The following is a 49,649-nucleotide window of genomic DNA, read 5'->3' on the forward strand; positions in this document are numbered from 1 at the left end:
GCACTCACGCCACCCATCTCGAAGGTGATGTCGCTCTCTTCGCCACCGCTGGCCCCGCTCACGCGCAAGACCAGCGTCGAGTAGTCGGTGACCGACTGGTTGAGCTGCTCTTGGTACCACCCGCCGTTGTCGTATTCGAGGACGAGCGCCCCGTTGCTGACAGTGCCGCTCCCGTTGGCGAACGACCCAGCGCCGCACCACTGACCGAGGTCGTTCGTGTTGCTCGACCACGACGGATCGCCGTCATAATCATTGACTACCAACCCGTCACCCGGACTCCCACCGCCGTCAGAGCCGGTCGTCGCTGACACCGTTGCCGGTTCGGATTGGTTGCCCGCACCGTCGACCGCCGACACGCCCAGCTCGTAGCTCGTATCGGGGGACAACTCTTCAACGGTCGTCTCAGTCGTTCCGGTTGCAACGGTGTGATCACGGTTGCCGTCGACGGTGATAACGTACTGACTCACGCCTGAGCCACCGGAGTCTGTGGCGGCCGCCCACGCGATCGACACCGAGGAACCTGTCGTCGCCGTCACCGAGAGATCCGACGGCGTGGTTGGCGGCGTCGTGTCCTCGCCACCGCCGTTACCATCGCCCGGAACCCCGTCGTTGCGCAGGTCCGCCAACGTGTTTTTGATATCGTCGCCCATGTATCCGCTGCCGGTCGTGAGTTCCCACTCACACGGCAACTCCGGACAGTCTTCGGGAACCGTCCCGTTGTACGGGTCACCGACGGAGTCGTCGGCGTCATCCGCAAACGGCCGGTCGAACATCACCGGTTGCCAAACGGGATCGCCACACCACGCCGTCCAGTGGATTGCGTCGCTGCCTTCGAGCCAGTTGAGGAACGGCTGCCCGAAACCGGAGTCCGTGCCGCCGATGTACTGACCAGCGCCTTCCTCCCACCCGAATTCAGTGACGAACAAGGGGGCTTCCTCGTACATGTGCGCGACGCCTTCACCGTTGTTCGATGCGTCCTCCCAGTCGTTGGCAGCACTGGAGTTATGCCCCGGATAGATGTGGTAGGTGTACGCAATGTCGCTGCCCGAGAACTCCTCGACCAGTGCACCCTCGGGGCTTTGGCTCCAACTCGGAGAACCCATCAAGATCAGGTTGTCGGCGTGCGAGCGGATCGTATCCACCCACGGCTGTGCCATCTCCAGCCAGAGCCGCCAGATGTCAGCGACCCACTCCGTGGTGGTCGGATCGTTCCACATCCCCGGCTCCTGCGGTTCGTTGTACACCTCATACAGGACGTGGGACTGATCGGCGTACCGGGGAGCAACAACATCCCAGAACATGTCGACCTCGTCTTGGAGAGCAGTGTTGACGGGACCCGACTGGCCTTCTGCCCACTGGACATCCCGATGGCGGTGGTAATCGATGATGCAGTAGACCCCACGCTCACTACACCGCTGAACAACCGCGTCGAGATGGTTGGTCAGATAGCTTTCCAACTGGCTGCGATCGAATCCCGGTATCGGTGGACCAGAGCCGGGTTCGTACTCCCCGATGTCGACGGGCTGTACCGGGACCCGAATCATCCGTGGATACCAGCCGTTGCTCTCGTTGGTGAGGCTGTCGATCACCTGAACGGCGTTCATCCCCCGTGCCGAAGCAGTCATGTCGATCCGCTTTGGGTCCGCGATGTTCAACCCACGGAGTGTGACCGTGTTTCCGCTGGAGTCTTTGATCAGATTGCCGTCCCGGTGGAGCCACGGCGTTGGAATTCCCGCTGAAGCCTCCGTGACGGCAAGCGGCCCGAATGCCGCAAGACCACCTGCCGCAGCCGTTGCACGCAGGAAATCCCGGCGTGAGGCCGACCAACCGCCGGCCGCTGACCGGGACTCTGTCGATTCATCTCGCTCAGTTCGCTTCGTGTTGCCACTCATTGTAGTCTTCCTGTTGCCTCCATTCTTTGGTACACGCGTCAATGCGGTACAACGATATATGATAAACTCCAACATAATAATACTTTCCACTAGTATTGACTTTCAATAAATATATAATAGATTATAGAATATTTTTGGTTGTATCGGGGAGAGTTCTGCCCAACGACGTGAAAGCGATGTTTGTCGGGAAAAGAGTACGCAGTCGTTCCGGCGATTGGGCTACGGACTGCGCCGTCTCAGTGGCATCGTCGATCGATCACCACTGCTCGTCGGTTCGACGGTTACTCGTTCGATTCGGAAACCGGTGAGAGTGCACCGGATTCAATCATCTGTTCGATCGGATTGTCATCGACTTCAAGCGGGAGATCAACTCGCTTTCGTCGTCGAACTGATTCATACCCTGCAAAGATAATTTCAGCGGTGTTGAGCCCGATCCGCCCACAGAGTTGTGATTCTTCATCGTTCCGAAGGGCGTCGACGACCGCCTCGATCGCGCGTGTGTGCAGTCGGGAACCGAAACGATCACCGTCGGCAGGTGTACCGTGGAGCGTCTCACCACCGACATCGATCGCGGTCCGGGTTCCATCCTGTTCGAGTTCGAGCATCGGCCCGTCGTCGACATCGATGCGGATCGTGCCATCCGTGCCACGCAAGAGGAGTGTGCCCTCAACGAGTGATGCTCCCTTCCCGGTCGACAGCGTTCCGTAGACGCCGTTTGCGTACTGCCACTGCGCCCACATCTGATTCTCCTGGTGAGCACCGAACCTGATGTCTTCCTCTCGGTAATCCAACTGCGCGATGACCCACCGCGGCGGACAGTCACCGGCGAACATCCCCGCGAGATCAATCGTGTGGGCACCGGTGTCGAAGAAGTCACCCCAGCCGATCTCTACGCGTTGGAGCGCACCGATCTCCCCGTTCTGTAAGAGCTGATCGGCTTCCGTGAACGGGCGACCAAATCGACGCTGTCTGTTGAACGTCAGCTGTGTATTGTTTCTCCAACACGTCTGGACCATCCGCTGGGCACTGGGCCACGTGTGGGCCATCGGTTTCTCACAATGAACCGCAGCCACCGCGTCGTGGTTGGCACAGTCGACTACGATCGTCTCGTGAACGTCGGGTGGAACGGTCACGCTGACGATGTCCGGCTCAACGTCTGAGAGCATCGTCTCGTAATCTACATACACTCCTTCTGGATCGAGATCGAACTCCGTGGCGAACGCCTCAGCGTTCTCGCGGACGATGTCTGCACACGCGATGAGTCGACACTGATCGTTATCTCGATACGCTTCCGCGTGCCGGTATCCCATAGCGAACCCTTCGACCGTCGGGTTCGTCGGATCTGGACCGGTTCCGATGATCGCAACTGTATACTGATTCATCCCCAGGTAGTCAGATTACACCACCACCCAGATAGAGATTTCGCTCCGTTGTCGAGAGTGCGACCGACACCATGATCGGAGCCGTAGTTATTTGGTCCGTGGGACGAAACCACGACTGTGAGCACTACAGCGATACAACTGTACACGCTTCGTGAGATCGACGAACCGCTCCCGTCGCTGCTTGACCGAGTGGGACAAACCAGCTTTGACGGTGTCGAATTCGCACACCGGTTTGCCGACGCTGAGACGGCACAAGTTGCCGACGCACTCGAACGCAACGGACTTGATGCGGTTTCGGCGCACGTTGACATTGATCGACTGGAGACCGATCCTGCGGGAACCGTGGCGACGTACGCCGAAATCGGCTGTGACACCCTCGTCGTTCCGTGGCTCGATCCGGACCAGTTCGCTGACGCCGACAGTGTGGCTACGACCGCAGAGCGATTGACGCGACTAGCCGAACTAGTAGCCGACGCCGGAGGAACGCTGCAGTACCACAACCATGATCACGAACTCGTCTCCCTCGGTGAACAGACTGCTCTCGAAGCGCTGATCCGACAGAGTGGTGACGCGCTCGGCTTCGAATTCGATATCGGCTGGATCGAAGCCGGCGGCGCAGCCCCCGAAGCGTTCATCGAAACCCACGCCGACCGCATCGAACTGCTCCACCTCACTGACTGTTCGGAGGACGGAACCCCGACTGAAGTCGGAACTGGCGCTGTCGACGTTACGAGCTGCCTTGAAGCCGCACTCGGCAACGTTGCAACGATCGTCTACGAACACGACGAACCGAACGACCCCCAAAGCTCCCTAGAACACGGCTCGGCGCTGCTGGCGGACTGATCGACAACGCCGTTGCGCCGTTTGATAATACGAAACTACAGAGCAGAGGGAAGACGAAAGTTCGAGAAAACCGCAGGACGGTAATGAGATCAAACAGCGGACCCGATCACGAAACGGGTGGATAGATCGGGAGAAGGAAGCGTACGACCGTTACATGAGTACGTTTGTAATCCTCCTTTTGAGCTTTCCCCCCTGAAACGACACAGGTCGTTCTCACCTGCGAAACGCACCCGGATAATATCAAATATGAGAGTTTCATACGGCGGTTGTTTGCCTATATCAAATGAATATGTTATGAAGTGGGATACAAGACGGTCGAGAGACAGAGAAAAGAGACATGTCCGTATCGGAGACGGAACGGCGATAGAGAGGAGATAACAAACGCACACATAAAATTTCATATAGTGTTATATTAAAACAGCATAGGACGTATCATGGACTCACGCAGATCGATCGTTTACACAGACGAAACAGGGAGAAGAGCGGCTTATTCGTTCGGCCGACGGTAGTGGCTGTAGCCAAAGAGGGTTCCGACGAGGAGTCCAACAAAAAGGATGAGACCGAGATTCACGATCGAGATCGTATAGGATGTCGTTCCGGACTTGCCGAATACGAGCGAGAGCACCGTCAGGAGCGACAAAAACACGAGAAGTACGAACAGCAACCATCCATACTGGCGATGATCGTACACGTGCGCCCAGAACACATCGATCCACGACATGCGTGATGGTTTGTCGCCGGCAGTATGAAGGTTGCCACCGAGAGCACTACCGCCGTCCAGCGTATCAACACCACAATACTTATTACTTCGTGCTTCTCCGAGTTAACGTAGAACATGGTAGAATACGGAGACAGGAACGGAGAGTCACTCGACCGCCGTCGATTCCTCCAACTAGCCGGTGCTGCGAGTACTGTTACCGTTGCGGGGTGTGCGAACCTCGTTAGCAACGGAAATGATGACAATGAAAGTCCACGACACGTCAGTCACGTTAACCAAGTGCCAGCGGATATACAGTGGAACAGCAGTAATCCGGCGAACACGCCGCAGATCACGAATCGGGTGCTGTTCGATCCGTTCGTGAAGTACAATTTCAGCACAGGGAAGTTCATTCCGTATGCGATCTCGGAGTGGAACTTCGGTGGTGATACGTTCGAGCTGACCGTTCGAGACGGGCTGACGTGGTCGAACGGCGACGACGTTACGGCCAGCGATATCGCCACGCAGCTTCGTATCGGACTGTACACGGGAGAGCCGTACGCCGACTTCACCGAGAGCATCAAAACGCCCGACGATTCGACCGTCAAGCTGCAGTTCGATTCGACCGTCAACGAGCAGATCGTCACGTTTCAGATCCTCGCTGATCGGTTCGTCCATCAAAAGGAAAGCGAGTTCGGTACGTATCTGGAAACGCTACAAAACGACGAGCAGAAAGGTCTCAAGCAGCTCGGAGATTTCGCCTATCAAGAACCGATCGCTAGCGGCCCGTTCGAACACGACAGCGTCGGACAGGAGCAACTGCGGCTCACGTTGCGCGATGACCACCCCGACGCTGAGAAGATCAACTTCGATGAGTACGTGTTCGAATACCGAGAAAGCAACCAGCAGGCCCAGCAGGCACTCCAGAACGGAGCGATCGATTCGGTGTTCTCCCTGTTCGTGCAGACGGATATCCTCAAAAACTTCCCGAAGAAAGTCACCCAGATCCAGACGCCCTCGAACTGGGGCTACGGTTTGTACCCGAATCACAGCGATCCACACCTCGGTGACCGGGCCGTACGCCAAGCGATTCAGTACGTTATCAATCGGGCACAGGTGCGGGACAACGTTTCCCCAGACTCCAAGACCGCTCCGGAGTATCCGGTTGGAATCGCCTCGGACAATCAAACGGAGTGGCTGGGCGACGCAGTCGACGACTTCGATACGTACGGTGTGGACAGCGCAAAGACCAAGCAAGCCACCACGGTGCTCGAAGAAGCCGGCTATCAGAAGCAAAACGGCACATGGGTCGACAGCGACGGCAAAACGGTTGAGTTACCGATCATGGTTCCCTCGGATTGGTCGGACTGGAACACGGCGACCGACACGGTCGTTGATCAGCTCACCCAGTTCGGCTTTCAGGCAACGAAAGAAACCCGAAGTTACGACGCCATGCTCGGCAACGTCTTCCCCAACGGCAACTTCGTGATCGTTGCGGCGGGCTGGCTGTACGGCGCACCACAAGGCTCGTTCCCCTACTTCTCCCTGTACCATCAGTTGGTCAAAAACAACGACTCGGTCACGTACAACTACCCAGCAGCTGACAGCTCACGAGGTGGGAACCGAGCGGACGTGACCGTGCCAGCGCGGTCGGGATCAGGGACGATGACGGTCAACCCGGCGGAGCGACTCTCCGAACTGGCCGGAAGCACTGATGAGAGCACTGTCAATGAGATCACCATCGAACAAGCGTGGGTCACCAACCAGGATCTTCCCATGCTTCCCGTGCTCGAAAAGGTCGAACAGACGTTCATCACCGGTGGCGAGGAGTGGGACATTCCGAAACCGGACGCCGAAGTGGCGCAAGTCCAATGGGCCAACACGTGGCTCCCGCGTCAAGGAGAGATGCAGTACACCGGCAACTGAATCGAAACACCATCGAACGTATGATAATAGACAGTATGATAAACGTAAGGATACGATAGCCATCGAGAATGCGCATGAACAGTTACTATCTCAAACGGACGGTTCGGGCCGTGTTGACGGTGTGGATCGTCATCACAATCACGTTCGGGATGATTCGACTGCTCCCTGGCGGGCCGCTAGAACAGCTCCGGGGAAAGTTGCTTCGACAAGGCGTTTCGCCCTCCCGAGTGAACGCGATGATCGAGTCGTATCAGAACGTCCAGCCGAACCAGTCGATTCTTGAGCAGTATTATGAGTATATGACTGCGTTGCTGACGGGGGATCTGGGGCAATCGTTCCTCCAAAAGGAGCCAGTCACTGCGATCATCGGGGACGCACTCCCGTGGACGGTGTTCGTCATGGTAATGTCGACGTTACTCATCTTCGTAATCGCCATCGGATGGGGCGCGCTCATGGCCTACTGGGAAGGGAGCACGTTCGATCTGGTTTCGAGTAGCGCGTCGATCTTGTTCGCGGCGGTCCCGTTTTACGTGTTGGGGATCGTGCTGATCATCGTGTTCGGCTATCAGTTGGAGCTGTTGCCGACGGGTCACCGACTGAGCCCCACGGTCGAACCAGGGCTATCGCTGTTGTTCGTTCTGGACGCCATCGATCACGCCATCCTGCCGATCACGTCGATGGTCCTCACCGGCGCGGGGTTACAGGTGCTCGCAATGCGCGGCAACGCCATTCAGGTGTTAGGGTCTGATTTCGTCCGTGTCGCACGGCTGCGAGGGCTGTCAGATCGTCGGATCTCAGTGCGGTACGTCGCCAGAAACGCCATTCTCCCAATGTACACCGGCTTTCTGACGTTGATCGGGTTCAATCTCGGCGGATCGATCATCCTCGAAGAAGTGTTCAGCTACCCCGGCATCGGTTACTACATGTTTCAAGCGCTCGAAGCCCGTGATTACCCGTTGATGATGGGGATCTTCCTCATCATCACCGTCGCGCTCGTGATGGCGGTGTACATCGCTGATCTCACCTACGGGCTGATCGATCCACGAGTCAAATCTGGTGATTCACGTGAAGCCTACTGATTCCACATCAGACGCCGATACAGGACAGCCAACCGTCGTCTCAGATGGACCGGAAGACACGTTCTCTTTCGAGACGAGTGGTTCTACCGTGGAAGTCACTTGGAGCGATCGCCTTCAGGATTTCTACGAGGAGTTCATCTACAAACCCGGACTCGTCGCGTGGGATGACCGCCGAACGCGCATCGGCGCAGTCATCATGTTCGTCTATCTGCTCATGGGTATCCCTGGTGCGTGGTTCTACCCTGCGCCGTCGACCAACCAGGTCAAACGGGGATTGGGACCGTTCGAGACGCTAGACGCACCGCTCGGATCAACGGGATCGGGCGAAGACGTGCTCGGGATGGTGATCCACGCGACCCCTGAGATGCTCATCATGGTTGTCTCAGGCGGGATCTTTGCCACCAGTGTCGCGGTTCTCATCGGCACGGTCGCCGGCTACAAGGGCGGTGCCGTCGACAGGGCATTAACCTCCTTTTCGGACGTGGCGATGTCGATCCCCGGACTGCCGCTGGTCATGGTGCTCGCGGTCGTCTTCAGGCCACGAGATCCCGTCCTTATCGGGGTGTTGCTCACGATCAACTACTGGGCCGGACTCGGCCGATCGATCCGGTCCCAAGTGCTCACGCTCCGAGAGGAGTCATACGTGGAAGCCGCACGAACGATGGGCGTCAGCACGCCACGGATCCTACTCAAAGACGTGATCCCAAACCTGATGCCGTTCGTGTTGGTCAACTTCGCCAACGCTGCCCGGTATGTGGTGTTTGCCTCCGTTGGATTGTACTATCTCGGCGTGTTACCCAGTTCAGTCGACAACTGGGGGATCCAATTAGAAAACGCCTACTCCCAAGAGGGCGCGCTCGTCGGCGGCGACGCGCTCTATCAGTTGATTGCGCCGATGATCGCCATCATGGGTATTGCGCTCGGTCTCATCCTACTGGCACAGGGACTCGACCGAGTGTTTAATCCGCGCGTCCGGACTCGACTGGCTGGCGAATCCGAAGCGACTGCAGAAAACGAGGACCGTGAAACGAACACTGAGGTGAACATATGATGTCAATTAGTAGTGATGTTCTGAACGAACCGCAGGACAGAGACGCTATTATTCGAATGGATGATGTATCAGTTACGTATGACAGCGGTGACTCCTACGTGCTCGACGACGTATCGTTGGCAATCGAGCGCAACGAGATCATTGGGATCGTCGGGGAGAGCGGTTCCGGAAAGTCGATGCTGGCGTCGTCGTTACTCGACGCGGTACCCGACCCCGGACAGTTGTCGGGCAGTGTTGAGTATCGTCCTGTGCAGGATCAGAACGTCGAAGTGTTGGCATTAGAAGACTCGGAGCTCCGTGCCCTACGTTGGGAGGAGATTTCGATGGTGTTCCAGGGGGCGATGAGTTCGTTCAATCCGACGATGAAGATCAAAGAGCACTTCATCGAAACGCTTGAGGCTCACAACGCGCCCGTTGAAACGGGACTCAACCGGGCACACGAGTTGCTGGAGGACCTGTATCTGAAGCCTGGGCGTGTACTCGGTTCCTATCCGCACGAGCTGTCGGGCGGCATGCAACAGCGGGCATTGATCGCGTTGAGTCTCGTGCTCGAACCGGACGTGTTGGTGATGGACGAGCCGACCGCTGCGCTGGATCTGTTGATGCAACAGTCGATCCTCCTGCTGTTGCGTGAGCTACGGGAAAAATACGATCTCACGATGGTGTTCATCACCCACGATCTCCCGTTGGTCGCGTCGTTGGCCGATCGGCTCGCGGTGATGTACGCCTTCGAACTCGTTGAGCTCGGACCGGCCAGCGAGGTGATCAACACCCCGACCCATCCTTACACACGCGCACTGTTGAACGCGACGCCGAACCTCAACGCGCCTCTTTCGGAGATGCGACCGGTCAAAGGCAAGAGTCCAGCCCCGATTAACGTTCCCTCAGGCTGTTCGTACCACCCCCGCTGTCCTCTCGATACTGAGGAGTGTCGGACGAACCACCCGCCAGCGGATCCAGTGACGCCTGAACACACGGCTGCGTGTTTCCACTGGGAGGAGGCACGAACGGAGATCTCGTTGAACTACGCGGAAACAGGGACAAACGATGGTGATTGGCGATGAGCACCGACCCCCTGTTACGTCTCGAAGACGTTGCAGTCCACTTCGAGAACGAAGCCGGTCTGTTGACGGACGAGTCGGAAGTCGTACAGGCAGTTGACGGCCTGTCACTCTCAATCGAGGAAAACGATGTCGTCTCTCTGGTCGGCGAAAGCGGCTGCGGAAAAACAACGCTCGGGAAAACCGCCATCGGTCTCCAGCGTCCGACTGCAGGCCGTGTTACCTACCGTGGTCACGACATCTGGTCAGTACGAGACGGGGAAAGCGACGCCGACCTGTCGTGGCAAGAGATCCGTCAATCGTTGCAGATCATCCATCAGGATCCAGGCAGTTCATTAAACCCAAACCGGCGCATCCTCTCGATCCTGTCCGAACCGCTCCGACAGGTCAATCCGGAACTGGGAACGAGTGAACGCCGCGAGCGCATCTATTCGCTGCTCGAACGGGTCGGAATGAGCCCGGCGCAAGATTTCGCTGATCGGTATCCCCATCAGCTGTCGGGGGGAGAACAACAGCGCGTTGTGCTCAGCCGCGCCCTGTTGATGAACCCGGATGTCATCCTCGCTGATGAGGCGATCAGCGCGCTGGACGTGTCGTTGCGCGTTGAAATGATGGATCTCATGCTCGAGCTACAAGCCGTATTCGACACATCGTATATTTTCATTTCGCATGATCTCTCGAACGCCAGATACTTCACGCAACACGGAGACGGAAAGATCGGTGTGATGTATCTCGGACAACTTGCAGAAGTAGGGCCAGCAGAACAACTCATCGAGGACCCACAGCATCCATACACTTCAGTGTTGCGCTGGGCGACGCCGGATCTCGCGGCAGTCGACACGCCACCGCAAGAGTTACCGATGCGAAAGATCGACGTTCCAGATCCAATAGATCCCCCAAGCGGCTGCCGGTTTCACACCCGGTGTCCAGAGGCCCGCGAGCACTGTCGACAGACAGATCCAAAACCAGTTCCTGCTGAGGAATCGTCCGTTCGTTGCTTTCGCGCGCAATCCACTAGCCCATACTGGGACAGCGAACCGCTCGAAGAGAATGACTGAAATTCACAACCCGACACCCCGGTCGAAACCAGTATTAGTGTCCACTCTGACACACGGACATGAACACCAACGCGTGTCTCGATATCGGGGTGGTGGGGCTTGGAACCCACGGGTTACACCGGGCGGAGATCCTCCGGGAGTTCGGACAACGGGTGTACGGATCCGACGCAAGCCCGGACGCTCGACAGGATTTCGAACGACGGTTCGGTGACGATCACTTCGAAACGCCAACAGCGCTCTTCGAACAGGACCTTGATGCGGTCGTCATCACGACACCGAACAAGTTTCACGCTCCAGTCGCCACCGAGGCGATGGAGCGGGGAGTTGACGTGTTTATCGAAAAACCATTAGCGAACACGCTTAAAAACGCCCAACGGATCGCAACCGTTGCTGACGAAACCGATCGGATCTGTATGGTTGGCTATCAAAGCCGATTTCTGAACGTCTGTAAGATTCTGAAATGGTACATCGATCAGGATTATTTCGGTACGATCAGGCACGTTCAGTCGGCCTATATGCGACGACGTGGCGTTCCTGGCCGGGGATCGTGGTACACTTCCAAAGAGATCTCGGGGGGCGGTGCACTCATCGACATCGGGATCCACGTAATCGATTTATTGTTATATTTTTTGGATGAATCGGGTGTGGACGACATCATGTCTACGACTCGAAGCGATTTTGGCAGTCGTGAGTCGTACGCGTATCTCGATATGTGGGGAGAGGATGACGACACACAAATGTTTGACGTAGAGGATTCGGTGTCGGCGTTTTTGGAATTCGAAGGCGACACGACGGCGGCCGTCGAAGTCGCGTGGGCGGTCAACGCCGAATCCACACACACCTATCATATCCACGGCACGGAAGCCGGTGCCCGACTCGACATCACCGATGTGTTGAACGCAACCGCCGACGTTCACCAGTCGTTGCAACTCTTCGAAGCACGAGCCGGCGGGACCGATCATTATCTCGATAGTTCAGTAACGACAAATCGAAACGACCCGTACAAAGAACAGATCGAGACGTTCATCGACGCCGTCGCCACCGACGAACCGCCATCCATCAACACGGTCGAACAGGCACTCGCTGTCCAACGGATCGTAGAGCGGATCTACAATGATAACTGAAGCGTGAACTACCCCACCTACCGATCGCCTGACGGCTCGCGCTTGAGGGTGGGCCTTCCTGTTTCCACGACGTTGCCAGACTATGTCTGGCAGCCAGCCAGAACCATAAGTTCTGGCGAACGCGCTTTGCAGATACAAGAGTATCCACAGGGAGTGCAGTCTCCACAGGCGTTGACGAGACGCGATACGTCTCGTTTGCCAACCAGAAATCTGAGATTTCTGGTGACGTTGATTCGGAGCGTCCCGCTCCTACAGCTTGCAGGCCGCGAGAAAGGATGTTCCACGCCGCGTTCGCGTCCCTATCCGCCTCGAACCCACACGCCGGACAGTAAGCGAACATTCATCAGTAGACATTGAATGTCGTATATATTATCATAAAGAAATACTTGTGGCATCAGCTACAGTAGAAGATATGGAGAAGGGGGAAAAAGAGAGCAAAACGATCAAATCAGTCGAGAACGCGATTCTCATTCTTGAAGAGTTGCGACGCACGGGTCAGGCCGGTGTGACCGAGCTCAGCGATCGGATCAGTCTTTCGAAAGGCACCGTTCATCACTATCTTGCGACGCTCCGTAAGCAGAATTTCGTCGAGAAGACAGACGATACGTATCAGCTTGGTCTCCGAGCGCTGTCGTACGGCGGTGCTGCTCGTGAGCGCGAACGAGTGTTTCAGATCGGCAAGGACGGTGTCGATCGGCTCGCAGCAACCACGGGTGAGACTGCACGGCTCGTCGTTGAACGGCAGGGTTACGCCGTAACGCTGTACCAGTCAACGAACCACGATCAGGAGGCGGTCCCGACGCATCTGGGTATCCAAGAAGATCTCCACAGCACGGCCGCCGGCAAAGCGATGTTGTCGGTGATGAACGACAGTACTGTCGACGAAATTCTTGAGCGGAAACTGGTACGACACACAGATAACACCACTATCGAACCGGAGACGCTCCGCGCGGAGATCGAAGAGATACGATCGCGTGGAATCGCGTTCGATAACGAAGAGCAGTTCGACGGTATCCGGTGTGTCGCTACGGCACTCGCAACAGAAACCGATGAACTTCTTGGGGCGATCAGCGTGAGTGGCTCAGTCGATCGGATCGATAACGAAACGTTCTATGAAACCATTCCACAGGAGATCAGAAACGTATCAGGCGTGATAGAAATCAACACGACGTATCGAGAGTGGATGGAATAGTGAACGTCTCAGGGGGGACCTATCGGCCGGGGCGTTCGATTGCTTCAGTACTAGTTACTGCTTTTGAAAACGTCCGTACAGTGATTGAACACGTCTGTGTACGTCGGTTCGGCGGTTCGCACGTCCGGATCTGTGGTAACGGTGGAAACACGGTTTGGACGGACGAACCACACGCACTGATCCTCCGTCACTGAACAGTTCGCCGCCGAGGACGTGCTCGGTCAACGGTGTCGGTGCTCCCAGTGGTGATCACTGGCGGGAGTGCCGCCAGCAACTCCGCCGGTGTGTGTCAGTGGCGACGGTCGTCCTGCCCGCTGCCCAGTGTTCGCGGAGGACAACACGACCGCCTGAATCGCTGAGAGATCCAACCTTGTAGTTGGCTCATCGAGGAAATACACCGGCACGTCGATCGACAGCGTGATTGCGAGTTCGAACTTTCGTTTCATCCCACCGAAAAACGAGCACCCAAAACAATACGATCCGGTTGCCCGAAAGTTTCGAAAACTCCACTCGGCAAAGGCCCCCCACCTGCTCAATCCACGCTGTATCGTCGTCCCGTCCGTCCAAGTTGACTGTCAAATATATGACCGATTATATGGTTGTATTTGATAATATAGTAGTGATACAGTACGTACAATAGTTCCCCCTACAGAGTAGGCAGTCCAATTGCCGACCACTCTATGGATCACATATAGATATAGAATATACACAAGATAGGTTTAACCTATTTTATTCGTGCTGTCGTATTGTGTATAGAGATGGGGCACGGAGATCAGTTTGAGAGCGCCAGACGGGCGTTTCTCCGTCGGGCAAGCACGGCTGCGATGGCCACCGGCTTTGCAACCATTGGGAGAACAGTCGGGGGCGCGGCCGGAGGGAACAGAAGACTGTTTGATAGCGATCCGTTCACGTTGGGTGTCGCATCAGGCGATCCACTTCCAGACTCGGTCGTGCTCTGGACGCGCCTCGCTCCAGAACCGTTATCGGGGGACGGTGGGATGCCAGATCGATCCGTTCCGGTGCGGTGGCAAGTGGCACGCGACGACGGGATGAATGACATCGTCACGATGGGCACAGCGAGTGCCAAACCGACGGCGGCGCATTCGGTACACGTCGACGTTCAGGGGTTGGCGGCGAACACCGAATACTTCTACCAGTTCACCGTTGGACCACACCGAAGTCCGGTAGGACGCGCGAAGACAGCACCAGACGCCGGAACGGAGATCGATTCGTTCACGTTCGCATTCGCCTCATGCCAGAACTATCCTTACGGATATCATACGGCACACGCAAAGATTGCCCAAGACGAACCAGACGTGGCTATTCATCTGGGCGACTACATTTATGAAGGACAAAAAGAAGGATCGCTCGGCCGTGGACACGAACCACCCAAAGAGATCACATCGAAAGACGATTATCGGATCCGGTACGCTCAGTATAAGACAGATCCGAACCTCCAAGCCGCCCACGCGGCCTGTCCGTGGATCGTGACGTGGGACGATCACGAGGTTGCGAACAACTACGCCGACGAGATTTCCGAGAACGACGATCCGCCTGCGGAGTTCCTCAAACGGCGGGCCAACGCTTACCAAGCGTACTTCGAACACCAACCGCTGCGTCCCGCCCGCCAACCGGACGGTCCGAACCTCCCCCTGTACCGGCGGTTCACGTTCGGACCGTTGGTCGAGTTCAACGTATTAGATACTCGTCAATACAGGGATGATCAAGTGTACTCCGGCGACGCTGCCGCCGATCCCGATCGGACATTGCTTGGCGACGAACAAGAGGCGTGGCTAATCGAGGGGTTGACCGATTCGAACGCGCGTTGGAATGTTCTCGCCAATCAGATTCCGATGGCCCCAACCGACGAGAACCGTAGCCCCGAGAAACAGGAGTTCGGGGGCGGAGACAAATGGGACGGCTATCGGGCCAGTCGAGAGCGGTTACTGTCCGTACTAAAACGAGAGTCCGTCCGAAATCCGGTGGTGATCACTGGTGATGTTCACCGCAACTATGCGTACAACGTGAAAGCTGACGCCACCGATCCCGACACCGAGACTGTTGCCACCGAATACGTCGGTACGTCGATCTCCTCGTTCGGTGACGGGACCGGGCTGACCCGATACGGATCCTCACTGAACGAACCGTGGCAACAGTTCGCTAACGATGACCGGGGCTACGTTCGGTGTACGATCACACCCGGTCAGTGGCGAACCGACTACCGAGTGGTATCGACTGTCGAGAAGCCGAACGCGCCGGTGGAAACGGTCGCGTCGTTCGTGACAGGCGATCGAGAACCGGGGGCGAAACTCGCCTCCGAACGACCGACGCACGAGTCAGTAGTAATCACCGAAATTCAGCCAAATTTGCCGGACGGTGACGCCTTGGAGGACGAATACGTCACTCTTCGAAACACGGGTGACGCAACAGTCGACTGTTCCGGATTCCGGCTCGGGTTCGAAGGCTGGGAGAGTCAGTTCTACACGTTCGATGCGTTCACGCTGGGCGCTGGAAAGACGGCTACCGTCCGAAACGGTACCGGTGAAAACACTGCCTCGGTACGCTACACTGGATTCGATGATCCAGTCTTGAACAACAGCTCACCAGATCTAGTGATTGTCGCTAACAGCGACGGGATCGTCCTCGATGAGGCGTCGTATGCGCCGAAACAGGAACCGAGAGACTGACTCGGTTTCAGCGAATCAGTAGATCACGGAACGTCGGTGTCCCCTGTTTCTCAGCCTCGGAAACGCACAGGACGTATTTGTCACCGAACCGCTCATCTCAAGTTACTCCCTCGATTTCAAAGTCACGTGATAGGTAACCCCCCTCAAACACAATTCGTCTCGCACACGGGGGGAGGGAGTCCACGCACACGGTACGAATCGGTGTGATGAAAACGTTCAGATAGTGGCGAGCAGACAGAGTGTCGACGTTTACTCCTCATTATCGTGATTTTCGACCCCAGTAGCCCTGTGATACTCCTCAAGAAGCGTCGGGAACTGGCCTGCCCGAACGTATCGAAGGCCGAACTCATCAGCCCACGAGATGATGCCTCGGTCTTCAGTCACAACCCCAGCGTCAAGTTCTTGGGCAAGCACGAGTAGATCGAAATCCTCACGCGAGTCGAGGACTCCCCGTTGGAGTGCCCGGCGATACTTATCCCGCATGTCCGAAAGGATACGGTCGGCTTCTGTCATATAGTCGTCTCGATCGTCATCACTTGCGAGTTCGGCCGGATCGAGTTGCTCTACCTCCCGGATCGCTTCCTCTGAGACGCGGAGACCACGATTCACGCGATCACTCATCTCGTCAATGAACTCATAGACGATGTCCGCAGGAATCGTAACACCGTACCGATCGGGACTTTTTCTAACAACCCACGTGTCGAGCCGCGAGTGGACCGCATCACTCACCTCTCGGTCGCGCAACATCGTCCCGAGTTCGTCGTGGATTGATGGCGGCATGTAACAAGAGATGTTGAGTTCAAGCCGAGCAGTCGCTACGAGATCAAGCAGACGCAGGAGTGTTTCCTGGAGTGAACGCTCTTCGCGTATCTCGTCCGTGATAAACAGGGACGTGTCGAGCACGAACCGCTGGCGTGGAAGCGATCCAGCCATACCTCTGAGTTCGAGGGGGAGCCTCAAAGCTCTCACTGCCCCACACCCCTTCCCTTTCCTCTGCTTGATAATCTCTCCCATGTGCTTTTCAGGATGCACCACCCAGGTATAGTATGGACGATCGGGAGTGCTTCGATCGATTGGACTCAACAGCGTCGGACACGGAGGATCTGTTCGAGCACTTCGAGCGGCGCACCGCAGCCGATCGTACGTACCACGCACTCCCGAACGCACGACACGGCATCGAACGCGGCACCGTCGTCGTTGAGGATACCGTCGTCAGAGGGTATCCAAAGATTCCTCGGATACTCGTGCTTGACACTGGCATTCCAACGTTTTTCGAGAACAAGCTCGCGGTTGAGGAGAAGCTCGATGGAGTGAACGTACGGATCGCAAACGTGAATGAACCGCTTGCGTTCACTCGCAGTGGATACATCTGTCCGTACACGACGGCGCGCGCGAAGGAACTCCTTGCCCCAAACGAATTCTTCTGTGACCATCCAGAGCAAATGCTCTGTGCCGAACTCGTCGGCCCGGAAACCCCGTACACGACACACGACTACGAGGAGATCGATTCCCACACGTTCTGTGTGTTCGACATCCGCGATTGCGAGTCCGGCAAGCCGCTTTCTGTCTCGGATCGACGCAGACTCTGTGTCGAATACGGGTTTCCTCAACCCCGCTTGTTCGGTCGATATCGCCCGCCGCAGGCAGTCGATGGCGTCCGCGACGCCATCGAAACGCTGGACGCGGCGGCACGAGAGGGCGTCGTCATGAAGACGTTACACGGAGAAAAGATGGCGAAATACACGACAGAATCTCAACACCACGAGGAACTCGCCTACGCGTTCTCGTTGCCGTTCGATCGCGGCCGGGAATTCGTCTTCTCGCGCCTCGTTCGTGAGGCGTTTCAGGCAGCCGAATTCGAAGCGGACGACGACCAACTCCGAGAACGCGCACACCGGTTGGGCGAAGCGATCTTGTTGCCGATGGTCGAAACCATTCGAGACGCGGCAAACGACAAATCCATCGGTGAACGGTTCACTGTGCGTGGATCTCCTCAGCAAATCGACGCCCTTCTCGAACATCTGTACGACCAATCACTGACACTCGAAATCGACGAGATCACGCGTGAAAACGACGAACAGACCGTTGAATTCGTGAAAGTAGCCGAAGCAACACGAGACCAGATTCACTACTACCTTGAACATGGTATTCATCGGGACTGATATAATAACTGTTCTAGTCGCAGCAAAACGTCTTCTGAGATAAGGTATGAAGTCTATACAAGGAGTCAGTACCAAGTGTTCGGGACGACCTAATCCACACAGATAGGCTAGAAAATATTAATAATACATGACAGATAGAGCACGCGAGAACGAGGACAGCGAAACCCGAGAAGTGATCGATCGTGCCGCGTCAGGCGCGCCCGCCGCCGGATGGGCGATCCGTGACCGGTTTTCGTCGGACGAGATCTTCCAGCGGTTGGTTGCGAGCGCCGACGAGGAGATCGCCACCGGCAAACAAGAACTCATTTTCAGCGGCTTCGCTGCCGGGTTTGCGATCGTACTATCATTCATCGGATACTCTGTCGGGAAAACGTATTTTCCTCATAACAATTTTCTGAGTTCTATTCTGTATCCACTGGGATTCATGTACATCATCCTCGGTCGGTATCAGCTCTACACTGAAAACACCCTTCCGCCGGTCGTGTTGGTGTTGACCCGACTCGCCAGCGTACCGTTGTTGTTTCGTGTGTGGACAGTCGTACTGATCGGAAACGTTCTGGGGGCTGGTCTCGGAGCGTTCATCCTCGCCAACACACACGTCTTGTCCCCAGCAACGATGGAGGCGGGAACGACGTTCGCTAAACACGGGCTCGAAACCGGATGGTGGGACGTCTTTTTCAAATCACTGTTTGCCGGTTGGCTCGTTGCTGGAGTGGTGTGGCTCGGAAACGCCGCGCGCGATACGATCGCGCGCCTGTTGCTCATTTACATCGTCTTTTATACGATCGCCGTGGCTGATCTCTTTCACGTTATCACGGCCGTGTGTGACGTATTTTATTTCGTATTCGTCGGCGGAGGCGGGGTAAGAATCTTTTATGAGTTCTGGTTTCCAGTGTTACTCGGAAACACCGTTGGCGGTGTTTTCCTTGTTGGTCTGGTGAACTTCGCTCAGGTCGAACAGCATACCTACCCGGAGACCCGAGTACTCTCTTCGCGGGAGTTGTTGTTCAGTTGGAAAGGGGGACAAACAAACGAGCCATCCCGCTCGGCCGAAGAGGAGTCTAAGCCTATTTCCGAATAACTCGATACGCCACAGCTTCCACGGTACGAGACACTTACGGCGAAACGGCACTCAGATACCGGTAGAAACAGTGGGACCGCGTATCGACTGATTACCATCGAGCGTGCGACTGAAGCACACATCAATAGCCATCCGATCAAGCACCGTCGTCTGTTGTCAATAGTGAACAACCGGGCGGTCTAACCTGTGAGTACGACCTATTTTCGACGTGTATGCTCCGAGTATTCAAGTGCCTCGTACCCAAACGCGCATCTCGTGGTATGCAATGACTCCACAATGGGATGACGTAAGCTTCGTCCTTGCATCAACGTATCGCGTCGACGTGCTCAATCACCTCGCAGACGGATCAACAACGCCGTCGAAACTCTCTTCGGAATCGCAGCTTCCGATTTCCCACGTTTCACGGGCATTGCGTGAGCTTCGTGACCATTCACTCGTCGAACTGCTCGTTCCAGAGGACAGAAAAAAAGGACGCATCTACGGGATTACCGACCGAGGAGCCGATGTCTGGGAGACGATCCAGGCCCAAAACCTCGCGTGACCGCACCCCGTAGTCGTCTCTCGTGGTACTACTTCGTAATCCAGTGAACCACACCTGACGGAGACGAGGTGACAGAAACCGCTGTTTCTCGACCGGGGTTCAAACGGAACGTACCAGTTCAAAGCCCGATCAGCTCTTCAGCGAAGGAAGTGGTTGCGATCGGCACCCGAGAAGGTCCACACATCAGTGAGAGTGCGTGGCGTCAATACGACGTGGTTTTTTTGCTTCTTCCCGGAGTGTATACGGTATGGAACTGTGGGGTGGTGAGAGCTACTGGCTCGTCCGGTTCGTGTTCCAGCGAACACTCGCCATCATCTACGTCGTTGCGTTTCTCGTTGCGTTGAAGCAGTTTCGGCCTCTTGCGGGCGAAGAGGGGCTATTACCGATCAAGGAGTACGTCGAAAACGCGACGCTCTGGGAGCGGCCAAGTCTTTTCTATGTGATTCCAGACAATCGTGTTATCAGTGCTGTCGGCGCGCTCGGAGTCGGGCTTTCGGTTCTCGCTCTCCTCGGAGGACCATACTGGGTGCCCGAACCGTACTCTGTTCCCGCGTCGATGGTTCTCTGGGGCGTATTATGGGCACTGTATCTCTCTTTCGTCAACGCCGGTCAGCTTTTTTATGGCTATGGCTGGGAGACGATGCTCCTGGAAACCGGATTTTTGACGATTTTCCTCGGAGCCGGAACGACTAGACCACCAGTCGTAATCATTTGGTTGCTTATCTGGGTACTGTTTCGAAACATGTTCGGAGCAGGTCTCATTAAGATCCGTGGTGATGAGTGTTGGCGAGATCTGACCTGCCTCGATCACCATTATGAAACCCAGCCGATGCCGAATCCAGCGAGTTGGTTCGTCCACCACCTTCCTGACCGATTTCATCGCGCAGAGGTGCTCTGTAACCACATTGTCGAATTGGTGATTCCATTCATACTGTTTGCCCCACAGCCGTACAGATCGGTCGCGGGCGGGGCAACGATCCTGTTTCAGGTGTGGCTCATGTTCACCGGCAACTTCTCGTGGCTGAACGCTTTGTCGGCAGTCCAAGGAGTGGCAGCGTTCAGCGACAGCGTGCTCACAGCGATCCTCCCAATCGGGATTCCAAGACGTGCTCCGCCACCGTTCTTTCTCGAAGCGGGAGCGCTACTCGTAGCCGTGGTCGTCGTTGTCTTGAGTGTGCAGCCGGTCCGGAACATGCTCTCTTCGAAACAGGTGATGAACACCTCGTTCGATCCGCTTCACCTTGTCAACACGTACGGCGCGTTCGGTTCGATCACGAAAACCCGGTACCAACTCGTGATCGAAGGAACCAAAACACCGAATCCGGACGAAACGGACTGGACAGCCTACGAATTCAACGGACAGCCAGTCCGGACGGACCGGCGGCCACCCCAATGGGCACCGTACCACCTCCGGTTAGACTGGCAGCTGTGGTTCGCCGCGATGCGGTCCCGGCCTGGGCCACGCCAACGCTGGCTCCTCGTGTTCCTCAAGAGACTCCTCGAAAACGACGCCGCAACGCTCTCACTGTTGAAAGAGAACCCGTTTCCGGATGAACCACCGAAACAGGTGCGTATACTCCGGTATCGATACCGGTTCACGACACCCGAAGAACGCGCGGAAACCGGACAGTGGTGGCGGCGGGAACGCGTCGGATCGTACGTCACTCCCGTATCAGCGACAGAACTTACGATTTGATTGTCACGTTACGTCTCAAACAGGACCAATACCTACAAGAGGGACGAACTTCCACTAGCTTCTAAGGTGATATTTGAATGGGTAATCCGTTCGTTGAAGATCTAAATGACATATTTCGTGGCGCTCGCGTGCGAGTAACGACAGCGTCACACACGTACGAGGGGTGGGGGGGACGCTGGAACTACAATGATCAGGCGTTTCTCGTCTACGACGCCGAGCGGGAGGACGGAGAACACGTCGGTGCAGTCACGATTACTGATCCGGAAACTGTCGAGCGACTCGATTCGCTCCCGGCGATCACGGAAGTTCCGACCGACAGCGTTTCCCCGTCACCGTACAGCGTTCGTCGGACAGACGATCCGGATCACCAACAGTTCGTGAAGATTACCCGCGAACGAGGGCACCTCCTGACGTATCCGACCGTTCGGCCCGTCGGCGCGTCCGACCACGCGTATGAGATCGTCGCGGGCCACCGCCGGTTTCATGCAGCCCGAAAGGCGGGACTCGATACGATTGCGGTGCGAATCATGGAACTCGACGACTGGGAAGCTGCCACGAGGTTCGTTGACGAACACATCCCAGTCGAAGGGGGAGACGAACGAGACATGTACTCTCAACAGGAGATCGACCGGGCGATCGCGCGACTCCGTGAGGAGTGGTCGGATGATCGACTGCAGGAACTGACGCCACTAGCTCCGTATCTTCGAGAAATGCTGGCAGCCACCCGACGAGAGGCGATCCGACAAGGACACGTAACTAATGGGCGACCATGATCGAGTTGACACGTTCCGGATGCAGTCTCGATCACGAGACCGGAAATCGTGAGCACCTCACCGAGATTTCGATGTGTTGTCAACAGTCTCGATCAATTATAGTCCAAATTACACCATATTTCATCTATCAGAACATCCAAGACCGAGACACGACTCGCTACACACAAATAGTATGACAGAGCCAGACTCGTTTACGGTTACTCCACTCGGTGGCGCACAGGAAGTTGGCCGTTCGTGTTATCACGTCGCGCTCGGTGATCGAACGTTTCTCATCGATTGTGGACTTCGTCAGTCGACGCCGACCACGTTCCCCGACTTCGAGGCGCTTGCAGGCCCGATCGACGCCGTGTTTCTCACACACGCACACATCGACCACATCGGCGGATTGCCCGCCCTTGAACGCGAGGGGTATCTCGCTGACGATGCGCCGATCATCTGCACTCAGCCGACTGCCACGTTGGCAAACACCTTACTTTCGGACTCACTTGAAATCCACAAGGCGAACTGTGACCGAGACGGACGGACCCAACGATTCGGGGAGCAGGACCTCGAAGCCGTTTTGGATCGGTTCGACACCCGCAAGTACGGCACTGGAGTGTTCCACAGCGTCCAGTACCAGTTTGGCAGCGCTGGCCACCTACTCGGAAGCGCGTGGCTCGCGCTCGAACACGACCGCCGACGCGTGGTGTTTTCTGGCGATCTCGGCGGGCGGTCAGGCCACCTGAGAGAGATCGACACGCCACCGTCGGCCGACGTGTTGTTCCTCGAAAGCACCTACGGCGACCAAGACACCCATCCCTCGTTCAGCGGCGCGCAAACCACCCTGTGGGAGGAGATCTGTGCTGCGGTCAAGCGGGATCTACCGGTACTGTTGCCGACGTTCGCTACCGGGCGCGCCCAAGAGTTACTCCAACTGTTCACCCAACGAATCCGCTCCCAGCAGGCTCCCCCGGAGATACTCGACAAGATGGAGATCGTGTACGACGGCATGATCGAGGATTCGATGCAGATCTACCACGCCTTCGTGCGCAACGAGTGGTTGGCCGACAACGTCGTCACCTACAAGACCGATCACAACGACAGCAAACCGTTCCTGCCGGAACAGGCGTGGACGCCGTCTCAAGTCGCCGAACGCGAGCGGCTCATCACCGACGCCGCGAACGGGGAGACGGTACCGATCATCGTCGCGCCGTCAGGGATGTTCACTGGTGGCTGGTCGCCGTGGTATCTCTGGCAGCTTACCGAACACTGCGAGATGGCGCGCGTCTTCATCACGGGGTTTCAAGCCGCCTACACGCCCGGACGGGCGTTGCTCGAAGCCGACGAACCCACAGTAGAAGTCGAGATCACCGGACTCATGGAACCCGAGCAGGCCGACGACCGCATGAGCAACGGGTATGGAATTCACCGCAAATCGATCACCGTTCCCCGCAACTGGGTCGGTCGGATCGACGGCTTCAGCGCCCACGCTGCCCGACAAGGGCTGTTGCATTTCGCTCGGGAAGTCGATCCCGCGAGCATTCATCTCATCCACGGCGAACCGGAGACGATCAAATCCTTCCGGAACTATCTACAGGAGAACACCACCGCGATGGTGTCGGCAGCCACCAAAGGCGTCTCGGTTCCCATCGACTGGGCGACGACTAAAAGCGGTCTCACGTCGTCTGAGACGAACGGAGCGACCGAACCGCAGTCCTCGGGAGCAGCGGCTGACACTGCTGTCCAGAAGCTCCGCAGCTCGGAGGAACTCTCGCAGTTTACCGGCGAGAGCAATGCGTTCACCGACGAACAGGAAGCACGCATCCGCGAACTCGTCCGCGAGGAGCTCGTTCGACTCGCACTCGGAGGCACCGAATGAGAAGCGCGTCACTCGGTGTTTTCCTCGGACGAGCGTCCGAGAGAGTTCGACGACCGATACAGATTCACGGCCAGCCCCGCGATGAACGCGAGAAGTCCGGAAAGTGCGATCCACACGAGGTTGGGATGCTCGAATCCCAGATGCAGTATAGCAACCATGGTGTCGGTTATAGCGTAAACAGTTACATCCCAGTTTCGATGCCTACATTACTGACCGAGGGACCAGATGATCAATCGACGCCTATAAATGAAAATATGAATATATTTTTTAGAGTCGAGTCAGCATCCGGCACGGAGACGTGTCGATCCGCCCGGTTACACCACTGTTACTACCCGACACCAATGATAGCGAATTGATTTATCTCCGGCGGTAGTACAGATCGGTACGATGCAATCGACTTCGGAGCCGCGAGACAACGAGATTGAGCACGATGAGACGTTCGAACAAGCCATCACGGCGATGCGAACGCGCCGTTCGGAGCACAATTTCGCGTCGGACGCGGAACTCGACGACGCGACGCTCGAAGAGGTCATAACGGACGCGACGCTCGCGCCGTCTTCGTACAATCTTCAGCCGTGGGAGTTCGTCGCCGTCCAAGACGAGGAGCGCCTGGATACGGTCGTCGAACTGGCGTTCGGACAAGAACACATTCGAGACGCTGGGACGGCCGTGTTGGTCGCCGGACACACCACGCCGAAGACGGCCGATCGCGTGTTCGAGGAGTGGACCGACTCCGGACAGATGGACGCGGAGACGGCCGCCCAAACCAAGGAGCAGACCGTCGAGATGTACGCGGACGAACGGATGGGACGAGATTATGCGATCCGGAACGCTTCGCTCGCTGCGGAGAATCTTCTGTTGTCCGCCCACGCGCGCGGGCTCGCAGCAACGCCGATGATCGGCTTCGACGCCGAGGGAATCGCTGAATTCCTCGGATTGCCAGACGACACGGTTCCGGTTGTGTTGATCGCCCTCGGTCCGAGCGGCGGCGAGGAACCCGATCGGCTTCCCCGTCGCAGCGTCAACGAAGTGCTTCACAGAGAGGAGTACTGACGCCACTAGCGCGATCGATCGCTACCAGAACGTTTCTGTTCACCGACAGTATAGCGAACGACACCATCCGATTGGATACTATTCCTGTGCGTTAACCGTTCGTAATACCGCTATTTTAGTTAATCATATATTTATATAGATGCACTCTAAATCGGGTGCATGGCACGATATACCGGCCCACGGAGCAGTCCGATCAACCGACGACAGTTACTCCGAGGAATAGGAGTCGCAAGCGTGGTTGGACTTGCCGGCTGTCTCAATGGCGATAACAACGAGGACAACGGTGGAAACAACACCAACAAGCTGGAACAGTTAGAAGAGCCGAACGTCGACTTCGCCAATGCACAGACGGGCGGGACCCTGCGGATCGGGGCAACGACGAACGTCGAATCGTTCGACCCACCGTACAGCACTGACGCCCAGTCGACCCAAGCGCAGGATTTCATCTTCGAGCAACTCGTCACCGCCGACCGGAAAGGGAACCTCTACCCGTGGCTGGCGAAAAGCTACGAGCAACGAGAGATTCAGGAGATCGACCGGACCGCCTATACGGAGTATATGACATCGGTCGGCACTACTGATAAGGGCGCACCCGACACCGACGCGCAGATCATCGTCCAGCATCCGGAGGACGATCCGGCAAAGAGCGATGAGGTGCGAGTGCTCACGCCCAAAGAAGCCGCCGATGCTGTTGATGACGGTGTGTATGGGATGCAGTTCCGGTATCAGCTCCGGAAGGGTGTCAAATTCCACAACGGTGAGGAGTTGACCGCCGAGAACGTCGTCCGCACCGCTGAGCGCTACGAAAACTCCGATGTTTCTGCGCAAACGTTCGACTCGCTATTACACGCCCGCGCGGTCGATAAGTACACGGTCGATCTGTTCGCCCAAGTCCCCGACGCCGAAGCAGAACGCGAGCTGCCGGGATTGTACATCCACGCGACTGAGCAGGCCGGTCTCGACGACGGCGCGCTCGATCCGCGACAGGGCAACACACCGATCGGCACCGGGCCGTACACGCTTGATACCTTCGAGGACGGACAGTATTACGAGCTGTCGAAGTTCGGGAACTACTGGGTTGAGAACAAAGGCGTCGACTCGATCGACTGGTTCGACGGGCCATCAGCGTTCCCGGACGGACCGGTGATCGAGAAGCTCGCGGTCGAGATTATCCCGGACGCCGCCAGTCGCTCGGCCGCGCTCCAGAACGATGAGATCGACGTCACCTCCGGGCTGGCGTCGAACACGCTCGATGAGTTCCATAGCGACGACGGCTACCGCGTTGCCGCGGTCGAAGGCGGCTCGTATGACTACATCCAGTATCCGGTCAACACTGAGCCGTGGAACGACGAGCGGTTCCGGCGGGCCGTCAACCATCTCGTACCACGAGAGAGCATCGTGAACAACGTCTTGAACGGGTGGGGACGGCCAGCGTGGACATCGATCCCGAAGCTGGCTGAGAAAAACGGAACGGCTGATATTGACGCATTAGAGAAAGAAATCCGCCCGTCCAACGAGTACGACACGGAAAAGGCAGCCGAGCTGCTGGATGAGGTCGGCAACGAGCTTGACATCGAATATCCCATCGAGATCCAGATGGAAGTCAATGCGAACAACAAAGACCGGGTCAGTATGGTCGAGTTGATCGCTGAATCGATGGAGCAGACCGACTACTTCAAGGTGTCAATCGAATCCTACGAGTGGAACACCTACACCGCCCGAGTGATCAACCCCGACTATCAGAACAAGGGGCTGCTCCCTGCTATCGGGCTGTCAGGGACGTTCAATCCCGAGAGCTTCTGTGAAGCGCTACACCACAGCAACAACGTCGGCCAGTGCTGTAACCTGAACGGGATCAATGATCCCAAACTCGACCAGATGATAAACGACGCCCGGTATGATCCCACGGTCGTGAAAGACCCCTCGGTGCGGGCCAAGCGCTACGATGAAATTTGGAAATATCTCGCGAAGAAACGTTACAGTTCAATTACCCACTTCAGCACCACGTCCGCTGTGATGAGGACGAACGTCACCGGATTCAAAGCGAATCCATTCACCGAGTTCCTCTACTCGTTCGCGCTGTACGCCCCCGAGGAATCACAGGCGATCTGGTTGGAGAAATCGGACTGATTATTCCGTATCATCGCAGATCAAACCACTACGTTTACAATGATCGACAAAACACACAGATGGGTGATACGGTAGCATGAGTCTCCGACGGTTCATACTGCATCGGATTCTCTCGATCGTCCCGATCCTGTTCGGCGTCTCGGTGATCACGTTCGGACTGTTCCATCTCACGCCGGGCGATCCCATCAGCCAGATGGTCGCGCTGAATCCGGATATCACAGCGGCCGAAGAGGCCCGGATACGGGCACAGTACGGACTTGACGGCCCGGTGTACCAGCAGTACATGACGTGGATGGGCAACGTCCTGACTGGCGACTTCGGGACAGTCATCAAGAACAACCGCGAGGTTTCGGCGGTTGTCATGGCTCGGTTGCCAGAAACAATCGCGCTCGGCCTGTTCGGCTGGGCGTTCGGTCTCATTATCGCCATTCCGACGGGGATCTACGCGGCGGTGAACAAAGGCAAGCTTGGCGACACAGCGAGTCGATTCGTCGCGCTGTCAGGCATCTCGATCCCGAACTTCTGGTTGGGATTGATGCTCATCCTGATCGGCGCGCTCTGGTTGGACCTCTGGCCGGTGCTCGCGCCCTCGCGGCTCCCGTTGTGGCATCCGAAGATGCTGTGGTACCTCATTCTCCCTGGATTGACGATCGGCACCGCGTCGGCGGCGTCGATCATGCGCGTCATGCGCACCTCGATGGCAGAAGAGATGAACAAGGAGTACGTGACCGCCGCACGGGCGAAGGGGCTCCCCGAACGGCAGGTGGTGCTCAAACACGTCCTACGGAATTCGTTGATCTCGGTCGTCACGCTCGCAGCGACCCTCACAGCGAGTATCGTCGCCGGTTCGGTCGTCGTCGAAGTCGTGTTCAACTGGCCGGGACTAGGCAAGGAATTCATCGACGCGATCAACGCCCGAGAGATCAACCTCTTGATGGCGATCACCTTGTTCACCGGCGTGTTCATCATTCTGGCGAATCTGCTCGCAGACATCCTCTATGCGGCGTTGGATCCACGAATTAGATACGAGTAACACATGTCTACAAAACGAGGCCGAATTCGGATTTCGGGATTCGACGCGGATCAGGTCGAATCACGCGATCCGTTATCAGACTGGACAGCGGACAGCGAGGTAACGACAGAGAGCCGATGGCGTCGCGGTTGGAAGCGGTTCAAGCGCAACCGCTCAGCGATGGTCGGGGTCGCGGTCGTGGCGGTGTTATCAATCGCCGCCCTGCTCGCCCGACCGATCACCGTGGCGGGGGTCCCGATTCAGCCGATCGCGTTAGCGCCGTACGAACCATCGACGATCCTCTATTTACAGGACCCTACCGTCGAGGTGTACGATCCGCCGTCGCTGTCTCATCCCATGGGAATCGACGACTCGGGACGAGATCTGTTTTCACGGATCCTGTACGGCGGCCGGTACAGCATCTCGATCGGGTTCGTCGTTGTCGTACTCACAGCGGGTTTCGGAACCATCTACGGCGCTGTTTCAGGGTACTATGGTGGTTGGGTTGATGAGATCATGATGCGGATCGTAGATACGATCTACGCGTTTCCGGGACTGGTGTTGGCACTAATCATCGTCACGATCCTCGGCGGGGGGTACTGGCAGCTCGTGCTCGCGTTCACCGTGTTCGGGTGGGCGAGCTACGGCCGCCTCGTCCGGGGTGAAGTGCTGTCGATCAAGGAAAACGAGTACGTGATGGCAGCGAAAGCCCTTGGTGCACGGGATCGGTGGGTGATCTTGCGACACATCATTCCGAACGCGATCCCACCACTGCTCGTGGTCGCCTCACTCAACATCGGGACCGTCGTGATCGGCGTTGCGGCACTCGGCTTTCTTGGGCTTGGTATGCCGCCCGGCACCGCCGAGTGGGGAACGATGCTGGATGCGACCCGCGAGACGCTCATCCAAGGACCGGACGGACAGATCCCATGGTGGGCAACGGTGTATCCGGGAATGGCGATCTTCCTGTTCGTGATGGCGATGAACATGATCGGTGACGGCATCAACGACGCGCTTGATGCCCAAGCAGCGACGATGGACGACCAAGGTGGTGCCTGATGGCGCTACTCGAAGTCGAGGATCTGACTGTCGAGTTCTACACCCAGGAGGGCGTCGTCACCGCTGTCGACGGGTTGAGCTACTCCATCGAGCGTGGAGAAATGTTCGGCGTCGTCGGTGAAAGCGGGGCGGGAAAGAGCGTGACTGCCCTCTCATTGATGCGACTCATCGAGCGTCCGGGACGGATCACGAGCGGCGAAATCCGGTTTAAGGATCAGAACATTCTCGAAATGACCGAGTCAGGGGTCCGTTCGATCCGTGGCAGCGAGATTGCGATGGTGTTTCAAGACGCCCAGACCGCACTCAACCCGGTGTACACCGTGGGTGAACAGATCTCGGAAGCGATCCGTCACCACCTTGATTACGACGACCACGCGGCAAAAGAGCGAGCGATCCAACTGCTCGATACGGTGAATATCCCGGACGCGGAGTCGCGGTACTCTGATTATCCGCACGAGTTTTCCGGTGGGATGCAACAGCGGGCCGTGATCGCTATGGCGCTTTCGTGCGATCCGGAGCTGCTCATCTGCGACGAGCCAACGACCGCGCTTGACGTGACCATCGAAGCTCAGATCTTAGCCGAGATCGAGGAACTGGCCGAGGAGTTCGACACCGCGGTTCAGTTGATCACCCACGACTTGGGCGTTATCGCAGAGATCTGTGATCGAGTAATGGTGATGTACGCGGGCAAACCCGTGGAAAAAGCCCCCGTCGAGGAGCTGTACTACGATCCGAAACACCCCTACACGGTCGGACTGATGAGTTCGATCCCACGCGTCGGTGATAACCGTGATCGCCTCCAGACGATTCCTGGAACCATGCCGGATCTCGTGGAACTCCCGCCGGGCTGTAGCTTCCATCCACGGTGTCCGTTCGCTGAAGAGAGCTGCTCGCGCACAGAACCCTCGCTGACCAACGTCGAAACCGGACAGGCAGACCACGGTGATCATCTCGCGGCCTGTCTCGAATACACCGGTGGTCTCACAGGAGAATTAGATTACGAAGTCGTTGTTGAACAGACGGATGCGGTAGAAAAACCCAACCAGCTCGGAGATGATCAGAATGTCTGATACATCAGACCCGATCCTGCGGATCGAGGGACTGAAGAAGTATTACGATACATCGAGCGGCTTCGTTGACAGCTTGCTCGGGCGGGGCCAGACGGTGAAAGCGGTTGACGACGTTGCTCTCAAGCTGCACGAAGGCGAGACGCTTGGGGTCGTGGGCGAAAGCGGGTGTGGCAAAACGACTCTCGGTCGATCGATCCTTCGGTTGATAGAGCCGACCGACGGAAACGTGTACTACCGTGGCGAGGAGTTGACGGACGTTTCGAGCACGCGGCTCCGGCGTCTTAAAACGGATCTGCAGTACATCTTTCAAGATCCGTTCGCCAGCTTGGATCCCCGGATGACAGTGGGCGACATCATCGGTGAACCGCTCGATGTCCACGGAATTGCGACGGGAGAAGAGCGCATCGATCGGATCGGCGAACTGCTCGAAACCGTCGGGTTGAGCGCGAACTACACCCGGCGCTACCCACACGAATTCTCGGGGGGGCAGCGCCAGCGCATCGGGATCGCCCGCGCGCTGGCCGTCGATCCAGAGATCATCGTCTGTGACGAGCCGGTGAGCGCGCTTGACGTGAGTGTACAAGCCCAGATCCTTAATCTATTAGACGACCTTCAAGAAGAATTCGGACTGTCGTACATCTTCATCGCGCACGATCTGAGTGTCGTGGAGCACATTTCTGATCGGGTCGCCGTGATGTATCTCGGGGAGATCGCAGAAGTCGGACCGACCGAAGCGGTGTTCTCACCACCCCACCACCCCTACACAGAGGCCCTGTTGTCAGCGATCCCCGAACCCGATCCACTGTGGGAAGGCGATCGGATCACCCTCTCGGGTACCGTGCCATCACCGATCGATCCGCCGTCTGGCTGCCGGTTTCACACGCGGTGCCCACGGATCATACAACCGGACGAGTTCGATCTCACGCAAACTGAGTGGCGCTCGATCGTAGATCTCAAACTGCACGCGAGCGACGCGAAGAGCGTCAAATCACTCACCACTACGGAAGAGGGGTCGGTGGATATTGACCTCTCGGCTGTGTCGAACGACCAACTTGACAGGCTGGTCCGTGCGGAGTTCTCGCTGCCCGGTGAGCTGAGCGATCCCGAGGCAGAAACAATTCTCTCGGCAGCGATCGATCGTCTTCATGCAGGCGAGATCGCGGCCGCAACCGATCGGCTCGGGGCGTTCGTCTCTCCGTGTGAACGCCACTCACCGGAACAGTATCGATCCGACGATACGCACCGAATCGCCTGCTTGCTGTACGAACAGGGGTTCGATAGCAGTGGTGACTCAGCCGGTGGGACCGACGCCGTCGTCGAGAACTAACCGCTCCGAACGTTTTAGTCGACATAACGCTTGGAAAGGGTATGCGTCGGATCTACGAGTCCGAGGCCCTCCACCGGGACGACGAAGAGCAGTTCACTCCGAACCAGCGACGCTCCGAGACGCCGTTTCAAGCGATGCCGTCGGTGAACACCACGGCGCTGAGCCGACGGTTGCTTCCCAACTGGCTCCGCAATCGAGCCGTCTCGGTATCGGTGTCGACACCCCGCGAAGAGTTCCCGCTGGGGACGACGATCCCGTTTCGGGTCACGATGGCCAACGCGCTGCCGGTTCCGGTCACATTCCGAACGCGCTCACCGATCCTGTGGACGTGGGACATCGATGGCGAAACCAAAGCAACACGCACACAGATTCGGGAGCCACCCGACGAACCGGGAGAGTTTCGGTTCGAGCGTGGCGAACGCAAACGGTTCAAACGACGGTGGAAACAACTGTTTCGTGTCTCGGCGTCAGAATGGACGCCCGCTGAGCCGGGCGAGTACACGATCGGCGCGGGACTCAACGTCGATAATGCTGTCCAACGGGGATTGTACGACCAAACGACGGTTCGCGTCTCGGACGCGTGATCAACCTTCCGAATAGAGATCCGCGATTCGTTCCTCGTAGCGCTGTACGATCGCGCGGCGTTTTTTCTTCAGCGAGGGCGTGAGCAAACCGTTTTGCGGTGTCCATCGTTCAGGGACGAGTTCGAACAGTTTGATCTGCTCTTCGGACTGGAACCGGCGATTGACCGCGTTCACTTCTTCGACGATCCACCGTTGGACCCGTTTATCGTGACACAGTCGCTCCCGACGGCTGGGAAGTCGGATTCCTTCTCGATCAGCCCATCGACGGATTTCCTCGAAGTTCGGAACGATGAGTGCGCTGATGAACTTCTCGTTGTCGCCAATGATCATGATCTGTTCGACGCGGTCACTAGTTGCAAAGGCGTTTTCGATTGGTTCGGGAGCGACGTTCTTGCCCGTCGAAAGAACGAGTAGCTGTTTGAGTCGGTCGTGGAAGATGAGATATCCGTCGTCGGTCAGCTCCACGATGTCGCCAGTCCGAAACCAGCCGTCCTCGGTGAAGGCGGTTTCAGTGGCATGAGGATCTTGCCAGTAGCCGCCCGTGACGTTTGCGCCACGAACGAGAAGTTCACCGATCTCGCTCGTGGAGTGCTGTTTCCGGCTCTCATCGATCTGTGAATCATCGAGAGACACCTCCACGCCAGGGAGTGGCGGTCCGAGCGTGCCCGGTCTGGGCTCCTCGATCGGATTGACGCTCACGACGGGAGCGGCCTCCGTGAGACCGTACCCTTCATAAATCGTTAATCCCATCCCGTCGAACAGTTGAGAGAGTTCCATCGAGAGACTCCCACCGCCACTGATGAATCCGTCGACGCCACCACCGAGCTCCTCCCGGACGGTGCTGTACACCAATCGGTCAGCGAGCGCGTGTTTGAGTCGGTGGAGGATGCTATACTCCGAGCGCTGTGAATGCTCCCTAGCGACGCCGAGCGCCCAATCGAAGATGTGCTCTTTGAGTCGCGATCCCTGTGCCTGTTCCTGCATGGAATCGTAAATGCGTTCATACACCCGAGGAACGCTCGTCAGCCCGTCCGGACGGATCTTCCTGATGTCTTCTGCTACTGTTTCCGGCGACTCAGCGTAGGCGACTGTCCCTCCCGATGCGAACATGGTGAAATGTCCCACAGTCCGTTCGAACACGTGGGCGAGTGGGAGAAACGAGAGAGACGTTGTGTCCTCGTCGAAGACGAACATATCATCGGGCTTGTCCGGTCGCGGCCCACCTCGCTTTCGAATCCCGCTGACGTTGGCTTGGAGGTTCTGATGTGTGAGTTTGACGCCCTTGGGCTGTCCAGTCGTTCCCGACGTGTAAATGATGGTCGCTAAATCGTCCGTCGACTGGGAGCTGAGCCACGTTTCGGGCTGGGACGGCTGTGAATTCTGTTCTCCACGGCGATACAACGCTCCGAGCGTGAGGATGTCCTCACGGGTCTCCGCCAGAGAGGAGTCGTCCATGACGATGAGAAACCGAAGATCGAGATCGCCTTCGACCGTGAGAACACGCTCCAACAGCTCTTCGTTTTCCACGATCAGACCGACCGCGCCGGAATCGGAAAGAAGATACTGCATCTGTTTTGTCGATGACTCGGTGTAGACGGTTGTCACGACTGCACCAGCCATCAACAGTGCAAAATCAACCTGTGCCCACTCCATACGCGTATCAGAGAAAACGGCAACCCGTTCACCCGGTTCGATACCAAGTGTGCGAATCCCGGCTGCGAGCGTGTGGACGATCTGTTGCATCTCGTCGTAAGTCAACTGTGCGTATTGCCCGGCTTCCGAGGCGTCGATCACACCCGCTGAAACGAGCGACCGATCGTATATTCCCCCTTTGTACCGCTGTGCGGGCTGGTCGCGGTTGGCGCTGGCACTCCTCTCGAACGACTGGCCCATTGTCGCTGCTTCGATAACCGCATCATCATACTCTTGTTCGGATTCCCACCACTCAGCACTCGGTTCTGCTCGACCGCTCATTCTTGATAACGTGTATCCCCCACCAGATAACCGTTTAGTCTATAAGGACATATTACTGTTAGATAATTTTAAGAATGAAGCTCGCAACCGTCGAGCGTGCGCTCTGTTCCTTGAATCGAATCGATTATCACGGCACCGCTTGGGCGTTCCACCACCCAGTAGAGTTTGTAGGCGTCAACCACGCGGGTAATCTCGGTCTCGGGGACATCAGCGAGCACTGAGGTCCGAAGCGTCCACTTAAACGCCTGACTGCGGGCCTTCTCGTCGGCTTGTCGTTGGTCAAGCTCGCTGGGCAGAACGATCACGTCCGAAACCGTTTGACCGCCAGTTTCAGGGATCATGTCGGCTCTCACTGCGAGTCGCCGGGAGCAGTCCACGCTGACGACGTGATCATCCGTATACGACGACATGAAGGGCCGATCGACATCGGTTTCGGTTTCGTACACACGGTGTGGATACGCGACCGCGATGACTCGGCCCGTGGACTCGTTCGTGACCATCTCTCGCGTGATTGCAGGCGGAAACACCGAGAGATCGGCGTGTTCGTGGTGTTCTCCGGTAACCGCTGGCTGTCCCGCGTCGACGGTCGTATTCTCCGCTGCGACGGCGGCAACGTGATTACGGACGTTATCAGCCTCGGTTATGACCTTCGGGTCGCTGGCCGTACTGGCGGCGACTGCGCCACCATCAGTAGCATACTCGGGGGAATCGTCTTCTGAAAGTACGGCGGACAGTGGCTTATCGAACGTTGCGAACCGTTCGTCGACGCCATCCGGCGGGGACGTAAACAGCGAAACGATCACGAGCGTGAGCACTGAGAGGACGAACGCCGGGAACAGTCCGTACACCGTAACGAGACCGTACCAGAATCCGGCTGACTCGGCGGGCATCAGTCCGACTGCTTCCAAAACGGTCGGGAGTTGGGTCCACAGGATCATCGTGACCGTTCCGACGATCATGCTGGCGATCGATCCCTCAGCTGTGACGCGTTTCCACCAGAGCGTGGCGATGATCGTCGGGCCGATCGCCGCGCCTAGGCCGCCCCACGCGTAGTCGAGCACGAGTGTGTAGATTGGCGTGTTTCTAGCGAGGACTGCGAACGCCACGGACGCCACGCCCAAGCCAAGTGTCACATATCGGGAGTACCGAACGAGTTGTGCCTGTGTCGCGTCCCGATCGAAAAAGCCGTGGTAAACGTCCTCCACAACGGCACTGGTAGCGACAAGCAGCTGTGAATCCGCACTCGACATCATCGCTGCGAGCGCAGCCGCAAGCACGATTCCAGCGAGCACATCCGGCAGTAGATTGAGGGTCAACATTGGCATCACGGCGTCACCGTTCTCGATAGTCCCTCCGCCGAACACGGCGAGAGCGTACAGGCCGACGAACGCCGCACCGATGTACGCGACGAACATGAACAGTTGTGCGACGAGCGCTGCCAGGCGAACGTTTTTCACTCGATCGATACCCATAAAGCGCACCATGATGTGGGGGTTGCCGGGGACCCCCAGTCCGATGGCGGCGTAGCTGATGATTCCGAACGCGGCCGCCCATCCGGTCGCCCCGGCCGTAATGCTCGTGAGACTGCTCCCGTTTTGAGCCAGCGCCTCGAACGGGAGACCGATGTCAATGAACGCGATGATCGGCAGCACGATGAACGCCATGAGGATTATCGTCCCTTGGAAGTAATCGGACCACGCGACAGCGAAATAGCCACCGAGGAACGTGTAACCGATGACGATGACCCCGCCGACGACGATACCAACCAGCGGCTCGATGCCTGTCAGTATCTGTAGCAACGTCCCCGCCGCGACGATTTGTGCACCGACGTAGCCACCTTCAAACAGCATGAGCACCACTGCGGAAACACCTTTGACACGGCCGGTGTCGTCACCGAGTCGGTGAGCGAAGAACGTCGGCAGCGTTACTGAGCGGACCAACTCCGTGTACTTCCGGAGCCGTTTCGCGATCGCTGCCCACGAGAACAGATCTGCCGGAATCATCCCGAGCCCGTTCAAAAAAGCCATGATACCGGTTCCGTAGGCGTCTGCGGGGACACCGAGCGTGAGCCAACCGCTCATCTCCGAAGCACGCTCGGAAAAACCCGTCACAACGGGACCGATCTGGCGACCGCCGATAACGTAGTCCCCGACAGAATCCATGAACCGCGAGGTGTACAGTCCGATCCCGATAAGCACCAGCAGATACACGGCAAACGTTCCGAGTACCCAGACGCTCGCAGAACCAGCGATAGCGTCACTCGCCATGTCTTTCCTCCGTGTAGCGCTTTCGAAGCCGTTGCTCGCGTTTGCCTTCCCAGACGTAGTATACGATCAACATACCGAAAAACACAACGTACGGCCCGACCATACCGATCCAGTCGATAGTATTTATGGGCGCCATTACAAACACAACAACTCATACATACGTTTCTACCTTCTGGTTAATGTTTTAAAACCTACCATTCCGTCCGGGTCGATCATGGGTCTGTAGTGCGAGTGGCATAGGTTGGCCTTCCGTTCGTACTCGAACCGCTAGCAACGTCCAGAAAAGCTGTGGGTGGATCGAATACGATTCACAGCGTACGACCGTTCCGCTGTTGGGCACTGTCGGATCTATTCACAACGTTGTGTCTCTGGTCGGTGTGGCGCTGTGTGCAGGTAGACTGCGCTCGCGCACTACGACATTATACATTGCCGCACATAGACACTACAGGCGTTTATATTGATATATACATGAATTAGAACAGTTTAAGAATTACTGGGGTGTGGGTCGAACGTGTGGATCCGACATCGACTCAGAGCGCGTCCGATAACGTAGCAGGAACACAACCCGTTACAACTGGGAACAAGACAGGCACTACGACGGAATCAATGCACCGAGAGTACATTCTGGGCGTGAACATCGTTACCCAGAGAAACAAAGACCGTGTTCGGTTTCGATTCGAAGCGCCGAATCACAGGGGCGCCGTCTTTCGAGCGGCGGAGTCTGCAGAACTGTACGCTGACGTTTATTTCGATGTCAATGGTTTTGAGGAAGAAGGGACGGGAGAACGAGGCGTTCCACCAGTGATCATACAGGCCGGACGAGACACGCTGGCCACGTACCTTCTCACCCAACCACACACAGACATCAACTGGGTTGCGTCGTTCTACGGAAAAACGCCCCCAGCAATCGAACAGTACGTTGCAGCGGTCAGAACACGCGCCGAAGAGATCCGTGAGGGCGCAAAAGAGCGAGAGAGATCACAGCAAGTGATCAGTGACGGCTGACGATCCGGCATGGACCCGTTCCGATCGGTATATATCCCTTGGGAGTGATCGTTTCCCGACTGTACATCCGCGTATCGATATTATAAACGTACAACAGAAGACATTGTCATCGTTCGGTTGCATGGTCGAGTTCACTCGACGGCAACTGATGGCAACGTCTATGGCAGCCGCGCTTGGAGCGAGCGTCTCCGGTGTCGGGACTGCTGTAGCCACCGATACGAATACCCGGCGGGCTCCGTCTGTCCGGGGAGAACTCAAGCGGTTTTCGTCGACTGCTCTCGGTGCTGAAGTCACTGGTCCGTTCGTATTCAAGGACGGAACGCTCCTGTACAGCCTCCAGCATCCGAGCGGAGACAACCCCGAGCCATACAACAGATCAGGGATCGGGTACTTCTCCGGGTTCCGGTTCTCAATGGACGGCAGCAACGATGATTTCACCGAACTTTCGACGCCCCAAACGAACGAACAACAGGGGAGGATCCGTAGTGCGGGCGGAGAGTACGAATTCTTGGCACACGGGGGCGAGACGATTTCTGACACCGAACGACTCGGTGTGACTCAAACACCAGACGGAACGGACATCACGCGAGAGAATTTTTCCGGAACGATGTATGGCGATCCGGCTGCAAACCCCGACTGTAACCAGTTCATCCCGACGAATCCAGATGGGACTACTGGCTATCTGTTTACGAACTGGGAGAACAGTCCCGGAAACGTGTCACGCATCCCGATTAGTCAAGGTGAGAACGGAGGATGGAACGTCGACCTCGATGGGGCCATCAATTTAGCTGACACAAAGCCGTTCCGTGGGATCGATGGGACACGGATCAACTGTTATGGCGATCGCACTCCGTGGAACACGATGATCTCCGCGGAGGAAAACTACGCCCACCCCCGCGTTTCTGGGCCAACAACTGTCGGAGAGATCGTCGCAAACGGAACCGGTGAAGGATATATTGGTGCGTGTCAATTTTGGAATCGACCCGCACCCTCCGAGATCCAATCTGCGATCGAGGAATACTACGACGACGCGTGGACAGTACAAGGGTGGTGGGCACTATCAGGGATCGAATTTCTGGCGTACTATCTCGGCGCGCAGCCGACTGAATCCGCTGCCCCGATCAGCGGTCCGTATCCGAACCCGTACCGCTATGGCTACTTCCTCGACATCCGAGAGCCGACAGCCGATCCCCCACAACCGGTCAAATACTACGTAATGGGTCGGGCTTCGTGGGAAGCCCCCGACATTCAGAATGATCTGCGAACAGTGTACGGCTGCTCTGATGGCAGCAATAAGGGGATCTACAAGTTCGTGGCGGATCGGCCGATTCCCAGCTACCACGATCCGATGGACATCGCGGGCACCCTGTACGCTCCGAAGGTGACTAACGAGGCGGCTGCAAAACACCACTCCCCTGCTGACGTTCCGTTAGAGATCGAGTGGCTTGAGCTGGGGTACGCTACGAATAGGGAGGTCGAAGCTTGGATTGCTGAGTACGATGAGATTACTCAAGTCGACTATCTTGCTACCCATACCGAGGAGTGGACAGCAGAGGATCCAGTCACCGACGCGGTGCTCGAAGAAGCCGATCGGGAAGTGGTAGAAAATGGGAATCAAAATTATATTACTAACGAAGAGATCGTCGAATGGGCAGAGCAGTACGACGACGGAGATGTGGATGCAAAGCTCCGGAAAGTACCATTTTTGGAGACGCGTGCGGCTGCCAAGGAGGTCGGGGCGACGATCGAGTTCAACAAAGCCGAGGGCGTCGACAGTCACGACGGCGCGAGACCCGGTGATCCCGTTTATTTCGCTATTTCTGCGCTCAGCGATGGGATGTCCGAGGACGGCGATCTCCAGTTTGAGCGGGTCGATGGGGGTGTTGTCTACCGAGCTACCCTTCAGCACGATTACGACGTGTCGACGCTCGAACCCGTCATCGTCGGACCGGACGCTGGCGATCCTGCCGACAGTGCCGATGACGCATTGGTCAATGTAGATAACGTCTACGTAATGGACGACGGACGAGTCCTCTGTTGTGAAGACGCGGATCAATTCGGGCGTTCGTATAGTAACGACTGTCTCTACGTCTACCAACCCGAAGATGCGGATCAAGACCACAGTCACAATGAGGGCAGAAGTGACACGCCCACTACCACGCCGGAGTGGGAACACGCGGAAGGCTATCGCTAAGTATCAGTGACCGGTCTTTTCCACGTGGTACCAGTCATCAACACCGCCGATCACGTACTCAGTGATCGCTTTCGTTGCGACGAGACCGTACAGGGGGAAGATGACCGGCGTTACGATCCATTCCCAACCGATCCGATCGACTTTCCCGTGAACGTAATCGATACACCGAATGAGAACAGAGATCGTGATCACCGTGAGAAACGGACCGAACGAGATCATCGTGTCACTGAACAGAACGACGACTACGAACTTTGCTGTGAGAGAGAGAAGCAGCAGGTTGCCGAAAACCGAACTCATACAAATACCCATACTCAGTACACCACGGAGGGTACGCGGCGGAAACCGTTCACGGAGCAGTAGGTGAAACACCTGTGCGTATCCACTCATCCAGCGCTTTCTCTGGCCCCACCAGTCGTGTACCGTGTGTGCCGCTTCGATCGTAGAAGAGTAATACAGCTGTTCATGAACGTCAAACCCGTGTTTGTAACACCGGTACGCAAAGTCATAATCTTCGGTGAGCATCGTCGGGTTGTATCCACCGACGGTTTCGAAGGTCTCTCGACGCATGACAACGGCCCGACTGGCCGCAAGGCGGAATCCGATGAAGATCGAGAGTAAACGGCTGGTAACGTAGTTCAATAGGACGGATTCGTAGTAAGCGATCGCTTCGATGAGACCACTCGCACGGGGGACAGTGCGACCCTGGACGATATCACACTCGGAAAGTTCAGTCACTGCACTCGATAGAAATTGAGGATGAATCGATTCATCGGCGTCGAAAACGGCGATATACTCGGACACTGTCTGTTCGACAGCGTAGTTGATGGCTCCGGCCTTCGATCCTGAATAGCGCGTGTTGATGAGATATTCGACGGATTCATGATCAGCCGAAAGGGTAGTGGCACGATCGATACTCGGCTGATCGTCAGGCTCACAGACGATACACACGGTGACGGGGACCGTCGACTCAAGGAGGCTCGTGACGCTCAGGTCAAGCACGTCAGCATCCTTATAAACAGGAACGATAGCCGTCATCGATCCCGCAGCCAGTTCGGATGCTTCGCTTGAATCGATGCGATGGATGAAAAGCTGTACAATGAATACCAATGCAGACAACGACACCATTCCGGTGAATGAGACTGCTGCGATACTAGCCTGTAACGTCACGATGATGAGGCTGATAACGATCAAATCGAGATGGATAGTTATGATCGATAAGCCCCTGAATAGTTCAAAGGTAAATATAATACCAGAAAGGGAGAAAAAGAACATGCGACTGAACCAGCGACGGAGGAATGGTCGGACCAACCAGTGTTCAGTATTCATATTAACATCACTAATTAATTGATTTTATCTCTTATCGATGATTGAGGGCTATACGACAGCGGAACCGTCGGGAGGGACTGGGCAGAGTCAATGCGCAACCGAGTCGGCCGCTGGAGGGGAATTACTCTGAGACCAGTGTCGGAAGAGCGAGGAAAGTCTCCATTCATGGTACCATCACCAAGGAATACATTCGACGTAAATGAAGGAAACACAACCCACCCACACAAAGGTTTCGATACAGATACGTATTTGTTATAGAGTACGTTTCGGATTCGGCGCTAAAGGAGAGTTCAGGATTACTTCAGTTTTTCGAGTTGGCTATCGCGGAGGACGGATTTCAGAACGATATCCGTATCCTGAACGAGGCGATGCTCGAGATAGCTGCCTTGTCCTCGTCCGCCACCTGTTCGGGTCGATTCAACGACACCGAGAAACGCCTGCTCTTTGAGGAGTTCGTACACACGATGCTCGCTGAGCGTTTTCGTGCCGAGAGTGTCAGCGATCTCCGTGTAGTGATCGTAGATGTGGCTCGTCGAAAACTCGTCGTCTTTGTTATTCTCGGTAAGGAGCGCCAGTGCGTACAGGATGAATTTCACTTGCGTCGTCGATCCTCGAAGCAACTCTTCGAAGCGGTCGATCTCTGCCCATTCTTGAGCGTCTCTCACGTGTTCTTCACGGATCTTGTCTGCGTTCTGCCGTTCGGCTAGTTCTCCAGCATGGCGCAAAATTTCGATCGCCTTCCGAGCGTCGCCGTGTTCTTGGGCTGCGAACGCGGCGGTGAGCGGGATCACATCGTCGGTGATGACGCTATCATGAAAAGCGTCACGACGATGGTTCATGATTTCACGGAGCTGGTTTGCGTCGTAGGGTTGGAAAACGAATTCCTCCTCGCGGAGACTACTTTTGACGCGTTCATTCAGCTCGTTGTGGTATTCGATTTTGTTGCTGATCGCAATGATCCCGAGATGGCAGTCCGCTTTTCCGGATTCACGGGCGCGGGAGAGTTGCATTAGTACGTCATCGTTTTCGAGACGGTCGACCTCGTCAAGGATGATCACGACCGCATTGTATCGCTGATCGAGTATATCCCACAGATAGTCGTAATACTCTCCACTTCCGATGCCAGATCGAGGAATATCGAACCCAGTTATGTCCGGATCGTTCACCGCACGGGTGATCGAGCGAGCGACGCGGGTTTGGGTGTTATGCTGAGCACAATCAACGTACACCATCCCGACAGACGCTCCTTGGGCTTCTGCAGCACGCTTTGCTCGTTCGGTAACATGGCGGGCGACTAGGGATTTCCCGGTCCCAGTTTTCCCGTAGATCATGACGTTGTTCGGTGGCTGATCCTGAACGATAGGCCGGAGTTCAGCAGCGACCGCTTCGATCTCGTCATCCCGACCAACGATACGAGCACTCTCTGGCACGTGGCCGACCTTAAGAAGTTCCTTTCGATTAAAGATATGAGTGTGAGAGGGATCACCGTCGAAATTGAACAGGGGATCTTTAGACGGGTCTTCAAACCGGTCGTCGAAGTCGGAAAGTCGAGGAGGATCGTCGACCATGTATATCCAATGCAGTGGAGGGAGTTTACTTAGGTTTATCCCTCCCCAGAAAGAGTGTATCTCTCCGGTTCACGCTGACGTAACAACGTCGTACGAGCCGTATCACATCTGTGACTGATGAACCGAGAACAGAATGTATCGCGTGTCCCCATCGGATCACTCCTATGGCAGCTCGTTACTCGTAGAGAGACCCACCCCCGATCAAGAGTGTATCGTCGTTTGGTCTACCTCACCAACCCCCCCACCCCTGATCAAGAGTGTAAGTGTTCATAGGGGGGGTGGCTCCAGTTGAGAACGGGGACGTGGTTCTCGAAACTGCTATAGAACTCGGTTAGAAGTGATATAATAGTAGAAATAGATATTTACTGGACGGTAGCGTTTCGATAGGAACGAGAACGGATCAACCGTTCTCTTCTTTCACGGTTTACTTAATGGACTGTTCTCGTTTACTGTTTATAAATATTTTGTTCTACTGCTGTTACTTGCTGCTGTTACATACTAGACGTTCGTCTAGATGTTGTTTCACTATGCTAGTTTGCTAGCTGTTCTAGCTAGCTGTTCCACTATCTAATGATTATTAACTTAATAGTTACTAATTATATAATAATTAATTATTAATTATTATAATTAATACATAGCTAATAATGTAGATGTGAGTGTTAGACTATTGGTTATGAATAGATACTTCATTAGAACAACAATTAACTAGTGTACGGATTTTTTATGCTGTATATAATGTAGTATATAGTTTTGTGCTGTGTATAACGTTGTATGTGAATATGGGTATGTGGATATAGGTATATGGATATAAATTATTTTCTAATTTTCGGTGGAGTGTTAACTGTATTTGGCGATATTCATGGTATGTCTGCTTCAGCGTAGTCAGTAGTGGCTCAATCGGTAGTCGGTCAACGTCATCTACAGTTCGCTCGGAACCTCACGCCTTCCTCTCTGGTTTACACTCTTGGCGAGGGGTGGGTGGGTGAAGCCTCCGATAATCACTGGATGTGTAGCGAAATGCAGGACCCCCTCCGAACAGATACACTCTTGATCAGGGGTGGGTGGGTGGAAGTGGTAGGATAATGAATAGGTTTGGATGACTGCTTCAACCCCTCCAACGAGTGCTTACACTCTTGACGAGGGGCGGGGGAGGGGGTTGACAGACGGCTGCGAGCACTTTCACTCTTGATCAGGGGTGAGGGTCCCGGTCCGGCTTTCTCCCGAAACCGCTTGCGGAACACGGCGAAGAATATAATCTCCCTTAATTCCTCCGTGTATATTTTACTACTAATAGGAACTGTTTTACTTTCGGATGCCAAACGAGAGACACATGTACGACGAGGATGACCTCGAGACCATCCGCAACGCTCACGACGTGTGGGAGGAGGATACGCTCGATCCGGTGCTCGATTCTTATGGCGAGCGCCACGATCGATTCGCAACCGTCTCGAATCACGAGGTAAACCGGCTGTACACGCCGACTGATGTAGCCGATCTCGACTACGAAGAGGATCTCGGTATGCCTGGTGAGCCCCCGTACACGCGTGGACCGTATCCGACGATGTACCGCGGCCGGACGTGGACGATGCGCCAGTTTGCTGGGTTCGGAACCGCCGAGGAAACCAACGAGCGCTTTCACTACCTTATCGAGGAAGGGCAAACTGGTCTTTCGACCGCCTTTGATATGCCTTCCTTGATGGGAATTGACTCTGACCATCCAATGAGTGAAGGTGAAGTGGGTACGGAGGGCGTCGCCGTCGACACACTCGCAGACATGGAAGTGTTGTTCGATGGTATCGACATCGGTGAGGTGTCTACCTCTTTCACAATCAATCCGAGTGCTGCAGTGATCTACGCGATGTACGTCGCGCTTGCCGATCAACAGGATGTCCCTCGCAACCAGATCAACGGCACCCTTCAGAACGACATGCTCAAAGAGTTTATCGCCCAGAAGGAATGGGTGATTCCACCCGAACCGTCGTTGGACGTGGTAACTGACACCATAGAATTCGCGGTCAATCAGACACCGAAATTCCATCCGGTATCGATTTCAGGCTATCACATCCGAGAAGCCGGCTCGACGGCCGCTCAGGAGGCTGCTTTCACCCTCGCTGACGGCTTCGCCTACGTCGAAGACTGCTTGGACCGGGGCCTCGATATCGACGCATTTGCGCCTCTCTTCTCGTTTTTCTTTAATTCGCACAACTCTCTCTTCGAGGAGGTAGCGAAGTTTCGTGCGAGCCGGCGCATTTACGCACGAATCATGGACGAGTGGTACGACGCACAAGCTGATGAAGCGAAGCGGCTAAAGTTCCATACTCAGACGGCCGGACAATCGTTGACCGCTCAACAGCCAATGAACAACATCGCTCGGGTAACGATACAAGCTCTCGCGGGTGTCCTTGGTGGAACCCAGTCGCTACACACCAATTCCTTTGACGAGGCGCTTGCACTTCCATCCGAGAAAGCCGTTCGGGTCGCGTTGCGCACCCAGCAGATCATCGCTGAGGAATCGGGCGCGGCCGACATCGTTGATCCGCTCGGGGGCAGTTTCGCCGTCGAAGCGCTCACCGACGAATTGGAAACCGAAATCATGGATTACATTGAGGAAATCAGAGCGAAAGGGGATGGTTCCGTTCGCAGAGGTGTTCTCTCCGGAATCGACGACGGCTACTTTCACCGAGAGATTCAGGACTCCTCGTATGAGTATCAACAGCGCGTTGATGCAGGCGAGGAGACGGTCGTCGGTGTCAATGAATATGAAATTGAGGAAGACACGTCTGTCGATATCCTCACCGTAGATGAGAGCGCTGAACAAGCGCAACTCGAACGCCTCGAACGAGTCAAACGCGAACGGGACGACCAGGCAGTTGCAATTTCCCTCACGGCCCTATCAGACGCTATCGAATCGGATGAGAACGTAATGCCGTACATCATCGACGCCGTGAAAACTTATGCCACGATGGGTGAAATCATGGGCGTTTTCGAGGATCAGTACGGATCATATCAGGAGACACCTGTGACAGCGTAAATCGTATTGACCTCAAACGTGGTCAAACAGCAGGATTACGGCAGCTATCGAATGTTTACATTACAAGCGTATGTCTGTAACAGTAAAGAATCATACCTGGTTCGTCGACTCGACCAACCGCAATGTCGTCCGATATCACCCGATTCTCTCCGCTAGATAACTCAAACGCTGTTTTCTCCTACTGAACACGGCATTTGCAGACAAGAACCATATGCTCATTCCTGTCGATGAATATCGTACGATGTCAATGATCACAGAATCCGACGAAGGAAAATCCGTCGTCCGTGATGATACCACCGTCGGTATCGTAGCCACCGTTGAGCACGGAACGGCATACGTTGAACCGGATCCCAGCCTTACTGATAAAGTAATGTCCCAGTTGGGGTGGAAAGACATCGATGAAGAAACGTTTCCGCTCCAAGATGATGAAATTGCTGACGTGACGGACGATGAAATCAGACTCCAAACATCGAGATAATTACTTACCGCATCCGTCTATCTTTCGGGACACCCGAAAAGGACAGATCACCGTGGCTTTTCTGATATGGGTGTAATATATGTAGAAAAGTAAAATACAACATTAAATTATATTTCTATACTATGGACACTAGTTAATCAACATTGGCGTTATTTTTTCTTCATAGACAGGTATGCACAGACAATTGTCACGCCATCTACCTGCTATAGTATCGATACAGTATATATTTCAAAAATAGAATCAATATAGCCGTTCAGTCGCAGGATGACCGAGGAAATTGAACTGAGTGATATGAAACGTATTTTCGATGGATTAATATTTCTGTAAGTGGATCCGTGCATTGTATGGGGGACGTGATATGTGATTGGGGCTCCTCTGGTTGTGAATCGTCTCAGGATCAAGTGTCCTTTGCTAAATTCATGCATCTTGATCTTAAACGAGATCGAAATCGGTTGGGTGACTATGGGAGCAATCGGGACGCTGCTCTGATATGCAGAGGAAGGAGGCACTGTAACACTGGGGGTTCAATTTAGAACGATGGTGGGTGAATACGCCACAATCGTCGTTCTGAACGGATTCTCTGGGTCGGGTGTGTTTCATTTGGATACTGTCACATCCCGGCCACTGATTACTGGTGAAGAGCTTTCGTTGATCTCGAACGCATCGGAACTCCTGATTGATTGATTCTCGATTTGATCATGAGTCTTCCCACCTCCTGTGGTGACATTCGCGTTGATGTGTCTCGAAACCCACCAGCACTCGAACTGACCGACGATATTCAGGGTGTCTCTGCCACGCTTCCAACGAGTCACGTTCCAAATCCTATACAATGCTCAACAGATATGTTTCTTTTTCCAGTGGAAGTAGCCTATGAGTTGGTCCCGCTCGTCCTCTGGACCGGAAAGCTCCATCCAGTTGCAGTACGTGATTCTGACGGATCGATAGTCGCAGAGATCAAAGATGACGAGTCAGATTTTCTCCCAGCTGGACGGTACACGATCGATATAATGTCGATAGAGATGAAGGTGTATCTGCTCGTCGACGGTCCGGTGGCGATCCGTTCGGAATCAGATCGAGGGCGGATCATCGACTGTTCAGCAGCCAAGACCGTTCAGCTCGGTTTACGGTCCTTTCACGAGTTACCAACTGCCACAGTAACGACGACGGATCGGCCCTACGATGTGATGCGCGCGTTCTCGTGTCTCGGTTCAGCACTCAAAACCACCTCCTGCGAACGGTCGTTTCCAACGCTGCGTGGTCATCCACCGCTGTTCGAGCGTGGTAGTCGTTTTCAGGCACCTGCAAATCTCGAACGGACTGAAGAGACGGCTAGTATTCGTATTGAAGTCCCACCGACGCTTGAATCCATCTACCCAATCGCGCCGCTTGCTTACTATCTGAACGCCGTCGTTCGTCCTGGTGATACTCCCCGGATCGTCACTACTGATACCACTTATCCACTTGACCGGGGTGATGGACTGGAAACTGGTGCGGCACGACTTCTCAAACGCACCTTCACGCTCGATTGTATCACTCGAACAGAAGGTTTTTATCCGTTCCCACTCGGAGAGCGGGTGACACTAGAACAGCGATTGCTTGATGCCGGAATTGAAGTCGACTTCTCTGCTCTCTATGAGCAGACGCTGGTCGAACGAGTGAACGAATACATCTCGATTCCGTTCGGTCTCTTGGAGGATCTCGTACCCCGCTGGCCGCTTACTGCCGACGTTCGCCCATTAGGGAAACACATTCCGTTTTTACCGTTCGTCGTCCAGAGCCTCGGGACAGTACGATGTCTTCCGTTGAGTTGTCAACGATTGACAAGCCCAGTCTCGCCGGCAATCGAGGAGTTCTGTCGACAAACACCAAACAGAGATGAATCTTCTATACAGAATGAGGAAGATGAGTCGGCAGTCGAGCGGGGTTTTCCTCGGTCGTCAGAAGACGCTGATATTCCAACGGACATTTACACTCCCCCAGAGACCGACAGTGTCACCCAACTCTGGCTCGCTGATGGCTATCCACTTCAGGGGGCAAAGCCGACAATCGACGCGCTCAAACGCAGGTTCGAGACGGCCACCGTTGATGAATACGAAGTAGCTGTCGTCAGCAACGACACTGCGATGCGTGCTGAGTCAGATGTCACCGATCTGTACGGACAGAGAGAACAAATATCGTTTGATGTGACTATGTACGAAGAGTTAGCACGTTCGGAGCTTCGAGACGTATTTACGAAGAGCTACGATCTCGTTCACTACATCGGTCACGTCGATGTGGAGGGTCTTCTGTGTTCTGATGGGTGGTTGGACGCTCACACGCTTGAGTGGGTTGCGACACGTATGTTCGTGCTCAACGGTTGTCGGTCCTATGTTCAGGGTCGAGCCCTCGTCGATGCTGGTGCGAACGGTGGGATGTGTACGCTCTCTAACGTCGCCAATACGGCAGCCACCCGTATTGGGCGCACTGTAGCTCGTCTCCTCAACGCGGGATTCACGCTAGGTGGTGTACTCGAACTTATTAACGAGGCGTCTCTCATCGGGCAGCAGTATATGATCGTCGGTGATCCTAGCACGGCTGTCGTTTGGAATCCACAGGACTCTCCACGACTCGTAGATCTTACTTCGACGTCGGACGCGGACACCTTCACTGCAGACCTCCAAACCTACGCAGCGAATCAATCACGGATCGGATCGCTTTATCTACCCTCCGTCGTGGACAACGACATGTATTATATCAGCAGTAGTAATATAACTGAATTCACAGTTTCCGAGTCGACAGCCATAGAATTCTTGCAGGAAGATCGGTTTCCTGTTCGGATTGACGGATCACTGGAGTGGGATGATTCGGTTGAACTGTAGTTTCCCGTCATAACGAACGATCTATAACTGATTCACGTGTTCATCAGCCATTGTTTAATGCAAAATAGCTATTACAATATTATCGATACACCGGAACGCTCGCGGGATCCACTACGGTCCAGCCGGATGCCAGTCGGCAGCGACCATGCCGGCCTGTGAGAGTATGAGAAGTACTGTCAGAAGACCGCTGACAAGTTTCGGGTGCTTTGCCACGCGCGTCGTGATCCTATCATCGGACATTACGTTAATACATTGCATGTATATAATAAAATAACTAACTAAATTTTTCAATTACATTACTATGCTTAAAAAATAGTTTGGTTACATTCAGTTACATTTGACATCTCTTCTTTCTGAAGTCAGATGTCGAATGTTTGTTGCTTGCCTGCGTTGGCGGTGACTTCCAGACAGGACCGGATAGAGGGCTCACAACCCAAAGTCGTTTAAGAGACAAGTATCTGCACCGCGTGTTCCGACAAAAAATGTGGTTATGAAGTCAGCGGTTTTACTTAGCAGTTCTCTTCTGTTCGGTTACCATCGTCCGAATCGTTCGAGCTATTCGAATTAGGTGATGTCTCTTCCTCTATCGTATCTGTTGGTGTGTCAGTGG

General features: G+C 55.6%; 38 protein-coding genes and 2 pseudogenes. 27 read left to right on the forward strand and 13 right to left on the reverse strand.

Translation table 11 applies throughout. The features are described 5' to 3' along the window. Together EIK79_RS11915 and EIK79_RS11920 are read right to left on the reverse strand one after the other, a co-directional pair. A partial coding sequence (locus EIK79_RS11915) for a cellulase family glycosylhydrolase (RefSeq protein WP_124955339.1) occupies positions 1 to 1,892 on the reverse strand: 1,892 nt, incomplete at its 3' end. 281 nt (positions 1,893 to 2,173) lie between these two features. After that, the gene (locus tag EIK79_RS11920) at positions 2,174 to 3,274 is read right to left on the reverse strand and encodes a Gfo/Idh/MocA family protein (protein ID WP_185715613.1); all 1,101 of its coding nucleotides are present in this window, start codon (positions 3,272 to 3,274) and stop codon (positions 2,174 to 2,176) included. Positions 3,275 to 3,391: 117 nt separating this feature from the next. On the opposite strand from EIK79_RS11920, the gene EIK79_RS11925 reads away from it, so the two are divergent. Next, on the forward strand, positions 3,392 to 4,117 hold the full coding sequence (locus tag EIK79_RS11925; RefSeq protein ID WP_124955340.1) for a sugar phosphate isomerase/epimerase family protein: 726 nt from the start codon (positions 3,392 to 3,394) through the stop codon (positions 4,115 to 4,117). 487 nt (positions 4,118 to 4,604) lie between these two features. Here EIK79_RS11925 and EIK79_RS11930 read toward each other — a convergent pair whose 3' ends face one another. Then, complete coding sequence (locus EIK79_RS11930) at positions 4,605 to 4,838, reverse strand: hypothetical protein (RefSeq protein WP_124955341.1); 234 nt, start codon at positions 4,836 to 4,838, stop codon at positions 4,605 to 4,607. 114 nt (positions 4,839 to 4,952) lie between these two features. On the opposite strand from EIK79_RS11930, the gene EIK79_RS11935 reads away from it, so the two are divergent. The 6 genes from EIK79_RS11935 to EIK79_RS11960 all read left to right on the forward strand — a co-directional run bounded on the left by EIK79_RS11935 (position 4,953) and on the right by EIK79_RS11960 (position 12,113). After that, positions 4,953 to 6,740 (forward strand): ABC transporter substrate-binding protein, encoded by a 1,788-nt coding sequence (locus tag EIK79_RS11935; RefSeq protein WP_124955342.1) that lies wholly within the window; start codon positions 4,953 to 4,955, stop codon positions 6,738 to 6,740. A 74-nt stretch (positions 6,741 to 6,814) separates the two neighbouring features. Then, a complete protein-coding gene (locus tag EIK79_RS11940; protein WP_124955371.1) occupies positions 6,815 to 7,819 on the forward strand; it encodes an ABC transporter permease in 1,005 nt (334 codons plus the stop codon). Beyond that, positions 7,806 to 8,870, forward strand: coding sequence for an ABC transporter permease (locus EIK79_RS11945; protein WP_124955343.1), 1,065 nt, complete (start codon positions 7,806 to 7,808; stop codon positions 8,868 to 8,870). The genes EIK79_RS11940 and EIK79_RS11945 overlap by 14 nt, the downstream gene beginning before the upstream one ends. After that, positions 8,870 to 9,934, forward strand: coding sequence for an ABC transporter ATP-binding protein (locus EIK79_RS11950; protein WP_233738129.1), 1,065 nt, complete (start codon positions 8,870 to 8,872; stop codon positions 9,932 to 9,934). The genes EIK79_RS11945 and EIK79_RS11950 overlap by 1 nt, the downstream gene beginning before the upstream one ends. After that, on the forward strand, positions 9,931 to 10,989 hold the full coding sequence (locus EIK79_RS11955) for an ABC transporter ATP-binding protein (protein WP_124955345.1): 1,059 nt from the start codon (positions 9,931 to 9,933) through the stop codon (positions 10,987 to 10,989). The genes EIK79_RS11950 and EIK79_RS11955 overlap by 4 nt, the downstream gene beginning before the upstream one ends. A 59-nt stretch (positions 10,990 to 11,048) precedes the next feature. Continuing rightward, entirely contained in the window at positions 11,049 to 12,113 is a 1,065-nt protein-coding gene (locus EIK79_RS11960; protein WP_124955346.1) for a Gfo/Idh/MocA family protein, read from the forward strand. A 17-nt stretch (positions 12,114 to 12,130) separates the two neighbouring features. Here EIK79_RS11960 and EIK79_RS11965 read toward each other — a convergent pair. After that, positions 12,131 to 12,441, reverse strand: a pseudogene (locus EIK79_RS11965) (hypothetical protein); the annotation flags it as partial. 84 nt (positions 12,442 to 12,525) lie between these two features. Between EIK79_RS11965 and EIK79_RS11970 the strand changes: the two are divergent. Beyond that, positions 12,526 to 13,305, forward strand: a complete 780-nt coding sequence (locus tag EIK79_RS11970; RefSeq protein ID WP_124955347.1) for an IclR family transcriptional regulator — start codon at positions 12,526 to 12,528, stop codon at positions 13,303 to 13,305. A gap of 221 nt (positions 13,306 to 13,526) precedes the next feature. Here the strand turns inward: EIK79_RS11970 and EIK79_RS11975 are convergent, their stop codons facing one another. Next, positions 13,527 to 13,751 (reverse strand): hypothetical protein, encoded by a 225-nt coding sequence (locus EIK79_RS11975; RefSeq protein WP_124955348.1) that lies wholly within the window; start codon positions 13,749 to 13,751, stop codon positions 13,527 to 13,529. Positions 13,752 to 14,063: 312 nt separating this feature from the next. Here EIK79_RS11975 and EIK79_RS11980 point away from each other — a divergent pair, with 312 nt between their 5' ends. Continuing rightward, positions 14,064 to 15,992, forward strand: coding sequence for an alkaline phosphatase D family protein (locus tag EIK79_RS11980; protein WP_233738130.1), 1,929 nt, complete (start codon positions 14,064 to 14,066; stop codon positions 15,990 to 15,992). Between the two features lie 249 nt (positions 15,993 to 16,241). Here the strand turns inward: EIK79_RS11980 and EIK79_RS11985 are convergent, their stop codons facing one another. Continuing rightward, positions 16,242 to 16,925, reverse strand: a complete 684-nt coding sequence (locus EIK79_RS11985; RefSeq protein ID WP_124955349.1) for an RNA ligase partner protein — start codon at positions 16,923 to 16,925, stop codon at positions 16,242 to 16,244. Between the two features lie 113 nt (positions 16,926 to 17,038). Here EIK79_RS11985 and EIK79_RS11990 point away from each other — a divergent pair, with 113 nt between their 5' ends. The 6 genes from EIK79_RS11990 to EIK79_RS12015 all read left to right on the forward strand — a co-directional run bounded on the left by EIK79_RS11990 (position 17,039) and on the right by EIK79_RS12015 (position 24,103). After that, a complete protein-coding gene (locus tag EIK79_RS11990) occupies positions 17,039 to 18,154 on the forward strand; it encodes an RNA ligase (RefSeq protein WP_124955350.1) in 1,116 nt (371 codons plus the stop codon). Positions 18,155 to 18,281: 127 nt separating this feature from the next. Further along, positions 18,282 to 19,235: a formate/nitrite transporter family protein gene (locus tag EIK79_RS11995; protein WP_124955351.1), complete on the forward strand. Its 954-nt coding sequence runs from the start codon at positions 18,282 to 18,284 to the stop codon at positions 19,233 to 19,235. Between the two features lie 265 nt (positions 19,236 to 19,500). Beyond that, positions 19,501 to 19,776, forward strand: coding sequence for a winged helix-turn-helix domain-containing protein (locus EIK79_RS12000; protein WP_124955352.1), 276 nt, complete (start codon positions 19,501 to 19,503; stop codon positions 19,774 to 19,776). 253 nt (positions 19,777 to 20,029) lie between these two features. Further along, positions 20,030 to 21,472, forward strand: coding sequence for a lipase maturation factor family protein (locus tag EIK79_RS12005; RefSeq protein WP_124955373.1), 1,443 nt, complete (start codon positions 20,030 to 20,032; stop codon positions 21,470 to 21,472). A gap of 128 nt (positions 21,473 to 21,600) precedes the next feature. After that, positions 21,601 to 22,245, forward strand: a complete 645-nt coding sequence (locus tag EIK79_RS12010; protein WP_233738131.1) for a ParB/RepB/Spo0J family partition protein — start codon at positions 21,601 to 21,603, stop codon at positions 22,243 to 22,245. A gap of 172 nt (positions 22,246 to 22,417) precedes the next feature. Next, entirely contained in the window at positions 22,418 to 24,103 is a 1,686-nt protein-coding gene (locus tag EIK79_RS12015) for an MBL fold metallo-hydrolase (RefSeq protein WP_124955354.1), read from the forward strand. A gap of 8 nt (positions 24,104 to 24,111) precedes the next feature. On the opposite strand, the gene EIK79_RS18125 is transcribed toward EIK79_RS12015, so the two are convergent. Beyond that, on the reverse strand, positions 24,112 to 24,261 hold the full coding sequence (locus EIK79_RS18125) for a hypothetical protein (protein ID WP_185715614.1): 150 nt from the start codon (positions 24,259 to 24,261) through the stop codon (positions 24,112 to 24,114). A 229-nt stretch (positions 24,262 to 24,490) separates the two neighbouring features. Between EIK79_RS18125 and EIK79_RS12020 the strand changes: the two genes are divergently transcribed. The 7 genes from EIK79_RS12020 to EIK79_RS12050 all read left to right on the forward strand — a co-directional run bounded on the left by EIK79_RS12020 (position 24,491) and on the right by EIK79_RS12050 (position 32,338). Further along, on the forward strand, positions 24,491 to 25,156 hold the full coding sequence (locus tag EIK79_RS12020; protein WP_124955355.1) for a nitroreductase family protein: 666 nt from the start codon (positions 24,491 to 24,493) through the stop codon (positions 25,154 to 25,156). A 159-nt stretch (positions 25,157 to 25,315) separates the two neighbouring features. Continuing rightward, the gene (locus EIK79_RS12025; protein WP_124955356.1) at positions 25,316 to 27,286 is read left to right on the forward strand and encodes an ABC transporter substrate-binding protein; all 1,971 of its coding nucleotides are present in this window, start codon (positions 25,316 to 25,318) and stop codon (positions 27,284 to 27,286) included. Positions 27,287 to 27,362: 76 nt separating this feature from the next. Then, complete coding sequence (locus tag EIK79_RS12030; RefSeq protein ID WP_124955357.1) at positions 27,363 to 28,319, forward strand: ABC transporter permease; 957 nt, start codon at positions 27,363 to 27,365, stop codon at positions 28,317 to 28,319. A gap of 3 nt (positions 28,320 to 28,322) precedes the next feature. Further along, positions 28,323 to 29,357, forward strand: coding sequence for an ABC transporter permease (locus EIK79_RS12035; RefSeq protein WP_124955358.1), 1,035 nt, complete (start codon positions 28,323 to 28,325; stop codon positions 29,355 to 29,357). Continuing rightward, entirely contained in the window at positions 29,357 to 30,427 is a 1,071-nt protein-coding gene (locus EIK79_RS12040) for an ABC transporter ATP-binding protein (RefSeq protein ID WP_124955359.1), read from the forward strand. The genes EIK79_RS12035 and EIK79_RS12040 overlap by 1 nt, the downstream gene beginning before the upstream one ends. After that, entirely contained in the window at positions 30,420 to 31,754 is a 1,335-nt protein-coding gene (locus EIK79_RS12045; protein WP_124955360.1) for an ABC transporter ATP-binding protein, read from the forward strand. Before EIK79_RS12040 ends, EIK79_RS12045 begins: the two co-directional genes overlap by 8 nt. A 41-nt stretch (positions 31,755 to 31,795) precedes the next feature. Further along, positions 31,796 to 32,338, forward strand: coding sequence for a hypothetical protein (locus EIK79_RS12050; protein ID WP_124955361.1), 543 nt, complete (start codon positions 31,796 to 31,798; stop codon positions 32,336 to 32,338). Here EIK79_RS12050 and EIK79_RS12055 read toward each other — a convergent pair whose 3' ends face one another. From EIK79_RS12055 to EIK79_RS18130, 3 genes and pseudogenes are all read right to left on the reverse strand, one after another. After that, a complete protein-coding gene (locus EIK79_RS12055; RefSeq protein WP_124955362.1) occupies positions 32,339 to 34,312 on the reverse strand; it encodes an AMP-dependent synthetase/ligase in 1,974 nt (657 codons plus the stop codon). A 605-nt stretch (positions 34,313 to 34,917) separates the two neighbouring features. Next, a pseudogene (locus tag EIK79_RS12060) lies at positions 34,918 to 36,579 on the reverse strand (sodium/proline symporter); the annotation flags it as partial. Then, positions 36,569 to 36,715, reverse strand: coding sequence for a hypothetical protein (locus EIK79_RS18130; RefSeq protein ID WP_185715615.1), 147 nt, complete (start codon positions 36,713 to 36,715; stop codon positions 36,569 to 36,571). The gene EIK79_RS18130 and the pseudogene EIK79_RS12060, both read right to left, overlap by 11 nt. 470 nt (positions 36,716 to 37,185) lie before the next feature. On the opposite strand from EIK79_RS18130, the gene EIK79_RS12065 reads away from it, so the two are divergent. Both EIK79_RS12065 and EIK79_RS12070 read left to right on the forward strand, forming a co-directional pair. Further along, positions 37,186 to 37,584: a hypothetical protein gene (locus tag EIK79_RS12065; protein WP_124955374.1), complete on the forward strand. Its 399-nt coding sequence runs from the start codon at positions 37,186 to 37,188 to the stop codon at positions 37,582 to 37,584. A gap of 121 nt (positions 37,585 to 37,705) precedes the next feature. Further along, complete coding sequence (locus tag EIK79_RS12070) at positions 37,706 to 39,778, forward strand: alkaline phosphatase PhoX (protein WP_124955364.1); 2,073 nt, start codon at positions 37,706 to 37,708, stop codon at positions 39,776 to 39,778. 3 nt (positions 39,779 to 39,781) lie between these two features. Here the strand turns inward: EIK79_RS12070 and EIK79_RS12075 are convergent, their stop codons facing one another. Together EIK79_RS12075 and EIK79_RS12080 are read right to left on the reverse strand one after the other, a co-directional pair. Next, positions 39,782 to 40,945, reverse strand: coding sequence for a glycosyltransferase (locus EIK79_RS12075; protein ID WP_221621743.1), 1,164 nt, complete (start codon positions 40,943 to 40,945; stop codon positions 39,782 to 39,784). Positions 40,946 to 41,400: 455 nt separating this feature from the next. Beyond that, complete coding sequence (locus tag EIK79_RS12080; RefSeq protein ID WP_124955366.1) at positions 41,401 to 42,672, reverse strand: Cdc6/Cdc18 family protein; 1,272 nt, start codon at positions 42,670 to 42,672, stop codon at positions 41,401 to 41,403. A 1,330-nt stretch (positions 42,673 to 44,002) separates the two neighbouring features. Between EIK79_RS12080 and EIK79_RS12085 the strand changes: the two genes are divergently transcribed. The 3 genes from EIK79_RS12085 to EIK79_RS12095 all read left to right on the forward strand — a co-directional run bounded on the left by EIK79_RS12085 (position 44,003) and on the right by EIK79_RS12095 (position 49,039). After that, entirely contained in the window at positions 44,003 to 45,703 is a 1,701-nt protein-coding gene (locus tag EIK79_RS12085) for an acyl-CoA mutase large subunit family protein (protein WP_124955367.1), read from the forward strand. Between the two features lie 241 nt (positions 45,704 to 45,944). Further along, complete coding sequence (locus tag EIK79_RS12090) at positions 45,945 to 46,181, forward strand: PRC-barrel domain containing protein (RefSeq protein WP_124955368.1); 237 nt, start codon at positions 45,945 to 45,947, stop codon at positions 46,179 to 46,181. Positions 46,182 to 47,023: 842 nt separating this feature from the next. After that, positions 47,024 to 49,039, forward strand: a complete 2,016-nt coding sequence (locus EIK79_RS12095) for a CHAT domain-containing protein (protein WP_124955369.1) — start codon at positions 47,024 to 47,026, stop codon at positions 49,037 to 49,039. A gap of 111 nt (positions 49,040 to 49,150) precedes the next feature. Here EIK79_RS12095 and EIK79_RS19025 read toward each other — a convergent pair whose 3' ends face one another. After that, positions 49,151 to 49,279: a DUF7503 family protein gene (locus EIK79_RS19025; protein WP_267900538.1), complete on the reverse strand. Its 129-nt coding sequence runs from the start codon at positions 49,277 to 49,279 to the stop codon at positions 49,151 to 49,153. Positions 49,280 to 49,649: the final 370 nt, after the last annotated feature.

Origin of the sequence: Halocatena pleomorpha, assembly GCF_003862495.1 — an archaeon.
Lineage (GTDB): Archaea > Halobacteriota > Halobacteria > Halobacteriales > Haloarculaceae > Halocatena > Halocatena pleomorpha.

What these genes read in the sequence shown, in the direction of transcription:
- EIK79_RS11960 (WP_124955346.1), top strand. Translation starts at nt 11,049, where the DNA reads ATGAACACCAACGCGTGTCTCGATATCGGGGTGGTGGGGCTTGGAACC.
- EIK79_RS11985 (WP_124955349.1), bottom strand. Translation starts at nt 16,925, where the DNA reads ATGGCTGGATCGCTTCCACGCCAGCGGTTCGTGCTCGACACGTCCCTG.
- EIK79_RS12090 (WP_124955368.1), top strand. Translation starts at nt 45,945, where the DNA reads ATGTCAATGATCACAGAATCCGACGAAGGAAAATCCGTCGTCCGTGAT.
- EIK79_RS18130 (WP_185715615.1), bottom strand. Translation starts at nt 36,715, where the DNA reads ATGGCGCCCATAAATACTATCGACTGGATCGGTATGGTCGGGCCGTAC.
- EIK79_RS12030 (WP_124955357.1), top strand. Translation starts at nt 27,363, where the DNA reads ATGAGTCTCCGACGGTTCATACTGCATCGGATTCTCTCGATCGTCCCG.
- EIK79_RS12020 (WP_124955355.1), top strand. Translation starts at nt 24,491, where the DNA reads ATGCAATCGACTTCGGAGCCGCGAGACAACGAGATTGAGCACGATGAG.
- EIK79_RS11990 (WP_124955350.1), top strand. Translation starts at nt 17,039, where the DNA reads ATGGACGATCGGGAGTGCTTCGATCGATTGGACTCAACAGCGTCGGAC.
- EIK79_RS11920 (WP_185715613.1), bottom strand. Translation starts at nt 3,274, where the DNA reads ATGAATCAGTATACAGTTGCGATCATCGGAACCGGTCCAGATCCGACG.
- EIK79_RS11975 (WP_124955348.1), bottom strand. Translation starts at nt 13,751, where the DNA reads ATGAAACGAAAGTTCGAACTCGCAATCACGCTGTCGATCGACGTGCCG.
- EIK79_RS12055 (WP_124955362.1), bottom strand. Translation starts at nt 34,312, where the DNA reads ATGAGCGGTCGAGCAGAACCGAGTGCTGAGTGGTGGGAATCCGAACAA.
- EIK79_RS12050 (WP_124955361.1), top strand. Translation starts at nt 31,796, where the DNA reads ATGCGTCGGATCTACGAGTCCGAGGCCCTCCACCGGGACGACGAAGAG.
- EIK79_RS12000 (WP_124955352.1), top strand. Translation starts at nt 19,501, where the DNA reads ATGACTCCACAATGGGATGACGTAAGCTTCGTCCTTGCATCAACGTAT.
- EIK79_RS11995 (WP_124955351.1), top strand. Translation starts at nt 18,282, where the DNA reads ATGACAGATAGAGCACGCGAGAACGAGGACAGCGAAACCCGAGAAGTG.
- EIK79_RS12095 (WP_124955369.1), top strand. Translation starts at nt 47,024, where the DNA reads ATGTTTCTTTTTCCAGTGGAAGTAGCCTATGAGTTGGTCCCGCTCGTC.
- EIK79_RS11970 (WP_124955347.1), top strand. Translation starts at nt 12,526, where the DNA reads ATGGAGAAGGGGGAAAAAGAGAGCAAAACGATCAAATCAGTCGAGAAC.
- EIK79_RS11935 (WP_124955342.1), top strand. Translation starts at nt 4,953, where the DNA reads ATGGTAGAATACGGAGACAGGAACGGAGAGTCACTCGACCGCCGTCGA.
- EIK79_RS12085 (WP_124955367.1), top strand. Translation starts at nt 44,003, where the DNA reads ATGTACGACGAGGATGACCTCGAGACCATCCGCAACGCTCACGACGTG.
- EIK79_RS19025 (WP_267900538.1), bottom strand. Translation starts at nt 49,279, where the DNA reads ATGTCCGATGATAGGATCACGACGCGCGTGGCAAAGCACCCGAAACTT.
- EIK79_RS12045 (WP_124955360.1), top strand. Translation starts at nt 30,420, where the DNA reads ATGTCTGATACATCAGACCCGATCCTGCGGATCGAGGGACTGAAGAAG.
- EIK79_RS12040 (WP_124955359.1), top strand. Translation starts at nt 29,357, where the DNA reads ATGGCGCTACTCGAAGTCGAGGATCTGACTGTCGAGTTCTACACCCAG.
- EIK79_RS11940 (WP_124955371.1), top strand. Translation starts at nt 6,815, where the DNA reads ATGAACAGTTACTATCTCAAACGGACGGTTCGGGCCGTGTTGACGGTG.
- EIK79_RS11955 (WP_124955345.1), top strand. Translation starts at nt 9,931, where the DNA reads ATGAGCACCGACCCCCTGTTACGTCTCGAAGACGTTGCAGTCCACTTC.
- EIK79_RS12035 (WP_124955358.1), top strand. Translation starts at nt 28,323, where the DNA reads ATGTCTACAAAACGAGGCCGAATTCGGATTTCGGGATTCGACGCGGAT.
- EIK79_RS12065 (WP_124955374.1), top strand. Translation starts at nt 37,186, where the DNA reads ATGCACCGAGAGTACATTCTGGGCGTGAACATCGTTACCCAGAGAAAC.
- EIK79_RS12015 (WP_124955354.1), top strand. Translation starts at nt 22,418, where the DNA reads ATGACAGAGCCAGACTCGTTTACGGTTACTCCACTCGGTGGCGCACAG.
- EIK79_RS12070 (WP_124955364.1), top strand. Translation starts at nt 37,706, where the DNA reads ATGGTCGAGTTCACTCGACGGCAACTGATGGCAACGTCTATGGCAGCC.
- EIK79_RS11950 (WP_233738129.1), top strand. Translation starts at nt 8,870, where the DNA reads ATGTCAATTAGTAGTGATGTTCTGAACGAACCGCAGGACAGAGACGCT.
- EIK79_RS12080 (WP_124955366.1), bottom strand. Translation starts at nt 42,672, where the DNA reads ATGGTCGACGATCCTCCTCGACTTTCCGACTTCGACGACCGGTTTGAA.
- EIK79_RS11930 (WP_124955341.1), bottom strand. Translation starts at nt 4,838, where the DNA reads ATGTCGTGGATCGATGTGTTCTGGGCGCACGTGTACGATCATCGCCAG.
- EIK79_RS18125 (WP_185715614.1), bottom strand. Translation starts at nt 24,261, where the DNA reads ATGGTTGCTATACTGCATCTGGGATTCGAGCATCCCAACCTCGTGTGG.
- EIK79_RS12025 (WP_124955356.1), top strand. Translation starts at nt 25,316, where the DNA reads ATGGCACGATATACCGGCCCACGGAGCAGTCCGATCAACCGACGACAG.
- EIK79_RS11980 (WP_233738130.1), top strand. Translation starts at nt 14,064, where the DNA reads ATGGGGCACGGAGATCAGTTTGAGAGCGCCAGACGGGCGTTTCTCCGT.